This is a genomic window from Tenacibaculum aiptasiae (genome assembly GCF_008806755.1).
GTDB lineage: Bacteria > Bacteroidota > Bacteroidia > Flavobacteriales > Flavobacteriaceae > Polaribacter > Polaribacter aiptasiae.
This window is the reverse complement of sequence record NZ_WAAU01000021.1, coordinates 1-57671: the sequence shown is the minus strand read 5'-3', so window position 1 is coordinate 57671 and position 57671 is coordinate 1. Positions and strand designations below refer to the sequence as shown.

Annotated in this window: 51 protein-coding genes (1 of these 51 running past the window's edge); 28 read left to right on the top strand and 23 right to left on the bottom strand. The window is 31.0% G+C overall.

Annotation, left to right across the window (positions count from 1 at the left end):
- The 9 genes from F7018_RS11490 to pruA all read right to left on the bottom strand — a co-directional run.
- Positions 1-643: the 5' portion of an acyltransferase family protein gene (locus tag F7018_RS11490; protein WP_150900215.1), read on the bottom strand. It extends 503 nt beyond the left edge of the window; the window shows 643 of its 1146 coding nt (coding positions 1-643); it begins with the start codon at positions 641-643; its stop codon lies off the left edge, out of view.
- Between the two features lie 91 nt (positions 644-734).
- Positions 735-1610, bottom strand: a complete 876-nt coding sequence (locus tag F7018_RS11485; protein ID WP_150900214.1) for a LytR/AlgR family response regulator transcription factor — start codon at positions 1608-1610, stop codon at positions 735-737.
- A gap of 516 nt (positions 1611-2126) precedes the next feature.
- The gene (locus F7018_RS11480; protein WP_150900213.1) at positions 2127-2861 is read right to left on the bottom strand and encodes a tetratricopeptide repeat protein; all 735 of its coding nucleotides are present in this window, start codon (positions 2859-2861) and stop codon (positions 2127-2129) included.
- Between the two features lie 29 nt (positions 2862-2890).
- A complete protein-coding gene (locus F7018_RS11475) occupies positions 2891-3427 on the bottom strand; it encodes a hypothetical protein (protein ID WP_150900212.1) in 537 nt (178 codons plus the stop codon).
- Positions 3428-3626: 199 nt separating this feature from the next.
- Positions 3627-4181 carry a hypothetical protein gene (locus tag F7018_RS11470; protein ID WP_150900211.1) on the bottom strand — a complete coding sequence of 185 codons (555 nt, stop codon included), beginning with the start codon at positions 4179-4181 and terminating at the stop codon, positions 3627-3629.
- 65 nt (positions 4182-4246) lie between these two features.
- Positions 4247-4762: a hypothetical protein gene (locus F7018_RS11465; protein WP_150900210.1), complete on the bottom strand. Its 516-nt coding sequence runs from the start codon at positions 4760-4762 to the stop codon at positions 4247-4249.
- A gap of 58 nt (positions 4763-4820) precedes the next feature.
- Complete coding sequence (locus tag F7018_RS11460; protein WP_150900209.1) at positions 4821-5360, bottom strand: DoxX family protein; 540 nt, start codon at positions 5358-5360, stop codon at positions 4821-4823.
- Positions 5361-5509: 149 nt separating this feature from the next.
- Complete coding sequence (locus F7018_RS11455; protein ID WP_150900208.1) at positions 5510-6307, bottom strand: hypothetical protein; 798 nt, start codon at positions 6305-6307, stop codon at positions 5510-5512.
- Positions 6308-6444: 137 nt separating this feature from the next.
- Positions 6445-8070 carry an L-glutamate gamma-semialdehyde dehydrogenase gene (pruA, locus tag F7018_RS11450; RefSeq protein WP_150900207.1) on the bottom strand — a complete coding sequence of 542 codons (1626 nt, stop codon included), beginning with the start codon at positions 8068-8070 and terminating at the stop codon, positions 6445-6447.
- Positions 8071-8268: 198 nt separating this feature from the next.
- Between pruA and F7018_RS11445 the strand changes: the two genes are divergently transcribed.
- The 4 genes from F7018_RS11445 to F7018_RS11430 all read left to right on the top strand — a co-directional run bounded on the left by F7018_RS11445 (position 8269) and on the right by F7018_RS11430 (position 12738).
- Positions 8269-8946, top strand: coding sequence for an NRDE family protein (locus F7018_RS11445; protein WP_150900206.1), 678 nt, complete (start codon positions 8269-8271; stop codon positions 8944-8946).
- 96 nt (positions 8947-9042) lie between these two features.
- Positions 9043-9681, top strand: coding sequence for a hypothetical protein (locus tag F7018_RS11440; protein ID WP_217701375.1), 639 nt, complete (start codon positions 9043-9045; stop codon positions 9679-9681).
- 5 nt (positions 9682-9686) lie between these two features.
- Positions 9687-11399 carry a hypothetical protein gene (locus F7018_RS11435; RefSeq protein WP_150900204.1) on the top strand — a complete coding sequence of 571 codons (1713 nt, stop codon included), beginning with the start codon at positions 9687-9689 and terminating at the stop codon, positions 11397-11399.
- 4 nt (positions 11400-11403) lie between these two features.
- Complete coding sequence (locus F7018_RS11430) at positions 11404-12738, top strand: hypothetical protein (RefSeq protein ID WP_150900203.1); 1335 nt, start codon at positions 11404-11406, stop codon at positions 12736-12738.
- A 41-nt stretch (positions 12739-12779) separates the two neighbouring features.
- Here the strand turns inward: F7018_RS11430 and F7018_RS11425 are convergent, their stop codons facing one another.
- The 3 genes from F7018_RS11425 to F7018_RS11415 are packed head-to-tail and all read right to left on the bottom strand — an operon-like array spanning position 12780 to position 15539.
- Positions 12780-13880: a DUF3667 domain-containing protein gene (locus F7018_RS11425; protein WP_150900202.1), complete on the bottom strand. Its 1101-nt coding sequence runs from the start codon at positions 13878-13880 to the stop codon at positions 12780-12782.
- Positions 13880-14266 carry a Co2+/Mg2+ efflux protein ApaG gene (gene apaG, locus F7018_RS11420; protein ID WP_150900201.1) on the bottom strand — a complete coding sequence of 129 codons (387 nt, stop codon included), beginning with the start codon at positions 14264-14266 and terminating at the stop codon, positions 13880-13882. The genes F7018_RS11425 and apaG overlap by 1 nt, the downstream gene beginning before the upstream one ends.
- A 52-nt stretch (positions 14267-14318) precedes the next feature.
- Positions 14319-15539 carry a type IX secretion system plug protein gene (locus F7018_RS11415; protein ID WP_150900200.1) on the bottom strand — a complete coding sequence of 407 codons (1221 nt, stop codon included), beginning with the start codon at positions 15537-15539 and terminating at the stop codon, positions 14319-14321.
- Positions 15540-15700: 161 nt separating this feature from the next.
- Between F7018_RS11415 and F7018_RS11410 the strand changes: the two genes are divergently transcribed.
- The 13 genes from F7018_RS11410 to F7018_RS11350 all read left to right on the top strand — a co-directional run bounded on the left by F7018_RS11410 (position 15701) and on the right by F7018_RS11350 (position 30993).
- Positions 15701-17053 carry a Na(+)-translocating NADH-quinone reductase subunit A gene (locus F7018_RS11410; protein ID WP_150900199.1) on the top strand — a complete coding sequence of 451 codons (1353 nt, stop codon included), beginning with the start codon at positions 15701-15703 and terminating at the stop codon, positions 17051-17053.
- A 3-nt stretch (positions 17054-17056) separates the two neighbouring features.
- Positions 17057-18262 carry an NADH:ubiquinone reductase (Na(+)-transporting) subunit B gene (locus tag F7018_RS11405; RefSeq protein WP_150900198.1) on the top strand — a complete coding sequence of 402 codons (1206 nt, stop codon included), beginning with the start codon at positions 17057-17059 and terminating at the stop codon, positions 18260-18262.
- 2 nt (positions 18263-18264) lie between these two features.
- A complete protein-coding gene (locus tag F7018_RS11400; RefSeq protein WP_150900197.1) occupies positions 18265-19026 on the top strand; it encodes a Na(+)-translocating NADH-quinone reductase subunit C in 762 nt (253 codons plus the stop codon).
- 3 nt (positions 19027-19029) lie between these two features.
- Positions 19030-19674, top strand: a complete 645-nt coding sequence (locus F7018_RS11395; protein WP_150900196.1) for an NADH:ubiquinone reductase (Na(+)-transporting) subunit D — start codon at positions 19030-19032, stop codon at positions 19672-19674.
- 32 nt (positions 19675-19706) lie between these two features.
- A complete protein-coding gene (nqrE, locus tag F7018_RS11390; protein ID WP_150900195.1) occupies positions 19707-20444 on the top strand; it encodes an NADH:ubiquinone reductase (Na(+)-transporting) subunit E in 738 nt (245 codons plus the stop codon).
- A 2-nt stretch (positions 20445-20446) separates the two neighbouring features.
- The gene (nqrF, locus tag F7018_RS11385; RefSeq protein ID WP_150900242.1) at positions 20447-21760 is read left to right on the top strand and encodes an NADH:ubiquinone reductase (Na(+)-transporting) subunit F; all 1314 of its coding nucleotides are present in this window, start codon (positions 20447-20449) and stop codon (positions 21758-21760) included.
- Positions 21761-22160: 400 nt separating this feature from the next.
- Entirely contained in the window at positions 22161-23516 is a 1356-nt protein-coding gene (locus F7018_RS11380; RefSeq protein WP_175578716.1) for a DEAD/DEAH box helicase, read from the top strand.
- Positions 23516-23875: a Na(+)-translocating NADH-quinone reductase subunit F gene (locus tag F7018_RS11375; RefSeq protein ID WP_150900194.1), complete on the top strand. Its 360-nt coding sequence runs from the start codon at positions 23516-23518 to the stop codon at positions 23873-23875. Before F7018_RS11380 ends, F7018_RS11375 begins: the two co-directional genes overlap by 1 nt.
- 337 nt (positions 23876-24212) lie before the next feature.
- On the top strand, positions 24213-24785 hold the full coding sequence (locus F7018_RS11370) for a uracil-DNA glycosylase family protein (RefSeq protein WP_150900193.1): 573 nt from the start codon (positions 24213-24215) through the stop codon (positions 24783-24785).
- Positions 24786-24812: 27 nt separating this feature from the next.
- Positions 24813-26012 (top strand): GTPase HflX, encoded by a 1200-nt coding sequence (gene hflX / locus F7018_RS11365; RefSeq protein ID WP_150900192.1) that lies wholly within the window; start codon positions 24813-24815, stop codon positions 26010-26012.
- Positions 26013-26372: 360 nt separating this feature from the next.
- Positions 26373-27050 carry an energy transducer TonB gene (locus tag F7018_RS11360; protein WP_150900191.1) on the top strand — a complete coding sequence of 226 codons (678 nt, stop codon included), beginning with the start codon at positions 26373-26375 and terminating at the stop codon, positions 27048-27050.
- 352 nt (positions 27051-27402) lie between these two features.
- Positions 27403-28125, top strand: a complete 723-nt coding sequence (locus F7018_RS11355) for an energy transducer TonB (protein WP_150900190.1) — start codon at positions 27403-27405, stop codon at positions 28123-28125.
- A gap of 54 nt (positions 28126-28179) precedes the next feature.
- Positions 28180-30993, top strand: coding sequence for a TonB-dependent receptor (locus F7018_RS11350; RefSeq protein WP_150900189.1), 2814 nt, complete (start codon positions 28180-28182; stop codon positions 30991-30993).
- A gap of 71 nt (positions 30994-31064) precedes the next feature.
- Here F7018_RS11350 and F7018_RS11345 read toward each other — a convergent pair whose 3' ends face one another.
- The 6 genes from F7018_RS11345 to F7018_RS11320 form a co-directional block, all read right to left on the bottom strand.
- Complete coding sequence (locus F7018_RS11345; protein WP_150900188.1) at positions 31065-32135, bottom strand: CNNM domain-containing protein; 1071 nt, start codon at positions 32133-32135, stop codon at positions 31065-31067.
- Positions 32136-32224: 89 nt separating this feature from the next.
- Positions 32225-33064, bottom strand: coding sequence for a DUF3078 domain-containing protein (locus tag F7018_RS11340; protein ID WP_150900187.1), 840 nt, complete (start codon positions 33062-33064; stop codon positions 32225-32227).
- A gap of 80 nt (positions 33065-33144) precedes the next feature.
- Complete coding sequence (locus tag F7018_RS11335) at positions 33145-33993, bottom strand: DUF3078 domain-containing protein (RefSeq protein WP_150900186.1); 849 nt, start codon at positions 33991-33993, stop codon at positions 33145-33147.
- Positions 33994-34099: 106 nt separating this feature from the next.
- Positions 34100-36661, bottom strand: coding sequence for a TonB-dependent receptor (locus tag F7018_RS11330; RefSeq protein ID WP_150900185.1), 2562 nt, complete (start codon positions 36659-36661; stop codon positions 34100-34102).
- 6 nt (positions 36662-36667) lie between these two features.
- On the bottom strand, positions 36668-37597 hold the full coding sequence (locus F7018_RS11325) for a FecR family protein (protein ID WP_150900184.1): 930 nt from the start codon (positions 37595-37597) through the stop codon (positions 36668-36670).
- A gap of 1 nt (position 37598) precedes the next feature.
- Positions 37599-38108 carry an RNA polymerase sigma factor gene (locus F7018_RS11320; RefSeq protein WP_150900183.1) on the bottom strand — a complete coding sequence of 170 codons (510 nt, stop codon included), beginning with the start codon at positions 38106-38108 and terminating at the stop codon, positions 37599-37601.
- 251 nt (positions 38109-38359) lie between these two features.
- On the opposite strand from F7018_RS11320, the gene F7018_RS11315 reads away from it, so the two are divergent.
- A complete protein-coding gene (locus F7018_RS11315) occupies positions 38360-39883 on the top strand; it encodes a PKD domain-containing protein (protein ID WP_150900182.1) in 1524 nt (507 codons plus the stop codon).
- 106 nt (positions 39884-39989) lie between these two features.
- Here F7018_RS11315 and F7018_RS11310 read toward each other — a convergent pair whose 3' ends face one another.
- The 4 genes from F7018_RS11310 to F7018_RS11295 are packed head-to-tail and all read right to left on the bottom strand — an operon-like array spanning position 39990 to position 42008.
- The gene (locus F7018_RS11310) at positions 39990-40499 is read right to left on the bottom strand and encodes a DUF2480 family protein (protein WP_150900181.1); all 510 of its coding nucleotides are present in this window, start codon (positions 40497-40499) and stop codon (positions 39990-39992) included.
- Between the two features lie 3 nt (positions 40500-40502).
- Positions 40503-40823 carry a DUF59 domain-containing protein gene (locus F7018_RS11305; protein ID WP_150900180.1) on the bottom strand — a complete coding sequence of 107 codons (321 nt, stop codon included), beginning with the start codon at positions 40821-40823 and terminating at the stop codon, positions 40503-40505.
- Between the two features lie 2 nt (positions 40824-40825).
- Positions 40826-41563, bottom strand: coding sequence for a hypothetical protein (locus F7018_RS11300; RefSeq protein ID WP_150900179.1), 738 nt, complete (start codon positions 41561-41563; stop codon positions 40826-40828).
- A gap of 19 nt (positions 41564-41582) precedes the next feature.
- Entirely contained in the window at positions 41583-42008 is a 426-nt protein-coding gene (locus F7018_RS11295) for a SufE family protein (protein ID WP_150900178.1), read from the bottom strand.
- 74 nt (positions 42009-42082) lie between these two features.
- On the opposite strand from F7018_RS11295, the gene F7018_RS11290 reads away from it, so the two are divergent.
- Together F7018_RS11290 and F7018_RS11285 are read left to right on the top strand one after the other, a co-directional pair.
- Entirely contained in the window at positions 42083-43009 is a 927-nt protein-coding gene (locus tag F7018_RS11290) for a PfkB family carbohydrate kinase (protein WP_150900177.1), read from the top strand.
- An 89-nt stretch (positions 43010-43098) separates the two neighbouring features.
- Complete coding sequence (locus F7018_RS11285) at positions 43099-44997, top strand: amidophosphoribosyltransferase (RefSeq protein ID WP_150900176.1); 1899 nt, start codon at positions 43099-43101, stop codon at positions 44995-44997.
- A gap of 70 nt (positions 44998-45067) precedes the next feature.
- Here the strand turns inward: F7018_RS11285 and F7018_RS11280 are convergent, their stop codons facing one another.
- A complete protein-coding gene (locus tag F7018_RS11280) occupies positions 45068-45430 on the bottom strand; it encodes an SPOR domain-containing protein (protein WP_150900175.1) in 363 nt (120 codons plus the stop codon).
- A 215-nt stretch (positions 45431-45645) separates the two neighbouring features.
- On the opposite strand from F7018_RS11280, the gene F7018_RS11275 reads away from it, so the two are divergent.
- The 8 genes from F7018_RS11275 to F7018_RS11240 are packed head-to-tail and all read left to right on the top strand — an operon-like array spanning position 45646 to position 57080.
- On the top strand, positions 45646-46941 hold the full coding sequence (locus F7018_RS11275; RefSeq protein WP_150900174.1) for a c-type cytochrome: 1296 nt from the start codon (positions 45646-45648) through the stop codon (positions 46939-46941).
- 31 nt (positions 46942-46972) lie between these two features.
- On the top strand, positions 46973-50119 hold the full coding sequence (locus tag F7018_RS11270) for a TAT-variant-translocated molybdopterin oxidoreductase (protein ID WP_150900173.1): 3147 nt from the start codon (positions 46973-46975) through the stop codon (positions 50117-50119).
- Between the two features lie 27 nt (positions 50120-50146).
- Positions 50147-51547, top strand: a complete 1401-nt coding sequence (gene nrfD / locus F7018_RS11265; protein ID WP_150900172.1) for an NrfD/PsrC family molybdoenzyme membrane anchor subunit — start codon at positions 50147-50149, stop codon at positions 51545-51547.
- Positions 51537-52064 (top strand): DUF3341 domain-containing protein, encoded by a 528-nt coding sequence (locus F7018_RS11260; RefSeq protein WP_150900171.1) that lies wholly within the window; start codon positions 51537-51539, stop codon positions 52062-52064. The genes nrfD and F7018_RS11260 overlap by 11 nt, the downstream gene beginning before the upstream one ends.
- 9 nt (positions 52065-52073) lie before the next feature.
- Positions 52074-52616, top strand: coding sequence for a c-type cytochrome (locus F7018_RS11255; protein ID WP_175578715.1), 543 nt, complete (start codon positions 52074-52076; stop codon positions 52614-52616).
- Between the two features lie 22 nt (positions 52617-52638).
- Positions 52639-54234, top strand: a complete 1596-nt coding sequence (locus F7018_RS11250) for a quinol:cytochrome C oxidoreductase (RefSeq protein ID WP_150900170.1) — start codon at positions 52639-52641, stop codon at positions 54232-54234.
- A 34-nt stretch (positions 54235-54268) separates the two neighbouring features.
- On the top strand, positions 54269-55276 hold the full coding sequence (locus tag F7018_RS11245; protein ID WP_150900169.1) for a cytochrome c oxidase subunit II: 1008 nt from the start codon (positions 54269-54271) through the stop codon (positions 55274-55276).
- Positions 55277-55310: 34 nt separating this feature from the next.
- Entirely contained in the window at positions 55311-57080 is a 1770-nt protein-coding gene (locus F7018_RS11240; protein ID WP_150900168.1) for a cytochrome c oxidase subunit I, read from the top strand.
- Positions 57081-57671 lie beyond the last annotated feature (591 nt).

Below are 57671 nucleotides of genomic sequence, written 5' to 3'. Positions count from 1 at the left end.
AAATACCAACAATAAAAAAATAGGTATAATAAAATGTTTCTGAAAAATTTGTTAGAGATGATGCCCCGGTTGGATAGTACCTTTTAAGTATTATTGTTCCTAACATTAAAGGTAATCCTCCTAATAAAAGTCCAATTTTGTATGAGGATATTTTCTCAAGCCAATTTCTAAGAGTCATAGATTTTTTAGATTTAAGAAAAAGTATTAAAGGTATTGCAATTACAGAAATTACATAAAGGTTTTCTATAAACCAGAGATGATTTATTTCAAAACGTCCTTGTGTGTAAATCTGCCAATAAGAATTAAATTCATTAATATATTGATAATACGTTTGTGGAGGTACGATAAAAATTACGCCAAAAAAAAGTGGAATTAGAAGTCTGCCTGTACGCTCTTTAAAGAATTGTTTCCAAGTTCGTTTTGAGAATGCGAGAACAGTTCCTGTACCTGATATCAAAAAAAGCAAGGGAAGTCTAAATTGCTCAAAATAAACCATAATATCATCCATTAGTTTGCTGGATTGAGCATTCATAATATGAAATCCGTCTCCATTAAACGGCATTCCTATATGGTGAAAATAAACGGCCAAAATAGCAATAACTCTTAACCAATCTAAATCGTATCTTCTGTTTGTAGTATCCATTAATTTTGTTTTTTGTGGCAATAATAAAAACAAAATCAGCTTGGTTTTTAGCTAAGTGATGAATAGCAATTAATAGTGATGAAATACAAACTTAATTATTTTTTAGATTTATATAGGTCTGGTTAAACTCTTCAATTTTTGAACGAGAAACAGGGATTGTTCTATTGGAATAGTTTTTTAAATGAAGTGCATATCCTTGAGCATTTCCAGAAACAGATTCAATAACGTTAAGATTTACGACATATGAACGATGTGTTTTAAAAATGAACGGATAAGAATTTAATTGGTTCAAAAACTCTTTAAGAGTTAGACGTTTCATTTTTTTTTCATTATCAGTTGAAGAATCATAATATATTTCTAGATAATTTCCATCCACTTTTGCATAAAGGAATGTTCGAATATTTAATTCAAAATTTTCTTCTTTTATAGGAGTAGTAATTTGAACAACGTCATCAGTTATATTATTGTATTGTTGATTAATGGGAAGTTTTTTTAAATCATCCGAGCGTTTGTTAATTAAACGTTGCAGATTTAAAGGTAGAATAATTAGTAGTAATAAAATACCAACTAAAAAGGTGTTTCTTATTTCTTCCCATAAATATCTAAAAGACCAGTTATCAGGATTTGTATAAATAAAATCTCGAATTAAGAAGCTTGCAATACCAATAAGAAATAAAATTATTGCTAAATGTAGAAACTCCTTGCCTAGAGTCCAATTTTCAGTGTTTTTTACCGTCTTCTTGAGTAAGAAAAAATAGATAAAAGCAACTGGTATTGGCATAACGGAATGCAATGTTATAATCCATAAGTAATCCATTTTATGTTCTTCAACATTTACAACAAAGGGATCAAATAAATACGTAAAAAGAAAGCTAGCGATTGCGATAAAGCAAAGCAAGAGTAATACTTTTTTTAATTCTTCATAGTAAAATGGATAAGGTTGTTTTATATAGGTGTCAACTCGCATTAGTTTTATATGTTATTGTGGTGTAGTTTTTATTTTTTTTTAATGAGACATAACTTGTTTAGATACTGTGCTAATTGTAGTTTTTTTATTCCACTTTATTCGTAACCATTTTGTTGTTTCCGATAAAAAAAGCCAAGCTATTTGTATTATGGTTTTTGTCCAAGTAAAATTTTATTTGAGCATCAATATTATTTGCTTTAAAGGTGCTTTTTTTCAAACTCTAAATTCGTAAATATAACTTGAGGATAAATAAGAGTCACTTTTATCTTTAACAATTTGAATTATTAATTCAGAACTTTTTTTAACCTAAAACAATATTTTTTTTCATTTTAGCTTTAGATTTTGTCTTAGAGCTGAAGACCAGAATAATGAGTGATAATATGAGTAATTTCGTTTTTTTCAAATATTGAGTGTTTATTAACAGTTTGTCTTTGAAAATGTAATGTGTGAAAATGTATAAGTATTTAGTTAAAGCTTGTTAGTTGTGTTTTGTGAACCGTGTTGTAAAACGTTATTTTAATTCTTTTTTGGAAACATAATGTTCAATTCATCAAGTGAACAAGATTTATTTCCAACATTCTTACCAACAGCAAAATTTTCAAATTTTAATTCTTTACTATCGATAAGTTTCTGTAAATAATCGGTCTCAAAACCTAATTGTTGCAATTTGTCTTTCCCTTTTTTAACATCACTTATTTTATCTAAAAAATAGTAAGCATATATCTGAACTCTAATCAGCCTTTCAGTCTCGTAAATGTTTTTACTTTCTGGTATTATTGATTCAGAAAACTCAATTGCTTTTTCAAAATCTCCATTAAATAATAATGTTGAAGCAATATCTGCTTTTAGGATAAAAGAATCAGGGTAATTATCTAAAAGTTTTTTTTCTACGTTTAAAGCGCTCTCAAAGTCTCCCATAAACATTAGCCCTTGTGATTTTAAATAGAGGGCTTTATAATTTAGAGAATCTCTTTTTAAGCACTCATCAAGAAGATTCATTATTTCAAAAAGATTTGGATTGGAAATAGTTTTTGAATGGGCTAGTCGAAAATATAATTCTGCGTTGTTTGGATTTTTACGTATTAAAGTTTTTAGTAGCTTATTAGCATCTTGAAAGTTGTTTAATTTTTGATAATTAGTTACTTTTTTTAGTTGAAAACTTACATCAATATTTTGATATTTATTTTCATTTTTCCTCTTACAGGAAAATAGTAAAAAAGCCAGAATTATAAGTGTTATTTGTTTTGTCATTCGTTTTCTTAAAATGTTTTACAACTTGTTTATATGTGGGGGTTAGGTTCGTTTTTCGTTTTGTTATATAAATTCATTAGCAGTAATTCCGCACTTTTTGTTGCATTCAATTTTCCACTTTGAAATTCAGAAATAATTGCAAATTTTGGCAAAATTTCTAAATCATCTGAAGGTTTTAGTAATGAATCAATTTTTATTTTGGTATTTAATTTCTTTACTGTGTTTAGTTTATTTCTTAAATCGGTTTTTGTGTACTCGAATCTTTTGACTATTTTTTTCTTATTCGAATCATTTTTTTCAATAGATTTGAGTTTAATAATTAACGAATCAACAATTCTATTGTGTTTAATTACAGAGTGATAAATCAATGCGGAGTTTTCTCCTTCATATTTATTTATTCGTCTAGAGTTAATTTCGTTAAATAGTTTTTTAATTTTCTTTTCTTCAACTTGATTCAAGCTATCTAATTTAACTCCCATTATCGAAAATGAGTTTTCAACTTTTTTTGTTAGCTGATTACAAGAAATCAATGCCAGAGTTAATAATGTCAGTAATATATTTTTCATAATTAAGTATAACTTGTTTATAAGGGAATATGGTTCCTATTATTTAGCTAATATGCATAGCTATACGGAATTTTAGGTGTTTTTATGTGACTTAATAGCAATTAAATTTTAAATATTTGAATATAGCAAAAAAAGAATTTAGTTCTACTACTGAAGTATATTAGATTGAATAATTAAATAAATGCTATTGTAGTGTGCTTTAATATCCAATATTAAAAATTCTAAATATTATAAATAATGCAATGCCTATGTAAAAAACTACTGACCTCAATTTATCTGAAATGTTTAATCCTTTTAATATGCCTAATAAGCCAAAGAACATGAACAATACGTTTATTCGATTTGAGTACTTTTTTCTATTAGAGTTATAGTCTTTAGTTTTTAGCAATGAATGATTTTTTAATTTAATACTGTATATATTAATATCATTATTTAAATCAAGTTTGTTTAGATCAGACTTACTAATTTTTATTTCTATAAATTGTCCTTCTTTTAAGTTTGAAATGTATTTACGATTCTTGCTGCTAATAGCACCATTTAAGATTTGAAATCTAGCATTGTATTTCTTAGCGTAAAATATATAATCAGCTTTATTTCTTTTTTCAGTTATGTTTTGAAAGTCTTTCTTAAGTTGAATTTTTAAATTCACTAATTCAGAATACTCTAAATCATATTTATTAAATCTAATTAGGCTCCATATCAAGATTGCTGTTCCAATTAATAAATAGATCCATTTATTTTTTGATTTTGTCATTAAATTAATATTATAACTTGTTTATATGAGGAGTATTGTTCCTGTTGTTTACCTAATATGTTTGTCTAAGTTGAGGTTTTAGGTGTTTTTGTTTTTCTTCCTGTTAATTTTGTCAATATATCTTTCGCTTTACTAGTCAATTGGTTAGGTGGGTAAATATGAAGTGTTGAAAAAGCAGTTAATATCCAACCTGTAATTACAAGTCCGCTATTTGGGATTTTCTTTGTTACTTTAAGTTCGTTTCTTGTAATAGTTGTTGTTTCAGTAAAATTTGGAGTTAATGAAAGTCCGAGAAGTATTAGTCCTACAAAAGTCAACAGAATTGCGAAGTAAAAATGTTTAGTCCACCAATTATTCAATTTATTTATCAATCTAATAGGAAGTCCTAATATTAGACAGCAGAAAATTGTTAGAATTGATAAGATTATTGCGAACGCCGATTGGAAAAGAGCTAGTCCGATAAAGCTATCAAAACCACTTTCATAGTCTAAAATGGCAAAGGCCATATAAATACAAACTGTTAAAATAAAAGTTGTACCGAGCTGTATTCCAGTTGTTAGTATGTTAATTATTTTATTCAAAAACTCTTTTTTCAAATGAACACAAACTTGTTTATGTGTGGAGTATTATTCCTGTTATTTACCATTTGATAGTAATAAAATATTCCAGAATTCTTAACACAACAAATATTCCAAAAGCTATTAGAGTTTTTAGAAAGAATTTGGCTTTTTTTTGTTTTGTTTTTTCAGTTGCTAGTAACGTTTTTATGCTATTTACTAACTTTTCTTTACTTAGCCATAAAATAATCAGAATCAATAACTGATATAGAATTGCGGCTTTCAAAGCTCCTAAATTAACTCCAAAGTATATATCTTGAAAGATAACATTTACAAGTATGGTTGAAGTAAATAAACAGCCAATTATTCGAGTTTTTTTTAAAAGAATTAAAATTCCACCAATTATTTCAAAAACTCCTAATGTGATAGCAAATGATTTTGAGTAACCATAAAATGCCCACATCAATTCCATTCCAGTCATTTCATTCACGGTTTTGTCAATTTCTACAGCGCCGTCAAATTGGAATAATTTCGCACCACCATAAATAAACATTGCTAAAACAACAACCCAACTGATTGCATTTTCAAATATTTCAATTCTATCTTTTTTGTTAAAATTCATTCTAAGGTTCAGTTTTTCTTAGCTTGTTTGTGGAGTATAAATTCTACTATTTTCCTAATGCCTCAAAACAACCAAAATTTTAGGTGTTTTATATAGTTTAAAAAAGCAACCTCAAATGAGATTGCTTTTTGGTTATATTTTAAAAAGAATTAAAATTTACTAAATACTCCCTTTTTTAAGTTTACAGTTTTGGTTGGTTTTTTAGTGCTTTTAGGAACACTATTAGATATTGGTTCTAACTTGAATGTTTCTTTACCTTCCATTAATACCAGTAAGTTTTCTTTTATCTCAGCAATACTAACAGAGTTGTCTCCAGTACAGTTAGCTTCACCTTCCCAAGAATAACAGAATTTGTTTTCTTTAGCATCTTCCCATTTCCATTCAGCTAATCCACCTTCGTTTTCTGATGTTGGGTTAGCTAACTCAACAAAATAAGTGCCTGCTTGAGAGAAAATAACCGTAAGTTCGTTTATAGTTCCTACTACGTCTTCTCCGTTAACCTCTGTCATTTTCCAAGTTCTACATAACAAATCAGTGTTAGAAGATGAGCTGATTTTTTCAATCTTGGAAGAGCTAACTTCTATGCTTGTAGAGGTTTTGTTATCTACAATTGTAAAATCCATTTTAGTTCCATTAATACTTGAAATGATGATTTGACCAAAATCAATAAGATTAATGGTTTTGTCGTCAACAATTTCATACTGTCCTAAAAGAATATTTTTCTCATTTTTTTGAGATTTACTTTTGTTAGCAGAAGCGCTTTTTACAATAATATAATTACCATCTTTATTAAACTCAAAAGATTTGTAATTACTGTTTTCAATTTCCCATTTAGAGCTAATTTCCTCTTTCTTGATTTTAGTAGATGGGATTTCATCGTTTGAACTACAAGATATTGTTAATAAGGTAAGGAATAACAATGTTGCAATTTTTCCAATAGTTTTCATAGTGTTAAATGTTTAATAATGAACAAAAATAAATTTATATATGTAAAAAGCAAAGAAGAGTTTTTTCTTTTGGTTTTATGAAAATAAAAAGCCAATCTTTTTAAGATTGGCTTTTAAATATATTTAGAACTAAAGTATTATCCTAAGAAAGGGTACTTGTAATCAGTTGGGCTAACAAATGTTTCTTTAATTAAACGAACAGAAGTCCAACGTAATAAGTTTTGAGCAGAACCAGCTTTGTCGTTAGTTCCAGAAGCTCTAGCTCCTCCAAATGGTTGTTGTCCTACTACGGCACCAGTTGGCTTATCGTTAATATAGAAATTACCAGCAGCATTTTCTAAAGCTTTAGATGCTTTTTCTACAATATATCTATCTGTAGAGAAAATAGCTCCAGTTAAAGCGTACTCAGTAGATTCATCAACTAATTTTAATGAAGCTTCCCACTCAGCATCTTCGTATACATAAACAGTCATAACAGGACCGAATAATTCAGTACACATAGTAGCATACTTTGGAGATTTACTTACAATAACTGTTGGTTCAATAAAGTATCCTACAGATTTGTCGTAACCACCACCAATAATAATATCAGCATCAGCATCTTCTTTTGCAGCATCAATATATTTAGCAATCTTATCGAAAGAACCTTCGTGAATTACTGCATTTACAAAATTAGATGGATCTTCAGGAGAACCCATTTTAATTTCACTAGTTTGTGCAACTAAATGCTTCTTAACATCTTCCCAAATAGAAGCAGGAATGTATGCACGAGAAGCTGCAGAACATTTCTGACCTTGGAATTCAAATGCTCCTCTAGTAATTGCAGTAGCAACTTGTAATGGATTTGCTGAGTTGTGTGCCCAGATAAAATCTTTACCTCCAGTTTCTCCAACAATTCTTGGGTATGTTTTATATGTGTGGATGTTGTTTCCTATTTGTTGCCATAAGTTTTTGAATACGTGCGTAGATCCTGTAAAGTGTAATCCAGAAAAATCAGGAGAAGCTAATACAGTATCAGTAATCATTACTGGGTCACCATATACAACGTTAATTACACCATCAGGTAAACCAGCTTCTTTAAATAAGTCAACAATTACTTGAGCAGAATATGCTTGGTGATCAGATGGTTTCCAAACAACAACGTTCCCCATTAAAGCAGCTGCAGCAGGTAAGTTAGCAGCAATAGATGTAAAGTTAAATGGAGTAATTGCATATACAAAACCTTCTAATGGTCTGTACTCAACTCTGTTCCAAATTCCAGGAGCAGAAGCAGGCTGATCTTTGAAAATATCAGTCATGTACTCTACGTTGAAACGGAAAAAATCAATCATTTCACAAGCAGCATCAATTTCTGCTTGGTGTACGTTTTTAGATTGAGCAATCATAGTTGCAGCATTCATTTTTGCTCTATAAGGACCAGCTAATAATTCAGCAGCCTTTAAAAAGATAGAAGCACGCTCCATCCAGCTAACACTAGACCAAGCTTCTCTAGCAGCTAAAGCTGTAGAAATAGCAGCGTCTACGTGAGATTTATCTGCTGTGTGGTACTGACCAACTACATGCTTATGATCATGTGGAGGTGTAATATTTTTAGTGTTTCCAGTTCTAACTTCTTCACCGTTAATGTGCATTGGTACATCAACGTTGCTATTGTACATTGCTTTGTAAGTAGCCAATAATTCTTCTCTTTCAGGAGAGCCAGGAGCGTATCCTTTTACAGGTTCGTTTACTGCTTTAGGAACATTAAAAAATCCTCTTGCCATTTTTATTATGTTGTTTGTATGTTTAAAAATATTTTTTTCAAAAAAGCAAAAAACAAAATCTAATACTATTAATTTGCAAAGACTAAGTAGTTTACATTTTCAAACAATCTTTAGATTGATTCGAGGGACAAAGTTAACACTTATTTTTAGTAATAACTAAGTAGTTTTTACGTCTTAATTTACCAAAAGAGATACTATATGTGCACGGTAACTTATTTACCTTTAGGGAATAATGATTTTATATTAACGTCTAACAGAGATGAAGATCCTAAACGAAGAACAATACCACCTAAAGAATACAATGAAGATGGTATACTATTGAAGTACCCAAAAGACGAATTAGCCGGTGGTACTTGGATTGGTTTATCTGAAAAAAACAGATTGATTTGCCTGTTAAATGGTGGTTTTACAAAACATGTGAGAGCTGCTTCATATAAAATGAGTAGAGGGATAATAGTTAAAGAATTATTGAAAGTAAATAATCCTGTAGAAATTATTAACCAGTTTGATTTTAATGGAATTGAACCTTTTACTATTGTACTTGTTGACTGGGAAAAGACGTTAAATGCCTATGAGTTGGTTTGGGATGGTGAAGAAAAGCATTTTCAAGAACTAGGTGATCAACCTAAAATCTGGTCATCATCTACTTTGTATGATGAGGAAATGAAACAATTGCGTAAAAATTGGTTTGCCGATTGGTTAAAAGAGAATGTTGAGATTTCTCAGGAAGATATAGTAGCATTTCATCAAGATGATACTAGAGGAGAGGAAGGAGTTTCTCTAAAAATGAAACGTTCAAAGGTTGAAACAGTTAGCACAACTTCAGTAAAAAAAGAAAAGAACCATGTGACTATGGATTATTACATAGTTGACTAAAATATATTGCTTAAAATAACTATTAGAAAATTGTAGTTTTTAGTATTTTCGCAAAAAAAAGTTATGTGTAAAAAACAGCTGTTCGTGGTAACTACAATGATTCTTTTTTTGTTTACCAGTTGTTTTGAATTTGTTGAGGAAATTAGTTTTAATAAAGACGGGTCGGGTAGTGCTACCTTTACCTTAAATTTAAGCAAGAATAAAACCAAGCTAGCTTCTATAATGTTGTTAGATAGCGTTAATGGTTATAAAGTTCCTTCTAAAAGTACTATCAGAAAAAAAGTTGCTGAAGTTGTTCAAAAAATAAAGAAAACTAAAGGAGTACATAATGTTAATAGTACGTTAGATTTGGATGAGTTTATACTTGCCATTTCATGTGACTTTGATAATGTTGAAGCTATAAATAATGTATTAGTAGCTTTTAGTTCTAAAAAACAAGCGCAAGCTATTAAGAAACAACAGCACTTCACTTATAATAAAAAGAGTAAAACATTTGTTCGTAGTCATCACTTTGATATTGGAAGAGAATTTCAAAAAACCAAAATGAAAGATCGAAAGGTTTTCGAAACAGCTACGTATACAGGTATATATCGTTTTGATGATTTAGTACAGTCAAGTGCTAATAAACAATCAAAGATTTCAAAAAGTAAAAAAGCAGTTATGTTACGAGTAAAGGCTCAAGACATAATAACCAATAAATACACAATCAAGAATAAAATTCAACTACAGAACTAAAAGTTATGATAAGAAAAATAATCTCAGCATTATTATTAGTAAACACATTTGTTGTTTTACAAGCTCAAAAACTAGAAACCAAAATACCTAATAACGTAGACATTGTTATCGCAGCAAATGCAGATAACTTGTTTAGTTTGATAGATGTTTCGGATATTGATAATAGTTTTTTAGGAAAAGGAGCATTAAGAGGGGCAAATAAAAAAGCAAAAGTTAGCTCGGTGAGTGATTTAGGAGTTGATATTAAGTCAAATTCATATTACTTTTTCAAGAAAACAGATAGTATATCTTATCATACTATTTTGGTAGAGTTAACTGATAAAGGGCAGTATGAAAATACTTTAAAAGAAAGACAGCAAAAGAAAATTAAAAGAGAAAACGGTTATAGCTATATAGAAGGCTATAGTAGCTTAACTATTTGGAATGATAATATACTTGCTGTTGTTAATGGTAGCAAATCGTATAGTTATTTTAAAGAGCACAAAGAGCGTTTTAATAAATTAAAAAAAGAAGGAGAGTCGAGGTATTCTTTTAAAAAGAGAATTGTTAAGTCATGGATTAAAGAGGAGGCATTAAAGACTTTAAATAATAGTCCGTCTAATTCAATTGCAACCAATAGAAACTTTCAAAAAGGAAAGAAAAAGAATGCTTCAGCAACATTGTGGGTTCGTAACTATGGAATGTTTATGTCTAACTTAATTCAAGAGTTTGGAAAAACAATGCGTTCAACAATGTCGTACTTAATGCCTTCAAAAGGTAAAAACATTTACGGAGTTGAAGAGGTAACAGCTAATTTGTTTTTTGAGAAAGCAAACATCCGAGTTTTATTAGAAATGTCGGTTAGCGATTACATGAAAAAATCTTTTAAGAAGATTTATAACAAAAGAATGAATTCTGCCCTTGTAAATAGCTTTGATCATGAAAGAGCATTAGCATTTTGGAGTATGTCTATTAATACTGAAGAAATGCTTGTACAGTATCCTGTAATGATGAATAATTTATATGGAGCTATTTTACCAAAGTTTAAGCAAGAGTTTGAAATAGTTGGTGATGTATTGTCATTAGTTATTGATGAGGAAGCTATCGCGAAATTGGTAACTGGTGATGCACTTTTTGTATTAAATGAGTTTGGAAAAAAAGAAGTAGAGTATACAAAGTATGAATATGATGAGGATTATAAGCGTAAAGAGGTAACAAAGACAAAAGAAACTTTAGTTCCAGATTTTACTATAATGATAGGTTCTGAAGAAAAAGAATTGTTAACTAAAGTATTTAAGTTAGGAGAAAAATATAAAGCTGTTAAAGAAACGAAGAAAGTTTATGAGTTAATCTTAAAAAAAGCGAAATTACCATTTGGTTTTTATGCAGTAGTTAAAAATGGAGTTTTATATTTTACTACCTCAAAAGCAAATGCTATAAGTATAGAGTCTGGCAGAACTAATTTTGCTAGTAAAAAGCATAATAAGCTTATAAGAAATAATTCTACTGTGTTATTTGCAGATGTAAATAAGATAATAAACAAATTACCAACAGAATGGTTTGGGAAAACTGAAGATAAAATGGCTCGTTTGTCAAATGAACATATCGAGAATCTTAACTTTACAGTTTCGAGAATGAAAGGAAATAAAATTTCATCAGAGTTAAGATTAAATACAAAAGGTAAAGAAGAAAATACATTAAAGCTATTATTTAGATTGATAGATAATATGGCTAAATAAGCAGATGATAAAAAAGATAGTATATTCTATTTTACTTATATTAAGTATCATATTTACAGTTGGGTTTTTTAGGTATAATCCAACTGTAAATTTATCTAATACTATACCTAGTTCGGCAGAAGCCATTGTAAGAATTAATTTACGTGAAGCTGAATTTAACATTGTAAAAGATGTTGTGCTTCATCCACTTTCATATATAGATTTTGAAGAAAGTTCAGAATCAGATTCCGAGAAAAGAATTTCTTTGTTTGAGCAAATAGAGATTCCTAATAATGTGTTTTTCTACACAAACTCAACTGTTTTAAAAGATTTTTGGGTTAGCAGTCTTATAGAAGTAAACAATAAGGTTGGCCTTGTGAACTTTTTAAAAAAAGAAGGAAAGTTGATAGGGAATAAAAGCAGGATTGATTGTTTTACATATAAAAAGCTGTTTTTTCTTCTAAAAGAAAATAAACTTAGTGTTGTTTATAGTTTAAAAGGTATAGCTAATATAAATTCGATTCTTACTGTTGTTTTTGAAAAGAAAAGTTATTTGAATGAGAATGATACAAAGCTTTTGAAACTAAAAAACAGTAATGGAGTAATAGCTTTTCAAAGTAAAGAGTTTGGTTTTTTTGAGCTTGAAAAAGATCAAGAAAAATTGATTTTAAAAGGAGAGTTTAATGAGAGCGGTAGTCCTTTTTTAGCATATAATTCTCAAGAATTAAAAGAAGGAATTGCTTCTTTTTCGGGAAGAATAAATAAAGAGTGTCTTCTTTCTTTTATTGATTCAAAGAAAAAAGAAAAGTTTAAAAAGTTGACAAACCTATCTTTAGATTCTCTCAATAATTATTGGAACGGAGAAATAGACTTTAGCTTAGAGTCTTTTCAAAGTAAAAACGATACTATTGTTACCTATGAATATGATGATGATTTTAATAAAGTTGAAAAAAAATCAATTCATAAAAGTTTATTGCCTAATGTTTGTCTTAGAATAGGAGGGGGTAAAGTTTACGAGTATTTGAAGAGAAGTAAAGCAATTCAAAATGTAGAAGGAAAAGAGTTGTTGGTGTTAAACCCACTTTTTAAAACTTATGTAAATAATAAAGAAGATGAATTGTTGATGTCTTCAATATATGATACTGTGGGTGATTTTACAGCTAATAAAAAGAATAGGCTTTCAATGACTTTTAATATAGAGAGTTATTTAGAAGAAAACAGAGGTCTTTATACGTTGTCCAATAAATATTTAAAACAGGTACAAAAAATTAAAGCTACGGTTAGTAACGATAATCAACTAGAGTTGATAATTTCTTTAAAAGAATCTTCTTTAAAATCAATTTATCAAGATTTGAAATGAAAGCTAAAGTTTTATTTAGGTTTTACAAGATAACTGACTTCTTAAATCAAAGCAAAGGATGCTGTTCCTACAAGAACTACCCCTATAGTAGCTAAAAACAAGTAAACCATGTTTATTAAAGAGAACTTTACAAAGGTTTTGAAATAACCTTGTTTATAAAAGCTTTTCATAGCTATAAATAGATATATTAAGAAAAGGAGGGTGAATATACCTTCGTCAGCTGTTTGTGTAAAGAAATCTAAAATAATATACAGTGTAATTAATAGAAAGAAAACTGTTTGAGTGTGAAATACAAATATTAAATGCTCTACGTAAGTATATCTTCTTCTTATGTAAAATATTTTAAGAAAAAACGTAAAAATAGGCAGTAAAATGAAGAGAGAAATAGAGCCATAAGAAAGCATCTGATTTAAAAATTGTTCTCTCATTTCCTTTTTGTCTACAAAACTATTTGCTACTTCAGCTCTACTGTAAAAAAACCTATTTAGGAAAGTCTTTTCATATTTTAAACTATCTAATGCATCATCGATATTGGTGTCTGGATATTTACGATTGTACACAATAAATTCGTCAAGTCTAGTGCCTCCACCGAAAGATATTTTGCCAGGTATTTTACTATTTATAGAATCGTTTGTCTTTTTGTTTACTTCGTCTAGAATAGTCTTTTTAGTGATGGAATCTAAGGGGGTTCTTTCTAGCCTTTTATTGGTTTCATTCCTTAGAGAATCAATATTAATGTCTTTTGGAATTTCAGCCATTAAAGAAGTATCCTTCTTAACATTTCCTTTGCTGAAATCTTGAAACTTATTGTAACTAGAAACTAAACCAAAAATTAAAAAGAAAATAATTGAGGTAGTTATATAAAAACGAAAAGGGTTAACGTATCGAGTACGCTTCCCTTCTATATAATCTCTAGAAACTTTACCGGGTCTAATAAGTAGCGGAATTAAAGTTTTCCAAAATTTGGCATCCCAAGAAATAAAGCCAGCAAAAACTTCGCGAACAAAGCTTCTTAGAGTGATTCTTTTTCCTTTGTTTTTTTGGCCGCATTCAGGGCAGAACTTTTCATTTTGAATAAAAGGATGTCCACAATTTAAGCAATTAGGGTCTTTTATAATTGCTACTTTATTTTTTTTACCCATTAGTTTAAAGTAGGAGTCGTCGTTAGTTGAAATGTTGGTATCGTCACAAGAAATTCTTCTGAAGTTTCAAAGTTAATCATTTTATAATTTCCTTTCATAGCTCCAAGAGAAGAAAGTAAAAAACAATTAGATTTGTAACTATAAGACTCGTTAGGTTTTAAAGTAGGAGTTTCTCCAACAACTCCTCTTCCTTCAACATATTCAACATTGCTTAAGGCATCAAAAATAGTCCAAAAACGACCTAATAACTTTACGGTATCTTTCGAAGTGTTTTCGATAGATATGTAGTAGCTAAAAGCATTTCGGAATCGATTTGCATGATAAATCGGACCATTGAATGTTGTTTTAACAGATATTTTTATCCCCCTAGTTATTTGCTGAAACATAGTATAAATATAAGGTTTTTTTACGTCTTAAGTCGTTTAAGACACTTGCAAATTACCTATTTTGGTTAAAATACCCCATACCAACTCCGATTACACGGTCGTAAGTTTCGCCGAAAGGTTTATAATATACGATAACAGTATATTCGTTTTCGGTTTGAAAGAAAGAACCGTCAATTTCATTCAAATTAATCAGGTTGTTCTTGTCTAGAGTTACATAACTATAGTTGTAAAAACCTTGTTTAAGTAAAATAGAAGTCTCGTAAATTCTGTCTTTAGAGTTGTACTTCATTTTGTTTTCATCGGTTAATCTATAGTTATTGTAAGCGCCATAAACATAAATACTTTTGTCTTCTAAAGGTTCAAAGGCGTCTAGTGAAAAATGTACCAACGAATAATCAGCTTCTGTATTTGGAATGTTAGAATCCATAGTTCTAATAATAAACTGACCATTAATATCTGGATTATAGGTGTATATTTTATCAGCTCTTTGCTCGTTGGTATATAAATAACTATTGTAAATATCTTTACGTTCAACTTTTGCAATGTTTAAACTGGTTGTTCTTATAAACTTACTATCGAAGTTTAAAAATTCATTTCCACCCCAGAAATTAGTAGCAAGAGTATGGTTGTATAACAATTGTTGAGGTTTAATAAATTGAGGTTGAATATTGTTTATTGCTGTGCTCCAGTTATGGTTTTGAAATAAGGTAACGTTTATTTCTTGATTGGGATTGTTGATTTGTAAATTGGGGTGATTTACGGCAAATTGAACTGTTTGTTTTTGGTTGTTAGATTTAGTGTCTCTACTTCTAAATGCAGCCACACCAACTGTTGTAATATTTTCATAAAAAACACAGCGTCTAGTAAACACAACTTCATAGTCTTCATCTAATACAGAAATTAGATAATTCCCGCTTTTGGTAATTATAGTGTTTTGATTTGGTAAATCAACTGAATAATGAGTATAAGGTTGTAATGTGTTAAAGGAGTTACTGAAGTTGACTATTTCAATCTGATCAAATCCATCAATGTATTGATTGGTTGTAATGTTACTAGGTTTCCAATCATGTGTCATGTGTTGTATTTTGTATTGATACTCCTTACTATCAGCATCTAAATCATCAAATGATAATGTTAGCACACTACCTAAAGGAACAATAGCAGAAAACTGATTGTTGCTGTTTTTTGGACGTAACTGAACTGTTTTTATATTTTGAGCACTTAGGTGAATTGATATGCAAAAAGTGATTAAAAATAAAATATGTTTTTTCATAGATAGAAAGGTATCAAAATGTAAGCCAAAGATAAACTTCTTTATTTAGAATAGGTATAAATAAAGAGAACTCTAAAAGATAAAAATACAAATGCTTACCAAAAAAAGTCAAAATCAGTAAATTTGCATGTTTTTTAAGAAAATCAAATTAATCAGTTCCTATGTCAAAAGACATCCGTATTAAGAAAGGCTTGGACATCAAGCTAGTTGGCGAGGCAGAACAAGTTACTACCGAACTTCCATTGGGTAGTACATTTGCAGTAAAGCCAGATGATTTTCACGGCGTTATTCCTAAAATTTTAGCTAAAGAAGGTACAGAAGTAAAAGTAGGTCAAGCACTTTTTCATGCAAAAAGTGATGAGCGTATTTTATTTGCTAGTCCTGTTAGTGGAAAAATTACAGAAATCGTTCGTGGAGCACGAAGAAAAGTTTTAGCAATTAAAATCACTGCTGATGCACAGCAGGAATACAAAGATTTTGGAAAAAAAGATGTTGATTCAATGTCTGGAGAAGAAGTGAAAAATCACTTATTCGCTTCAGGTTGTTGGCCATTTGTAAAGCAACGTCCATACGATATTGTAGCAAATCCAAATCAAGCACCAAAAGCAATTTTTGTATCAGCCTACGCAAGTGCACCTCTAGCAGCAGATTATGATTATGCATTAAAAGGTAAGGAAGCTGAATTACAGGCGGCTTTAACTGCGTTAACAAAGTTAACAGAAGGTAAAGTACATGTGTCAGTTGCAAAAAATTCAACATTATCTCCATTCAAGAGTATGAAAGGTGTTGAGTTACACAATGTATCAGGTCCACACCCAATAGGGAATGTAAGTACACAAATAGCACAAATTGATCCGATAAACAAAGGAGAAGTTGTATGGGTAGTTACTCCACAAGACTTAGTAGTAATAGGTGAACTATTATTAACAGGTAAATTTAATGCAAAACGTACCGTTGCTTTAGCTGGTTCTAAGTTTAATAAACCACAATATGTTAGTGTTTTAGCTGGAGCTCAAATAGCTGATGTAGTTAAAGGAAATTTAGATGCAGATAATGCACGTGTAGTTTCAGGAAACATATTAAGTGGATTACAAGTTGATGAAAATGGTTTCTTAGGATACTATGATAATCAGGTAACTGCAATTCCAGAAGGAGATGATTATGAATTCTTCGGTTGGAATAAACCAGTATTTAATAAAATCTCAACTTCTAGAGCATTAACTTTTTCTTGGTTAAACCCAAAGAAAAAATACGATTTAAATACAAATACTAATGGGGAGCATAGAGCTTTTGTAGTAACAGGTTCTTATGAAGAAGTATTTCCATTAGATATCTATCCGTTGCAATTATTAAAAGCTTGTATGTATAAAGATCTTGACGAAATGGAAGGATTAGGAGCATATGAAATTGCACCAGAAGATTTTGCGTTAACAGAATTTATTTGTGTATCTAAACAACCTCACCAGAAAATAATTCGTGAAGGATTAGATTTAATGAGAGAAGAATTAGGATAAGATATGGGCTTAAAACAAAATTTACATAATTTAAAAGAAAAGTATAAAGGAACTAAAATGGCTCCGCTATTTAATGGTTTCCATACTTTTTTATACTTGCCAAATGAGACAACTCACGGAGGAACTCATATCAAGGCAGCAGATGATTTAAAACGTACAATGAATATAGTAATTATGGCATTAGTTCCATGTTTACTATTTGGTATGTTTAATGCAGGATATCAACATCACGCAGCTATTAATGGATTTACAGAAGGAATGTCTTTCTTCAGTGGAGAATTTTGGAACTTAGACAATTTATTAGTTGGAGCAGCTAAAATATTACCATTAGTAATTGTTTCTTATGTTGTTGGTTTAGCAATAGAATTTGTGTTCTGTATCATTAAAGGACACGAAATAGAAGAAGGATATTTAGTAACAGGAATGTTAGTTCCGTTAATTGTACCTATAGATTTACCGTTATGGATGTTAGCAGTTGCAGTTGCATTTGGAGTTGTAATTGGTAAAGAAGTATTTGGAGGAACAGGAATGAATATCTTAAATCCAGCATTAACAATCCGTGCATTTTTATTCTTCGCATATCCAACTTGGATGTCGGGAGATAAAGTATGGGTAGCTGGAGCAAGAGAATTAGCAGGAACTGCTGATGCAATTTCTGGAGAAACAATGTTAGGAAGTTTAGCGCAAAATGCTACAACTAATTTCTCAGTGTCAGATATGTTCTTCGGATTTATTCCAGGTTCAGTAGGAGAAACATCAACTTTCTTAATTTTATTAGGAGGTTTATTCTTAATCTTTACAAAAATTGGTAGCTGGAGAATTATGTTATCTTCAGTAATTGGAGCCTTAGTAATGGGATTCATCTTTAACCAAGTTGTAGAAATGGGATGGATTGGTGAAACAAGTAAGTTTTACGGATTAATGAGTTTAGACTTCTGGAAACATTTATTAATTGGTGGTTTTGCATTTGGAGCAGTTTATATGGCTACAGATCCAGTATCGGCTGCACAAACAAACAAAGGAAAATGGATTTACGGTTTCTTCATCGGATTTATTTCAATCATGATTCGTGTATTTAACCCAGCTTATCCAGAAGGAGTAATGTTAGCTATTTTATTAATGAACGTATTTGCTCCAACAATTGATCACTATGTGGTTCAAGGAAATGTTAAGAGAAGATTAAAACGTGCTAAAGTTAAAACTGCCTAATTATGAGTAAGAAAACAGAAAGCAATGGATATACGCTACTTTTTGCCATAGGTATGGTATTAGTAGTAGGAGCTTTGTTAGCGTTTACTGCATCATCGCTTCGACCAATGATTGATGGAAATAAACGTATAGAAAAGCAACAAAATATTTTATACGCAATGGGTGTAAATGAAAACGATGAAAGCAGTGCAATCTTTGTTTCAAAAGACAAAGTAGCTGATGAGTTTTCAAAATACATCAAAAAACAATTAGTTATTGAAGGAGACAAAGTAACTGAAGATGACAAAGCGTATTTAATTGATGTTAAAAAACAACAAACATCTGCAAAAGCAGGAAATGAAAGAAAGTTACCATTATTTGTTGGTGAAAAAGACGGTAAAACGTTTTATATAGCACCAATTAGAGGTAAAGGTCTTTGGGATGCTATTTGGGGATATGTTGCAATGGATGCAAATATGGTAGTTCAAGGAGCTTTCTTCGATCACAAAGGAGAAACACCAGGATTAGGAGCTAATATTAAGCAACGTTATTTTATGGACGATTTTATCGGTGAAAATTTAATGAGCAATGGTGTTTTTAAAGGAATTACTGTTTCTAAATCGAATAACGATCCGAAGAATGAAGATAAAAATGATAATGAAGTAGATGCAATTGCAGGAGCTACAATTACTGGAGATGGTGTTGCTGCTATGATTAAGTCAGAGTTAGGATTATACTTACCTTTCTTCAAGTCATTAAAAGAATCTAATAAAATAAAATTATAAGATATGGGACTTTTATCAAAGAAAGACGCAGCGTTAATTACTGACCCATTAGCAGATAATAACCCAATTACAATTCAAGTATTAGGTATTTGTTCTGCATTAGCAATTACAGCAGAATTAAAGGCATCTATTGTAATGTCTATTTCTGTATTATTTGTATTAGGAATAGGAAATGTAGTAATCTCTTTAATGAGAAACATTATACCGTCAAAAATTAGAATTATTGTACAGTTAGTAGTAGTAGCTGCTTTAGTAATTATTGTAGATCAGGTATTAAAAGCTTTTGCTTATGAATTAAGTAAAACCTTATCTGTATTCGTAGGATTAATTATTACCAACTGTATTATCATGGGACGTTTTGAGGCATTTGCTTTAGGAAATGGACCATGGAGATCATTTTTAGATGGAATTGGAAATGCTTTAGGATATGCTGTAATTTTAATTGCAGTAGGTTTCTTTAGAGAATTGTTAGGTTCTGGTACTTTATTAGGATTTAAAGTATTAGGAGACCCAATTGAAAAGACAGGATTATATTCTATTGGATATGAGAATAACGGATTTATGTTATTATCACCAATGGCATTAATCGTTGTAGGTATTATTATTTGGGTACAACGTAGTAGAAACAAAGCATTAATTGAAGACTAACATCGTTAGACTTCATTAAAAAAATATAGAAAATGGAACATATAGAATTATTTTTCAAGTCGATATTTATAGATAACATGGTTTTTGCTACGTTCTTAGGAATGTGTTCTTACTTAGCAGTATCTAAAAAAGTATCAACAGCTGTAGGTTTAGGAGCTGCTGTAATATTCGTATTAGCAGTAACTGTACCAATTAACTGGTTGTTAGATCAATATTTATTACAGCCAGGAGCTTTATCTTGGTTAGGAGCAGAGTATGCAGACTATGATTTAAGTTTCTTATCATTTATCATGTTTATTGCAACAATTGCAACCATGGTACAATTAGTAGAAATTATTGTAGAGAAATTTGCACCAGCTTTATACAACTCTTTAGGTATTTTCTTACCATTAATTGCAGTAAACTGTGCAATTTTAGGAGGGTCTTTATTTATGCAATCTCGTGAAATTCCAACATTAGGTTTATCATTAACTTATGGAATTGGATCAGGAATTGGATGGTTTTTAGCAATTTTAGCTATTGCAGCTATTCGTGAAAAAATTAGATATTCATCTGTGCCACCAGCGTTAAGAGGTTTAGGAATCACTTTTATTATTACTGGTTTAATGGCTATCGGATTCATGAGTTTTGGTGGAATGTTAACAGGAGGTGATGATGAAGGAAAAAAAGAAGAAGCTCCTAAAGCAGAAATCAAAATAGAAGAGAAGAAGCAAGAGGTAAAAGAGGATACTAAAGAATTAGCTGATAACACTAAAAAAATTACAGAATAATGATGTTTTTAGAAGTAAGTACTGGAGGAACAGTAGCTGTAACTGTAGTAGCATTCTTAGCAATTGTATTAGTTTTAGTAGGATTGTTATTATTTGTAAAACAAAAATTAGCACCATCGGGACCTGTAAAGATTACGATTAACGGTGATAAAACAATTGAAGTAGCTTCAGGAGGTACCTTATTATCTACCTTAGGAAACGAAAAAATCTTCTTACCATCAGCATGTGGTGGAGGTGGATCATGTGTACAATGTGAGTGTCACGTAAATTCAGGTGGAGGTGAAGCTTTACCAACAGAAACTCCTCACTTTACACGTAAAGAATTACAACACGGTATCCGTTTAGCATGTCAAGTAAAAGTAAAACAAGACATGGATATTTCTATTCCTGAAGAAATTTTTGGAATTAAGAAATGGGAAGCAACAGTAGTACGTAACTATAACGTAGCAACTTTTATTAAGGAATTCGTAGTTGAAATTCCTGAAGAAATGGATTATAAAGCTGGAGGATATATTCAGATTGAAATTCCTGAGTGTGAGATTAAATATTCTGATATGGATATTACAGCACATCCACAAGATCATCCAGGTGAACCAAATAAATTTGAGGCTGATTGGGATAAGTTTAACCTTAGACCATTAGTAATGAAAAATACTGAAATAGTAGAAAGAGCATATTCTATGGCTTCTTACCCTGCAGAAGGGCGTGAAATCATGTTAAATGTTCGTGTTGCAACACCTCCTTTCGACCGTGCAAAAGGTGGATGGATGGATGTTAATCCAGGTGTAGCATCATCTTATATTTTCAACCAAAAACCAGGAGATAAAGTAACTATTTCAGGACCTTATGGTGAGTTCTTTATCAATGAATCTGAAGCAGAAATGTTATATGTAGGTGGAGGAGCTGGTATGGCACCAATGCGTTCGCACATTTATCACTTATTTAAAACTTTAAAAACTGGTAGAAAGGTTACATATTGGTATGGAGGTCGTTCTAAAGCTGAATTATTTTATATTCACTACTTTAGAGCATTAGAAAAAGATTTTCCAAACTTTAAGTTCTACTTAGCTTTATCAGAGCCTTTAGAGCAAGATAACTGGAAAGTTAAAAAAGATATTAACGATGAGGCTGGAGATGGTTTCGTTGGGTTTATTCACCAAGTTGTAATAGACCAATATTTATCTAAACATGATGCTCCAGAAGATTTAGAATTATACTTCTGTGGACCACCATTAATGAACAAAGCAGTACAAAAAATGGGAGAGGATTTTGGTCTTGATGACGAAAACATCCGATTTGATGACTTTGGAGGATAGAAATATTTCTCTTTATATAAAAAAACCAACGCATAGCGTTGGTTTTTTGCTTTTTAGAAATAATTTGAAGCCATTCGGAAAGTATTTTGATTAATTCTATGTTTTTTTAATGAAACTTGCTCTTAAAATCACCCGTAACGGGTGATTTTAAGGGGATACTTAATTAATACTTTTGAACAAAATAATCATGAGTTGTCCAAGATGTAATTCAAAATATTTAAGAATAAAGAAAAAAACAGTTATTCAAAAACTATTTTCATCTAGCAGAAAATATAAATGCTTTCATTGTAAGTGTATTTTTATGAGAGTGCTTTTGATGAATAAAGTTTATTTTTTTTCAAAATAATATAGATGTTGTACTTGGTGATAGAAACCGTACCTTTGCACAAATTTTGCATAAATGATTTCTTTTCAGGATTTAGACTTATCAAACGCGTTACGCAATTCAATAGAAGACCTTGGTTTTGTTAATCCAACACCAATACAAGAACAGGCTTATCCTATTGTAAGGTCGGGTAAAGATGTTGTAGGTATAGCACAAACAGGTACAGGTAAAACCTTTGCCTATATGTTGCCAATACTTAGAGATTTAAAGTTTTCTAAACAGCAACATCCTAGAGTACTTATTTTAGTACCAACAAGAGAGTTGGTTGTACAGGTAGTTGAGGAGATTGAAAAATTAGCAAAATATATAACACTGCGTACAATTGGTGTTTATGGAGGTGTAAATTTAAATCGCCATAAGGAAGCTGTAATGCAAGGAGCAGATATTATAGTAGCCACACCAGGACGCTTATATGATTTAGCATTGAGTAATGTGTTAAAGTTGAAATCAATTCAGAAGCTAGTAATAGATGAAGTTGATGTAATGCTAGATTTAGGATTTAGATTTCAATTACTAAACATTTTTGATATACTTCCTCCAAGACGTCAAAATATTATGTTTTCAGCAACAATGACTGAAGATGTTGAAGCCTTAATCGATGATTTCTTTATAGGGCCTAAGAAAATAGCAATAGCAGTTAGTGGTACACCATTAGATAACATAAAACAAGTATGTTATGATGTTCCAAACTTTTATACAAAGGTTAATTTATTAAACGAATTGCTATTAGATAAATCGGAGTTTAGTAAAGTATTAATTTTTGCACCTAACAAAAGAAATGCTGATAGATTGTTTGAATGTGTAAAAGAGGAGTATCCTTCACAATCATGTGTAATTCATTCAAATAAGACTCAGAACTATCGTTTACGATCTATTGAGCAGTTTAATAAAGGAGAAAAGAGAATTTTAATAGCTACAGACGTTATTGCACGTGGTTTAGACTTAGAAGAAGTTACACATGTAATTAATTTCAATACACCACATTTCCCAGAAAACTACATGCACAGAATTGGTCGTACAGGACGAGCAGAGCATGAGGGAAAAACAATATTATTTTCAACAGAAAAAGAACAAGAGGCTAAAAAGAGAATCGAAGAATTGATGAATTACGAGATTCCTAAGTTAGATATTCCAGAGCAAGTTGAAATAACGAAACAATTAACTGAAGAAGAGCGACCAAAAGAAGAGCGAGAAATTTCCAAAAATAGAACATCACAAGAGTATGTTCCGGGACCAGCTTTTCATGAAAAGAAAGAAAAAAATAAAAAAACAAATCAAGGAGGTTCTTATAGAAGAGAAATTGCTAAAAAGTATAAGAAACCAAAAACTAGAGGAGATAAAAACTACAATAAAAGAAACAAAAGAAAGTAATGAGAGCACTTACAGAGCAAGAACTTCATAATTTAGGAATGAATATTGTGGGGAAAGAACTGCAAGAAAAAGGCTTTGAATTTGTTGCAATCAATAGTGAGCTTAAGAGACATCCTCAGTTTGTTTTGTTTAAAAAGGGAGAACCCACAATTTTTGTGATTGTAAAAACTACCAATAATATTCAATCACCAGAGGAGTATGATGTTTTATGGATGGAAACATTTAAAGAGCATGCAAAAAAACACAATGCAAAAGTTTGGTTTGCAGGTGTAGGAATAGCAAATGCAGAAAGCGTAGATCTGCCAGTTTTTAAGGATCAGCCATACTATGTGGCGTTTAATGACTTCATAAAGTTTTAAAAATATTGTTTTTATAGATTGTGTTTAACAAATTATAAAACACTCAATACCATTTATACATAATAATTTACCATTCATACATGGTTTTGTAATTTACTGGTAAACAGTGTTTTAAATCCTTATATTTGCATAAGGGGAATTAATAAATACAATCATGAAAAAAAAATTACTTAAGGGGATTCAAAATTTTTTTAAAAACATTTTAGCTCGGTTAGCTGAGTTTGGAAAAGCTGCTGGTTACGCAATTAACCACTAAGCAATAACAAATTTTGAAAAAGAAACACTCGTTTTATGATAAGACGAGTGTTTTTTTGTGCTTTAATGTTAACTTTATCAAATGAAAGAGTTGTTATTGGAGATACAGAAATGTAGAATATGTGAAAACTTTATTGAGCCAAGACCAGTGGTGTTTGCTAATAAAGATTCAAAAATTATTATCATAGGACAGGCACCTGGGACTAAAGTTCATAAATCTGGAATACCTTGGGATGATGCAAGTGGTAAGCAACTAAGAGCTTGGTTAGGAGTTACCAATGAAGAATTTTATAATGTTACTAATTTTGGGATTATTCCAATGGGGTTTTGTTATCCAGGAAAAGGAAAATCTGGAGATTTACCACCAAGAAAAGAATGTGCTCCTAAATGGCATGAGCTATTGATAAATAAGATGCAAAACGTAGAATTGGTATTGTTGATTGGGATGTATGCACAGAAATATTATTTAAAAGAAGCAGCTAAAAAGACGTTAACTGAGACAGTAAATCATTACGAAGAATATTTGCCAAAGTATTTTGCGTTGCCACATCCATCTCCAAGAAATAGATTTTGGCTAGCTAAAAATCCATGGTTTGAAAAGGATATTTTACCAGAACTGAAGAAAAAAGTAGCAAAAATAATATCGAGTAGCTAAGTCGATAAATTTGTACTTTTGCATCCTATGATAGAAACACGTGAAGCCATATCTGAAAAAGCGGTTTTAATTGGTATTATAACCCAACATCAAGACGAAAAACAGTCAGAGGAATATTTAGATGAATTAGAGTTTTTAACTTTAACAGCTGGAGGAGTAGCAGTTAAGCGTTTTGTACAAAAATTGGATAAGCCTAACCCAAAAACTTTTCTAGGAACAGGAAAATTAGAAGAGGTAAGAGCTTATATAGAATCGCATAATATAGGAACAGCAATTTTTGATGATGAATTGTCTCCTGCACAATTAAGAAATATAGAGAATTTTTTAAACTGTAAAATTCTAGATAGAACAAATTTAATTCTAGATATTTTTGCAAATAGAGCTCAAACAAGCTCAGCAAAAGCACAAGTAGAACTTGCGCAATATCAATATTTATTACCACGATTAACAAGAATGTGGACTCACCTTGATAAACAAAAAGGAGGTATTGGTATGCGTGGACCAGGAGAAACTGAAATAGAAACAGACCGTCGTATAATTCGAGATAAGATATCATTGCTTAAAAAGAAGTTAGTCACAATTGATAAGCAAATGGCTGTTCAGAGAAAGAATAGGGGTAAAATGGTACGAGTAGCTCTGGTTGGTTATACAAACGTAGGAAAGTCTACATTAATGAATGTAGTAAGTAAAAGTGATGTTTTTGCAGAAAACAAGCTATTTGCAACATTAGATACAACAGTTAGAAAAGTAGTGATTAAAAACATTCCTTTTCTAATGACAGATACTGTTGGTTTTATTAGAAAATTGCCTACTCAATTAGTAGAGTCATTTAAATCAACTTTAGATGAAGTTAGAGAAGCAGATTTATTATTACATGTAGTAGATATTTCTCATCCAAATTTTGAAGACCATATTGCATCTGTAAATAAAATATTAGATGAGATAGATTCCGTTCATAAACCTACTGTCATGGTTTTTAATAAAATAGATGCTTATACACATGAAGTTATTGATGAAGATGATTTAATAACAGAAAAAACAAAAGCACATTATACACTCTCTGACTGGGAAAAAACATGGATGAAAGATATCGAAAAGGAAAGTATTTTTATTTCAGCGTTAAATAAAAGTAACTTAGAAGATTTTAAAGATAAAGTCTATGAAGAGGTGAAAAAAATCCATATTCAACGCTTTCCATATAACGATTTCTTATACCAAGAATATTAAAAGTTTAACATAAATTGATGAATTTTTAACCTAAAAAGAACTTGAATATTTTGTTATTTAAGTTCTTTTTTGTTATATTTAGATTCCCTTAATAAATAAAATGTATATTTTTTAAGTAGTTATAAATCAGTTTTTTTAACCATTTTAACCCCCTGAAAATGAGAAATAACACACTTACCCAGAATAGAATATTTGACCATTTACTTGATCATTTTTTTTCAAATTAAAAACTAGTTACAACTATCTAGTCAATTTTTTTATCATTTAACTTATAAAAATCTAGAAAGAATTTTAATTCAATAGATTATTTCTATTGTTTAGATGCTTCGATTTTGTATACGTTAATCTAATTTGATTAAAATGAAAAATGTATTCACAATATTATTGATGTTCTTTACTGTAACACAAATTTTCTCTCAGGAAGTTTGTGAGACGAAGAATGAAGTAATAATTGATGTAAATGAAATTAATAAGTGTAAAGTAAAAGAAATTAAAATAACTAAAAATCCTAATAAGAAAGATGTAATTATTTCAAGCAAGAGGTATTTTAAAAAACGTACATATCTTAGTAAAGCTGTATTATTAGCACGTGATTTAAAAACAAATGATATTAATGATCTTCAGGCAAAAAATGATTTGGAGTCTCATGCATTAATAGCCAAAGAGGTTATGAAAAAAGAAATGAACGTTTCTTTTGATTTGGTTGAAGAAATTCCAATGTTTAAAGATTGCTCAGATTCTAGTTTAGATGCGTTTGATTGTTTTAACCAAGCAATGGAGAAACATATAACGGATAATTTTAGATATCCAGAAAAAGCATTAGAAAGAGGGATTGAAGGAACTTTAAATGTAAGTTTTATTATAGATTCATTTGGAGAGGTTAAAGACATAAAAATAGAAGGAGAAAATGTGCACAAAATCTTAAAGAAAGAAGCAGAAAGAATTGTGTCTTTATTGCCAGATTTTGTACCTGGGAAGCATAAAAACAAATCTATCGACGTATTGTATGAATTCCCTATAGTTTTCAGTTTAGAGTAACAATATTTAACAATATAATTAAAAGCCCATCAAATTGATGGGCTTTTTGTATATGTATTTAATACTAGAACTCAAATTTTTATTGAATTTTGCTATTGAAAAGAAAAGAATTCTATTTTTTATTAAAATTTACACTCGTTTAAATGAAAAAATCATAAAAACGAGTATTTTCTGTGTTAAAAAATTGTAAATATTAAATTTTAGTATAAAATTTGCAGTCTCTAAGGTGTATTATATTCCCTCCCCCTAAAAAACTGTTAAAAAAACAGCCTTAGTGAAAGTTATAGATAAGCTTATCGACTTTAAGTTTATTGTAATTGTTAAATAACCATAACACTAATACCCCATAAGTATGAGAAAGTTATTATTTATAATATTAGCTTCTTCTTTTTCTATTAATTTGGTAGCCCAAAAAGAAGTGTGTGAAACACCAGAGGATTCTTTTGATGTAAATAGTATAACAAAATGTACTATTAAAGATTCAAAAAAAAGTAAAAAAACAAGACAAATTACGGTTAGAGTATCGTCTTCTAGAAGTAGATACCTAAAAAAGAGGGAAGATATTAAAAAACGTACTGCAATTAATAGCGCTTCTCATCTAAATACCTCTGGAGTTTCAAATCTTGATAGTTCTTCAGAGTTAAAAGAATCATTAGCTCTTAAAAATAACATAGCAAGTATTACCAATAATTTATCAGCAGAAGAATTGAGAAAAGCTTCTAAATTTAGTACAGTTGATAAAATACCATTATTTGAATCGTGCAGAAACTCTAAAAAGAGTGAAAGAATGAACTGCTTTAATATGGAAATGATAAAGCATATTCAAAAATATTTCCGCTATCCAGGTAAGGCTGTTAGAGAAAGAATTCAAGGAGATGTTTGGATTCGTTTTGTAATAGACAAAAACGGAAATATTTCAAATGTAAAAACATTAGGACCAAAAGGAGGAGAGATTTTAAATGATGAGGCTAAAAGAGTAGTCGCTCAACTACCTAGGTTTATACCTGCAAAGAAAAATGGGGAAAAGACTTCAGTAAAATACGGTTTTCCTATTTCATTTTCTCTGGAAGAATAATTAAAAATTCTTCCAATCTTTATTTTTAAATTTTACAATTAAAAACCCTTATTTATGAACAAAAAATTACTTATTGTTTTTTTTGCCCTAAGTAGTCTTGTGTCAATGGCGCAAACTATAAGTGGTAAAGTTTATGATGAATACTTAGAGCCTTTTCCAGGAGCTAATGTAAAAACATCAAAACAAAGAACTAGTACAGATATCGATGGTAATTTTTCTTTAACAGCGCAAGAGACTTTTCCATTTACGATAGAAGTATCTGCAATTGGTTATAAAACTGAGATAGTTGAAGTAACAGAAGCAAACCAAGAGTTAAATATAATTCTTAAAGAGAGTATATCTTTAGACGAAGTTGTAATTTCAGCGTCAAGAGCTCCAGAAAGAATTATAGAATCGCCAGTAACAATTGAACGTTTAGGGTTAAACGATATTAAAAAGAACACAGCATTGTCTTTTTATGATGGTTTAGCTAATTTAAAAGAGGTTGATGTAAACGAAAATAGTATCGGATTTAAATCTGTAAATACTAGAGGTTTTTCTCCTTTTGAAAATACTCGTTTTGTACAGTTAATTGATGGAGTTGATAATTCAGTACCAATCTTTAATTTCTCTGTAGGAAATTTAGCAGGTATTTCTGAATTAGATGTAGAAAGCGTTGAGATATTACCAGGAGCAGCATCGGCACTTTATGGAGCAAATGCATTTAATGGTATCTTATTAACAAAAAGTAAGAACCCGTTTGAGTATAATGGAATTAGTACTTATATTAAATCTGGTATCACAAGTCAAAATGCAGCAGGTAATAATGAGTTTTATAATGTTGGTGTACGTATGGCATATGCATTTACAAATAAGTTAGCTGCTAAGGTTAATTTAACATATTTTGAAGGAGAAGATTGGCATGCAGATGATATTCAAAATACTACAGGAATTGGTGGTGTAGTTACATCTGGTTATAGAATAGCAGGTGATTTAGGTTCTGATCCAAATTATGATGGAGTAAACGTTTATGGAGATGAAGTATCTCAAGATTTAGAAAGATTAGTTTTAGGAAGTAATGATCCAGCCATAAATGCTTTAGCGCCATTATTTCAAGGAGGAGTTGATGTAAGTAGAACAGGTTATAAAGAGAAAGAGTTATTAGATTATAAAGCAAATAGCTTAAAGTTTGATGCCTCATTACACTACCGTCCTTTTGGAAATGAAGATTTAGAAATTGTTTGGAACTCACGTTACAATAGAGGAGATAATAATATATATCAAGGAGTAAATAGATATTCGTTAAAAGACTTCTTTTTACAACAGCATAAATTAGAGTTAATAGGTAAAAACTATTTTGTAAGAGGATATTATTCGGAAAATGATGGTGGTAATTCTTTCGATACGCGTTTTGCTGCTATTAACTTAAATGAAAGATGGAAATCAAATAATCAATGGTATTCAGAGTATATAGGAACTTATGCAGCTGCTTTTACAGGTAATATTCCAGGAGTACCAGCAAATAATGCACAAGTAGCTCATTTAACAGCAAGAACTCAAGCAGACTCTGGAAGATTAGTTCCAGGAACCCCAGAATTTGATGCAGCATTGAGTGAAGTAACTTCTGATGCAAGTTCAGGAGTAAAGATTTTTGATAAATCAGCTTTTTATCATGCAGATGCTAACTATAACTTTAGAGATATTATAGAATGGGGAGAAATACAAGTAGGAGGTAGTTACCGATTATTTAAATTAAACTCTCAAGGTAACATTTATACCGATTCAAATTCTAGAATTTCATTTGATGAATTTGGTTTTTATACACAGTTACAGAAAAAGTTTTTAGACAATCGTTTAAAGTTTACGGGTTCTGTTCGTTATGATAAGTCAGAAAACTTTAAAGGAAACTTTTCACCTAGGGTATCGTTAAGTTATGGTTTAGGAGAAAACAAGGATCATGTATTAAGAGGGTCTTTTCAAACAGGTTTCCGTAATCCAACAACACAAGATCAGTATATTGGTTTCTTTAGTGGAGCAACACATATTTTAGGAACTGCAGGAGAAAATTTAGATAGATACTCAGTTACAGTAGCTAATAGAGGCGCTAATGCACCGTCAGCAACATCAATAATAACAGGTAGAGATGCTATTAATAGATCTTTTTCTGCTCTTTCAGTGGCTAACGGAGCTCCAGTACAAGCAAACTATGGTTTGGTAAAACCAGAAAAGGTAAAGTCTTTTGAAGCAGGATACCGTGGTGTGTTTAATTTAACAGATACTAATTTATTAGAGATTGATTTAAATGGGTATTATAACGATTATGAGGACTTTTTAACTGAAAAAGTAGCCTTTGTAGCACACTATGGAAGTTTCGATGCTAACGGAGTGCCAAATCAAGACTTAATAAATGCATGGGATAATAGAGATTTAACTCGTTTTTCAATTAAAACGAATTCTAATGCTGATGTTTCTTCATATGGAGCAGGTTTAGGTTTAAAAACTAAAGTTTTTAAGAAATTTGATATTGGATTAGCTTATAACTGGGCTAGATTTACTTTTGATAAAAGTACTGATGTTGAGTTTAAGCCAGGGTTTAATACACCAGAACATAAAGTTAAGTTCCAGTTTGGAAACCCAAGTATATTAAAGAATTTAGGTTTTAATATTAATGTGCGTTGGCAAGATAAGTTTATATGGGAATCTAGATTCTTAGATGGTATTGTAGATGCAAGAACTATTTTAGATGCTCAAATTAACTATAGTGTACCTTCTTTAAAATCAAGATTTAAATTAGGTGGAACTAACTTAACAGGAAAAGAATATATAGTAGCGCCAGGTTCTGGTTTAATAGGATCTATGTATTATTTATCTTGGACAATTAACGATTAAAAGTTAAAACTAATACTATAAAAAAAGGAGAAGCTAAATGCTTCTCCTTTTTTATTTTATGAAATAAAAAATTATTCTTCTTTATCTTCTATAATTCCTAAACGCTTAGCACGTTGTTCCCAACTTTTTCTAGCTAAACTTTGTAAATCTGCAACATTATCGCTTTCATCCATTATTTCATAACCTAATAAAGTTTCAATAACATCTTCTTGAGTTACTAAACCGCTTACTGTTCCATATTCATCAACAACAAGAGCTAAGTGTTCTCTTTGCTCTATTAGCTTTTCAAATAAGTTAGGAATAGATAATTCTCTATTAGCTATGATAATGTCTCTTTTAATCGATTTTAAAGGTTCATTTCCTTTATTTTCAACCATAGCAAGCAATAATTGATCTTTTAAAATATAACCTGTAATATTATCAGAGTTTTCAGAGTAAACAGGAATTCTTGAAAAGCGTAAAAGTCTATTGTCTTCAAAGAAAGATTGAATAGTTTGATTTTCATCAGCAGTAACAATTACTGTACGAGGGGTCATAATATGCTTTGCCTGAACATCTTTAAAGTTTAGCATATTTTTAATAACCTTACTTTCACTTTCTTGAAAAACACCTTCTTGTTCGGCAATATCAGTCATGGCAGAAAAATCTTCTCTACTTAAAACGCTTTCACCATGCCCGCCTTTACCAAACATTTTAGTGAATAGTTGAAGTATCCATATGATTCCAGTGTATTTAAATAATATAATTAAAAAGCTTAATGCTTTTGTTGTAAAATTAGCTAATCCCTTCCAGTAAGTAGCTCCTATGGTTTTAGGAATAATTTCAGAGGCAACTAAAATTAAAATAGTCATTACAAAAGACACCCAAAAAACTCCATTACCTTCACCTCCAAAAGCTTCTTCAGCTTGTGTACCAACTAATATAGCACCAACAGTATGCGCAACAGTATTTAGAGTTAAAATAGCAATTAAGGGTTTGTCAACATCTTTTTTAATTTCTTCTAATTTAGTTGCAAAAGCTTTTCCTTCTTTCTTTTTTAGATTGATAAATGTAGGAGTTACACTTAATAATACCGCTTCCAGAATAGAGCATAAAAAGGAAAAGAGAATAGATAAAGTTGCGAAAACTATTAATAAAGTCATTTTTTGTTTTTTTTGGCTAAAATAAGGAAAAAAGAAACCTCAAAGGTTTCCCTCTGAGGTTTGTTTGTATTATTGTTGGTGAGAGTTAATTAAAAACCGTAGTTAACACCTAAACCAAATACTTCTCTTGTTTGAAACCCTCTAAATGCATTATCATCATAAATAGCTTGCATAGAAAGGTTAGCAGATAAATACTTATTTACTTTCATAACTACATTTACAGTATAATCGATATCTACGTTTTGAAAATCTTCTAAGTAGTTACTGTATAAGTTTAAAATATTCTCAACAGAAACGTTTTCCATTATAACAAATTTATAGTAGGCATTTACAGCAGCACCCAGTTCATAACGAGTAGATTCACCTTGTGCAACACCAAACGCAGGTCCTGCAATAGTTAAATCACTATTAACTACTACCAATTTAGAAGTAGCAGGAGCTATGTTTACTTTTAAATTATCAGATTTTTTCCATAACATACCTGGTCCAAATTGGAAATAGGCAGGTGAGAAAAAATGTGAAGTTTGAACTCCATTTACAAATGTAGAAGACATTTGTGTTTTAAAGTTGAAAAAAGCAGAATAGTACCAATATCCTGAAGCTTTTTTACCTACTAAAGAGTTTAACTCAAAACGATCATCCGTTTTTTGTAAATCTTGACCTCTTAATTTAGTTAAACCATACGAAGCAATTATTTTATTATCCCAAGTCCAATCGCCTTTAGCATAGTTAAAATCATAATTTAAACCTAAAGTTCCAGAAATATTGTTAGTTCCTCCAGCTAACCAGTTATTAAATGCAGACTGATTGAATAAAAAAGAGATGTTACCACTTTTTTTCCAACCTTCTTTTGGTTCTTCTTTTTTTTCTTCTTGTGCATTAACTGTTAAAGCTCCAAATAATACAGCAATAGCTAATAGTTTTTTCATTGGTATGTTTTTATATTTAAATTCTTTTTTTGTGCAAAAATTACACTTCCCTTACTTTAGACAAAGTTATTTATTAAAAGTCACTTTTTATGAAAGATATAATTTAATCCTAAACCAAATACTTCTTTGAATTGAATTTTACTAGAAGCATCATCATCTATAATAGCATGAAATCCAACATTAGTAGAAAGATACTTGTTTATTTTTACAAAGAAGTTCAATTGATAATCAATATCAATGTTTTGAGGTTTTTGTAAATAATCAGAGTATACAGATAATATGTTTTCCATAATAACATCTTTCATTATAGCATATTTAAAGTAGGCAGATAAATTAAAACCTAAACTGTAACTTGTATTTCTATTTTCTTTTACACCATATTTTCCAGAGAACTGATCGGAAACAAAAGTAAAACGGGAAGTTGCTGGTGCAATATTTATTCTTGCGTTATCAGATTTTTTCCAAAGCATACCGGGTCCAAAACTCCAATAAGCAGGGGCAAAAAAATCAGAAACCAATACCTTAGGGTCTGTTTTATAATTATATCCTTTAGTGTATTGAGTTTTAAAATTACTAAAGAAAGAAAAGAACCAATACTTTTTAGCCTTTAAACCAAGTAATGAATTGTATTCAAAACGATCGTCAGTTTTTTGTAATCCCGAACCACTTATATGGCTAATACCATAGGCACTAATAATTTTATTATCCCAGTTCCAGTTTCCTTTTTTATAGTTAAAATCATAATTCAAACTAATATTTCCAGCTATAGTATTATTACCTCCAGCTGTCCAATTAGAAAAGGAAGATTGGTTAAATAAAAAAGTAGATTTACCTAGTACAGTCCACTTTTTAGGAATACTATCTTTTTTTTGTTGCGAATACATTATACTAGCAACACTTATAAAAAGTATTAAAAATAACTTTTGCATCGATTATATTTTAAAACTATTGTCTATTAATTAGTTAGACTAACATTAAAAAAATCAGCAAATATATTTATACTTTATGAAATAAATAAATTACAACTTTATGTTTTTAAAAACTTAACCTAAAACTTACGTTTGGGGTAAAACCTAAAGATTCTGTATTTTGTTCTATTAGTTTTCCTTCATCAAAACCATTTTTATTTTCTTTAACAATATCATAGGTTCTTTTAAGAATGTTTTTTTTATTTAGAATGTTCAATAATGAGATATTGAACCTTCCTTTTACGGTTTTCTTTTTATTCATATAAAAATCATATCCAGCTGAAAAATCTAATCTAGAAAAATTAGGAAGCCTACTATCATTAATGCCGTTTCTTTCAATAAAGTAATTATTAGCTAAACCATTATTAGAAGTGAATGGAATCCCTATTCTATAAGTATAACCTAATGAAAAGTTATACTCCTTATATTTAAAATTGTTAGCTAAATAAAAGGAATGAGTAACATCAAAATTGCCAGTAAACTCTTTGTTTTCATTAAAGTCATTGATGAGAAAAGTAGTTTTTCCTGTATGATAACTTAACCAAGTATTATAATTTTTCCAGTTCTTCTTTATTAAAAAGTCTAAGCCAAGTGTTTTCGATTTACCTGTTAAAATATCTCTTGTAAAAGAATCAAAGCCACTAGTTAAAGAGGTAATTCCTTTTATTTCTCTCTTATAAACATCTAAATCAATTAGCCAATTGTTTCTTTTGAATAAAGCTCCAATAGTGATTTGTTGACTTTCTAATAAAGGAATGTCTTTTTGATTAGATAGTGCCCATAATTGATTTTCCAAACCAAAATCGGTAGTGTAAAATTCAACTATTCGACTAATATTTTGTTGTTTTATTTCAAAAGAACTACTCAACCAAAATTTAGGTAAAACTTGTATTTGACTGTATATTCTAGGTTCAAAAGTGGTTTTGTTTAATAAAGAAAAGTGATTTGCTCTTGCTCCTAAGCTCACTGTGATGTTTTTGTTTTTGTTGTACAGGTACTCAGTAAAAAAAGAATGTGATTGGTTGATGTCACTTTGGGTTGAAGATTTTTCTACAAAAAGAAGATCATTTTTTTTACTTAAGAGAAAGTAAACATCATTATAAGCATACTGATATCCTATACTAACTCTAGAGCTCGTATTTATTTTATAATCAAAACTAGTGCTAATGTCTAGGTTTTTAACATGATTATTTTTTGTCGTAAAAGCATACGATGCGTTATCTTTCTCTTTATTGTTTCTATATTTTAAATTATAATCAGAATAACTAATAGTAGTTTTACTACTGGTTTTTGAATTCCATTGTTTATCCCATCCTATATTATAACCATCATTTTTTATTAATAAATCATCACTTCTTTGATCATTAAAATCGGAAGAGAAAAAAGAGTGGTCCAATGAATTTTTAATACTAATTTGACTGAGTGATATTTTGTCTTGTTCAGTTGGTTTATAAATTATTTTAGTATTAAAATCTTGAAAGAAAACATCAGTATTAATTTTAGCATTTATCTCTTCAACCAATTTTTTATCTTTAGATATGGTAGTGTGTTGAAAAGTTTTTTGAGATAATTGTCTGTATGTGGGAGTATTCAATACATCAGTAATTGAACGTCTTCCAGAAACTGATATGCTTAATTGGGGAGAAATAGGTAAACTAACATTAGCATCGGCATGTGTAAAGTTCATTCCTACAGAACCTTTAATTTTTGATGGGATGTCGTTACCAGTTTCAACGTTAATAACGCCTCCAATATGATTACCGTATTTGGCTTTAGAAGCACCTCTATATACTTCAACCTTATCTATAGTTTCAGGATTCAAGGCAGATATGGCTCCAAAGAAATGCGAAGCTGTAAATAGTTTTATTTGATTGAATAATATTAGGTTCTGATCCGGAGTACCACCACGAATGTGCATTCCAGTAGCCGTTTCATCAACGTTTACTATTCCTGGTAATTGTTGAACTGTATAAAAAACATCTGGTTCAGTTAAACCGGGAATAATGTCTTGGTTTTTAGGTTTAAAAACTATAGCACCATCAATGGTTTTAGATAATCCATTAGTTAAATAATTAGTTATGACTATTTCATTTAATACTGCATTTTCTTCTTCTAAAGATAAAGAAAAACAGTTTTCTTTAGAAAAATTAGCAACAGCTCTTTTTTTTGATTTAAATCCGACAAAGGAAATGTTTATGGTATCAGTGATATATAGATTTCTTAGCTCGAAGTAACCATCAATATTGGTTTGAGTACCTATGTTTTTATTTTTTAAAGTTATAGTAGCACCAATTAAAGGTTCTTTATTGTGTTTAGAAAAGAGATTTCCACAAATGTTTACTCTGTTCTTAAGTTTTGAAATAGCATACCTGTTTTTAGATATTTTTTTAAAATTAAGTTTAGAGTATTTTTCTAAACCTTTGATGATAGAGCTTATGTCTCTGTCTTTTCCAGATTTAAAAGGAACCTTTTGATTATTAACAATTTCATCTGAAAAAGAAAATTTAACATTGTATAAATCACTTAACTCGATTAAAACATCTTTTAAATGTCTCAATCGAGTCGTTTTGTTTTGAGTAAATACAGATAAGGATAAACTCAGCAATACGAAACATATCAGTTTCTTCATATAAAACTATTTTTCAGTCAATTCAATAATGTTGCTTTGGTTTGAAATGATATAGTCTATATTCATAGGAATAAAAACAGCATCTAAAGCCAAATTTAAATCTGAATGAATAAAGCTACCTGTAAATAATTTATCATTTGTTTTAACTGTATTTCCTTTAAATTTTATGTTGTATTGATTTTCTAGCGATTTTAAAACAATTTTTAAAGGTACACTAGTAAAGCTACTTTCGCCATTTATCCAATTAGGATTTTCGGTTGCTTTTTTATCACCTGTTTTTATGTCACTTTTTAATTTTGTAAATGTTTTACCTTTAGTTAAGAATATAACTTCTCCTTCCGATTCTACTTTAACCTTACCTTCATAACATTCAACTTTTAAGAAGTCTGTATCTTCTAAAACGTTAAATTGTGTACCTAAAACAGTAATGTTACCTTCATTGGTTTCAACTGTAAAAGTGCTGCCTTTTTGAACCTTAAAAAAAGCTTCTCCTTCTAACTTTAATAATCGATTAGTATTCCAATCTTTTTTATTGTATGCAATGGTAGATTGAGCGTTTAATATTACCGTTGAATTATCTGGTAAATTAATTTCCAACTGTTCTCCATATCCAGTTGAGGATTCTACATTTTGAAAATTAAAATAAAAGAAACTAATAAGTAAGGCTAAAGAGGCAGCAACAGCAAGAATTTTTTTAGGAAATAAACGTCGAACAGTTGTTTTATTTGCAGCTTTTTTACGTTCAATATCCTCTAATATTTTTAAGTACACATCCTCTTTGTTTAAAAGGGGTCTTTCAAAATTCTGTGATTCTTCTGAAATTCTTTTAAACAAATGAAAATCTTCTGTTTTTTCAAAGGCAGCTAGTTCTTTTTGAGACATTTCTCCAGAAAGCCATTTTGCTAATAAAGTATCTGATTTTTCTATTGGATCCATATTATATGCCTTTTATTTGAGTTCGTAATGTTTTTAAAGCCAAAGTCATTCTTTTTTCTACTGCTTTTACTGATATTTCTAGTTCTTCGGCTATTTCTCTATATTTTTTCTTATCAATTCTATTCATTAAAAAAACCTCACGTTGTTTATCAGGCAAATCACTAATTGCTTTTTGAAGCTTTTTTAAAAATTCTTGTTCTTCCAATAAGTATTCAGGAGTTTCATTGGTCGTACTTTTTACATCTAGCTTTTTGTGGGCTAAAACGACCTTTTGATGTGCATAATCATCAAGAAATAAATTATTAGCAACAGTAAATAAATAGGATTTTGCTTTTTCAAAAATAACCTTAGAACAGTTAGTCCATAACTTAACAAAAGCTTCTTGAACAAAATCTTGAGCTTTTGCACTATCACCACATTTATATATCATAAAACCATATAATCCATCAGCGTATGAATCATATAACTTTTTATAGGTTACGGGAGCACAAACAGAGTTTACATCCTTCATAAAATACTTTTTGTTTGACGTATAACGATTAACTATCAAAAAACCCTACTAAAAAATAAATTCTTTTTATAAAATATTTTTTTCAAAGATAATTAATAGTCTTTATGAGGTTTTGTGAATGTTTTTTCTAAGAGTTGGTGTTTCCCAGGAAAAGAATTCAAAACAAAAAGTAGGGTTTTTTAATCATGTTTCGTTTCACAATCAAATAATAGATGCGATTAAGCATTAGAACACCCTTAATATATTTAAAAATGAAAAAAATACTATCAATAGTAGCATTAACAGCGACTTTTTTAACATCGTGTAGTGAAACTACAATAGAACAACAAGGAATAGATAATTTAACAGTAGTAGGAAGCATTCCTTCTGTAAAAACAATTACAGTTGTTCCTACAACACCGCCAACAAGTAGCTCAGTTATTTTATTTGACTTCGATTTTGAAGATGATAATGAAGGTTTTGTAGGTGTTTTAGAAAATAAATCATCAGATAAGGAAACGCCTATCCGAAATATTTCAGAAACTACTTATAAGTGTAATCTAGCGAGAGGTAAAAAAGAAGATTTTCCAACCAAAGCACCAATAAACTTTGAAGGAAACGACACTTATTTTATGGGAAGGTTATTTAATAATGCAATAAAGTCAGGTGGAGGTTGGAGTAATACAGACGGAGAAGCTTCGTGTGTTGCCTTGTATTCAACAAAAAGAACCTTGAATTTTGCAAAAGATTTTAATGTAAATGAATTGTCGATTTCTTATGATTATTATGGGCAAGATGTAAATACAAGTTATATTTTTCCAGCAATTAATATTTTCTTACGTTCAAAGAAAACAAAAGAATCGATCAACTTAACACCGTCTGAAAAAGGATATACTTGGTCGAAATATGCTACAAAGATTCCAAGTAAAATAGTAGCTGGTGAATATGAATTAATAGTATTTCACGCTCCAAAAGGTGTTGGCTTGGACAATATTAAAATTTATACAGATAAAACGACTAGTAGTGCTAGTGAAGTAAAAGTAAATGCAGGAGCAGATGCAACAATTAATTTGCCAACGAATACATTTGACTTAAATAGCACTATAACAAACCCGAAAGGAGAAAAAATTAAATCAATTGTTTGGACAAAAGTAAGCGGAAAGGGAGTGACAATTGCTGATAGTGACAAAGAGGATACTAAGGTATCTAATTTACAAGCAGGAGAATATGTATTTAAAATTGTAGTTACAAATGAAAAAGATATAGCTGTTGAAGATACGGTAACAATTAAAGTAGATGATTCAAAAGTTTTATATGGCTTTACATTTGAGGAAAATGTAGAAGGTTTTGCTAATGCAAAGAACGCTGTTGAAAAGATTGATAAATATTGTAGAGGGAAAAAAGGAGATTTTCCGGCCTACAATAGCTTAGTGTATAGTGAGAATGATACTAGTTTTATGGGAATTAATATGGGGGAAATAGGTGGTTATTTTGCTACTGAAGCGACAAAGACATTTAAGTTATCAAAAACGTTTGAAGCAAATAAACTAGGAGTGCAATTTAGTAGTCAGGTAATTGAACCTTGGGGAGATACTACAAGTATTAAAGTTGAATTAAAATCAGCTTCAGGAGCAGAAGTGATTTCTTTAGATGTAAAAAAATCAACAACAACATCGTCATGGGAAATATTAAATGCAACTATAGCTAAAAAAGTAGTAGCAGGAGATTATACTATTGCTGTAAAACACGCTGGAGGTATGACTGCTATTGATGATATTTATATTTATGAAAAGTAAAGAGTGAGTAGTGATTTTAATGAGTGTTTAAAAGAAATCCCCAAAGAGTTTAAATTCTTTGGGGATTTAATTTTTTTATCTGTTTCTTTTAAATAAAGAAAAGGCATTATCTCTTTTTCTTATACAAAGGAACAGTAGAACAAGCCTCACCAAACATAAGAGTTTTAGCAATTGGCTGAATTTTTTCTATTAATAAAGTATAAGCTGAAGGAGGAATAGGTTTGTTAGCACATCCTTTAATAATTATAGGTTTGTCTTCATATTCCGAAATATCTAACGAATTGATGATTTCCTGATAAATTACAGTTTCCAACAGTTCTAAATTACCAACAACAACTTTGTTTGTATGTTCAGATAATTGTGTAGTTAGCAATAAATGCGCCCAAGAAGGAATAATAGCATCAGAAGAACAAGTTAAAGCAACATACGTGTTTTGGTATTGCTCCCAATCATGATTTTTCACCTGTTCTCTAAAGTCTTTTTCACGAAGAATTAAACCTTCGTATAACCAATCTTTAATATCAAAAACAACACGTTTTCCTTGAGGATAAAAATCTTCAAGGTCAATGGTTATAAGTTTGCTATTGGCAACTCTATTTATAATTTCTTCAGCCATATTTTATAGCATTCCTAATTCTAACTTAGCTTCATCGCTCATCATATCTTGAGTCCAAGTAGGATCAAAAGTAATTTCAACTTCACAGTTGTTAATTTCTTTCAAAGTTTTTACTTTTTCTTCAATTTCTACAGGTAAACTTTCAGCTACAGGGCAGTTAGGTGAAGTTAAGGTCATTAAAATTTTAGCATCGTTTTCTTCAGAAACAAATACGTCATAAATTAAACCTAATTCATATATGTCTACTGGTATCTCAGGATCGAATATTGTTTTCAATACTCGTACTATCTTATCTCCTAATTCTTCTAATTGAGTATCTGTCATTTTTATTTGTTGTATGTATAAATTCTTGTTTCTCCCCAGGTGTTACCTGAGCCATTTATTTCTTTAGTAACAATTTTAGTAGGATAGTTTTCATTATCGTAAGTAATCGTATTTGTAGTCGTAAAACTCAAATTACCATTACTGTAAGTTTTGACTTCAATTACATTCCCTAAAGAGGAAAAAGGTAGTGCTTTAATTAAGTAGTTTATACCTGAAAAAGGATTTTTTTTACCATCATGTTTAATTACACGATAATTGTTAGCATTACTTGCGTCTATTTTTTTAACGGTATTACCATTATATTCGTAATTAAAGACTCTACTATTACTATTGGAGTTAAAATTGTCTGTTGTTTTTTCAGATATAATTATGTTGTTTTTATAAAAATATTCTACAGTTGTTACAGTAATATTGTTTTCTATTCTAATATGTTTAGATAATTTACCGTTTGTATATTCATAATTATCTGATGTGCCTCCAGGTTGGTTTAGTTTTGTTAGATTTCCATCAGCATCATACAAAACATTATCAATAACTACTTTATTGTTTCTGTCTACTATTTTTATCATTCTATTATTTGAATCGTATTGATAATTAGATTCATCAGTATCAGTTGATCCAAGTTCAGTTTGTTCAAGTTTGAGTACTAATTTTGGAGAAGTACCTATATTTTCTCCACTGTCAGAACATGAAGTTAGAGTTAATAATAGTATAATTAATAAAACCGAAATCTTTTTCATAGTAATATAAATTTTAATGTTAGGATGTTAATTTACTTTGTTGTGCAATTGCATACATTTTTATTTGCTTAACCATAGAAACTAAACCATTAGCACGAGTTGGACTTAAGTGTTCTTTTAATCCAATTTCGTCAATAAAATCAGTATTAGCATCTAGTATAGCTTGAGGAGTTTGATTTGAAAAAACTCTTAATAGTAGCGCTACAATACCTTTGGTTAAAATAGCGTCACTATCGGCTGTAAATTCAATAATATCATTATTTAATTGAGAATGTAACCATACTTTAGATTGACATCCTTTAATTAAATTTTCATCTAATTTATAAGCACTATCAATTAAAGGTAATGATTTTCCTAGGTCAATAATATACTCATAACGCTCCATCCAGTCTTCAAACATTGAAAACTCGTCAATAATTTCTTCTTGTATTTCTTTGATAGTCATTTTTTAAAACTATTTTTGCATCGTCTTACGACCACTTTATATAAAAGTGCAAAATTACAGTAAAAAAATAACAAATGAGTAAATTATTAGCAGTAGGTACTGTAGCGTTTGATGCTATTGAAACACCTTTTGGTAAAACAGATAAAATATTAGGAGGTTCTGGAACTTTTGTAGGTTTAGCAGCTTCTCAATTTGGAGTTAAAACAGGAGTAGTATCTGTAGTAGGAGGAGATTTTCCACAGTCATATATAGATATGATGAATTCTAAAGGAATTAATACTGATGGAGTAGAGATTGTAAAAGAAGGAAAAACATTCTTTTGGAGTGGTAAGTACCATAACGATATGAATTCTCGTGATACATTAGTAACAGAGTTAAATGTATTAGAGCATTTTCAACCAGTAGTACCAGAAGATTTTAAAGATGCAGGAATCGTAATGTTAGGAAACTTACACCCATTAACTCAAGCATCTGTTTTAGATCAAATGAATGAAAGACCAAAATTAGTAGTATTAGATACTATGAACTTTTGGATGGACATAGCTTTAGAAGATTTACATACTGTGTTAAAAAGAGTAGATGTAATTACAATTAATGATGAAGAAGCACGTCAGTTAAGTGGAGAGTATTCATTAGTAAATGCAGCTAAGAAGATTCATGAAATGGGACCTAAGTATGTAGTAATAAAGAAAGGAGAGCACGGAGCTTTATTATTCAACGAAGGGAAAATGTTCTTTGCACCAGCATTACCATTAGCAGAAGTATTTGATCCAACAGGAGCAGGAGATACATTTGCAGGAGGTTTCTGCGGTTATTTAGCTAAAACAGAAGATATCTCTTTCCAAAACATGAAGAATGCAATTATTTACGGTTCGAACTTAGCATCATTTTGTGTAGAGAAGTTTGGAACACAAAGAATGGAAGAGCTAACAAAAGAAGAAGTGCAAACACGTTTGCAGTCTTTTAAAGAGCTGACTCAGTTTGATATAGAATTATCATAAATACAATCCGCGCCTTTTGGTGCGGATTTTTTTATATAAAAAACAACAACACACAAGACAACAACACAACTAAAATATATTTAAATATAATGAGTGACGCTATTAAACATGAATGCGGAATTGCAATGGTTCGTTTGTTAAAACCATTACAGTATTATAAAGATAAATACGGTACTGCATTTTATGGGGTAAACAAGATGTACTTGTTAATGGAAAAGCAACATAATCGTGGTCAAGATGGAGCTGGACTAGCAAGTATAAAGTTTAACGTAGAGCCTGGAACAAGGTATATTAGTAGAATTAGATCTAATAAATCACAGCCAATTCAAAATATCTTCGGGAAAATTAATAAAAGAATCAACGGAGTATTTGAAGAAAATCCAGATAAGATAGATGATGTTAAATGGCAAGAAGAAAACATACCATATATAGGTAACTTGTTTTTAGGTCATGTTCGCTATGGAACTTTCGGAAGCAATTCTATAGAGAGTGTACATCCATTTTTACGTCAGAATAACTGGAAACATCAGAGTTTAATAGTTGCGGGTAATTTTAATATGACTAACTCAAGACAATTATTAAATGATTTAATTGATTTAGGACAGCATCCAAAAGAGTTTACCGATACGGTAACAGTAATGGAGAAGATAGGTCACTTTTTAGAAGATGAAGTTTCTGATTTGTATATCAAAGCAAAAGAAGCTGGGTTTAATAAAAAAGATGCCTCACCATATATAGAAGAGCATTTGGATATCCAAAGAATCTTAAAAAGATCAGCAAAAAACTGGGATGGAGGATATGCAATGGCAGGATTACTTGGGCATGGAGATGCATTTGTGTTAAGAGATCCATCAGCAATTCGACCAGCATTTTATTACCAAGATGATGAAGTAGTAGTTGTAGCTTCAGAACGACCAGTGATTCAAACTGTATTTAATGTAGATATCAATTCAATAAAAGAGATTGAAAGAGGTCACGCATTAATTATTAAGAAGAATGGAAATACGACAATGAAGCCAGTTTTAGAACAGCGAGTTAAAAAAGCATGTTCATTTGAGCGTATCTATTTTTCACGAGGAAGTGATGCTTCTATATATGAAGAAAGAAAAAATTTAGGAAAGTATGTATTTCCTGAAGTTCTTAAATCGATTGATAGTGATATAGAAAATAGCGTATTTTCATACATTCCTAATACAGCAGAAACCTCATTTTTTGGAATGATGGAAGCCGCGGAAGATGTTTTGAATCAACAAAAAACAGCTGCAATATTAGCTGGAAATGGTAAGTTGTCAAAAGAAAAGGTAGTAGAGATTTTATCAAAAAGACCACGTTTTGAAAAAATAGCTATTAAAGATGCTAAACTAAGAACGTTTATTACAGATGATAGTAGTAGAGATGATTTAGTGGCTCATGTCTATGATGTTACTTATGGAGTAGTAAAACCAACAGATAATTTAGTAATTATTGATGATAGTATTGTGAGAGGTACTACCTTAAAGAAAAGTATTATTAAAATATTAGACAGGTTAAATCCTAAGAAAATAGTAGTAGTATCATCAGCACCACAAATTCGCTATCCAGATTGTTATGGAATTGATATGGCAAAAATTAATGATTTTATTGCTTTCAAGGCAGCTTTAGAATTGTTAAAAGAAACAGGTCAATATTCAATAGTAGAAGAAGTTTACAAAAAGTGTAAACAACAAGAGGATAGTGAGGATAAAGATGTGATAAACTTTGTAAAAGAAATTTATGCGCCTTTTACTGATGAAGAGATTTCTGCTAAAATAGCTCAGATGTTAAAAACAGATGGAATTACTGCAGATATTGAAGTTATTTTTCAACCAGTAAGTGGATTGCACAAAGCGTGTCCTGATAATTTAGGTGATTGGTATTTTACAGGAGATTATCCAACAGATGGAGGTCATAGAGTAGTAAACCAAGCTTTTATTAACTTTTATGAAGGAAATGATAAAAGAGCATACTAATGCTTTTGTTCAGATATAAAAAAAGAGCGTTTGATAAAACGCTCTTTTTTTATGCTTTAAATTTTAGCTTTTATAATGGGACTACGATAGCTCCAGAGAATTTTTCACGTATTTTATTCAATGCTCTGTCGGCATGTAAACGTGTTTTATAGTTACCAACTTGTATTTTCCATTCTGGTTCCGTGTAAGAAAGTTTAGTGTAAACTCCAGGAAACTCAACTCTGAATCTTCCTCTTAAGCTTTTCGCTGTTCTTTCCAGTCCATTGTATAATTGGATTCTATAACCAGTACCATTAAGTTTGTTATAAGCTCTTTTCTTTTTTATTAAAGAGGTAATCTCTTTATTGTTAGAGGTGTTAGATTGAGCATTAGCAGAAACGATACCACCAATGAAAACCAATATAATAGCTATTAAAAACCTGTGTTTTTTCATTTCTTTAAATCTTTTTACAAAAGTAACGACTTGTTGGTTAATACATTGTCAATGTTATTTATTTAGAATTAATATAAATTATAAATTAGCAATCTCTTAACATTTCACAATTTAGACAGAAGTAGTACTTTTGTGCAACTTTCTGTGTATTGTTTTTTGAAACTGTATATAGAAAAAATTGTACCAAAATAGATACAAAACTTATATTTTATAGTATGAAAAGTGTGAAACATCACAGCAGATTAACCCAAACACTCGCAAAGAGTTTAGCTTTCTTCTTAGTATTATTCATGAGTTTCTCGGCATTTTCGCAAGGAGATGTAGACGAAGCACGTCAGAAAGAAGGGAAAAAATTATTTAAATCTTTATGTGCTTCATGTCACAAATTAGACAAGAAGCTTGTAGGTCCTGCTTTAGGAGGCGTTGAAGAAAAAAGGTCTAACGAGTGGTTAAAAGCTTGGATTAAAGACAATGCAGCGTTAAGAGCTTCAGGTGATAAAGAAGCAATCGCGATTTTTGAAGAGTATAAGCAGTCAAATATGACGGCTTTTCCTCAGTTAACAGATAAAAATATCGATGATATTTTATACTATACTACTGTAGGTGAGATTAAAAAAGCTGGTGTTCCTGGTGGTGATACAGAGGTGGCTAGCGCAAAAGGAACAGCTCCAAAATGGTTAATATATATTTTAGCAGCGGCTATTATCGTAGCGTTCTTAATTATTGGTAGTTTATTAAAAACAATTAGCGAGTTAAAAGGAGCTCCTAAAACACCAGGTTTATTAGGACAGACTGCTGAATTATGGGAGGGTATTAAGCAAAATACATTTTTACATGTGTTGGTTGTGATATTCGGAGCTTTAATAACAGCTTATTTCTTATTTGGAAATTTATTTAAAGTAGGTGTTGATGAGGGTTATCAACCAATTCAACCAATTGCTTTTTCACATAAAATACATGCTGGAGATAATAAAATAGATTGTCAATATTGTCACTCTTCAGCTAAGCATAGTAAAACTTCAGGGATTCCATCTGTAAATGTTTGTATGAACTGTCATAAGAATATTTCAGAAGTAGCGGATGATACAAAAGTAGTAATGGATGATCATACATTAGTTAAGGCTGATTTAGATAAGGAAATTGCTAAGATTTATGAAGCTGCTGGATGGGATGCAGAAAAATTAGAGTATACTGGAAATACAAAGCCAGTTAAATGGGTAAGAGTTCATAACTTGCCAGATTTCGCATATTTTAATCACTCACAACACGTAACAGTTGCTGGATTAAAATGTCAAAAATGTCACGGACCAGTTGAAGAAATGGAAGAAGTATATCAATACTCTCCGTTAACAATGGGTTGGTGTATCGACTGTCACAAAGCAACTAAGGTTGACTTGAAAGGAAATGAATACTACGCTAAAATTCACAAAGAATTAGCGAAAAAGTATGGGGTTGAGCAAGTAACAATTGCGCAGTTAGGAGGAAAAGAATGTGGTAAGTGCCACTATTAATCAATTAGAAAGTAGAAAAACACGTATATAAATGGCTTCAAACAAAAAATACTGGCAAAGTGTTGAGGAACTGAAAGATAGTTCTATTGTTGAAACGCTACGTAATAATGAGTTTGTACAAGATATTCCTACAGATGAGTTTTTAGGTGACAAAGAAACGTTAGAAACTTCATCAACTTCACGTAGAGATTTCTTGAAATATGTTGGGTTTACAACAGCAGCAGCTTCTTTAGCGGCTTGTGAAGGTCCAGTAAGAAAATCAATTCCTTATGTAGTACAACCAAATGATATCGTTGTAGGTGTTGCTGATTGGTATGCAACTACTATGGCAGACGGATTTGATTTCGCAAACGTATTAGTAAAAACAAGAGAAGGGCGTCCTATTTTAGTGATGCCAAATAAAGAAGCAAATGCAGATGTAAATGCGAGAACGGTAGCTTCTGTATTATCTTTATATGATGATAAATTACGTTTAAAAGAGCCTAGTAAAGGTGGTGCAAATATTTCTTGGGCAGATGCTGATAAAGAAATTGTTGCTAAGTTAAACGAGTTAAAAGAAGCAAATGAACCAGTAGTGTTATTAACAGGTACTTTAGCGAGTCCATCTACTGAAAAAGTAATTGCTGATTTTATAACTGCTTATCCAAATGTAACACACGTGGTATACGATGCTGTTTCTGAAAGTGGAGCTGCAGATGCTTTTGAAGCAATGTACGGTAAACGTGCTTTACCTAACTATGATTTTAGTGAAGCGGAAGTTATTGCTTCAATTGGAGCAGATTTCTTAGCAGACTGGCATGGAGGTTTCGAAGGAAGTTATGTAAAAGGTAGAGATGTAAATAGCGGTAAGATGTCTTACCACGTACAACTTGAAAGTAACATGTCGCTTACTGGTGCAAATGCAGATAAGCGTGTGGTATTAAAACCTTCTGAACAAGTTTATGCTTTAATTAACCTTTACAATGCTGTAACTGGAGGATCTCTTCCATCAAAAGCAACTAAGGCTGATGCAGATGTTAAAAAACTTGCTGCTGATTTAATGAAAGCAGGTTCAAAAGGAGTTGTTGTTACAGGATTAAATGATAAAAATGCTCAATTAATCGCTTTAGAAATAAATAAAGCATTAAAGAGTACTATTATCGATGTAAACAAGCCTATCTATAAAAGACAAGGAGATGATAAAAAAGTAGCTAAGTTAGTTGCTGATATGAAATCTGGAGCAGTTAAAGGTTTAGTAACTTATAACGTAAATCCAGTTTTTACTTTAGCAAATGCTGCTGATTTCTCTGAAGGATTAAAGAAATTAAAATTATCTGTTGCATTAAGTACTCAAGATGATGAAACTGCAAATGCAACTGCATATAAATTACCAGCACCTCACTATTTAGAGTCTTGGGGAGATGTTGTTGTTGAAGAAGGTTCTTTTGGTTTAATGCAACCAACAATTCAACCATTATTCAATACACGTCAGTTACAAGATGTATTATTAAAGTGGTCTGGAAGTACAGTAAATTATTACGATACATTAAAAGAATACTGGAGTACAAATATTTTAGGAGGAGCTTCTTGGAATCAAGCATTACATGATGGATTCTTTAAAGGAGAAGTTGCTGTTGAAGAAGTTGAGGCGCCAACAGAAACAGTTGTAGATTTAACTACTGCAGCTGGTGAATTAGCAAGATCAGCAGGAAAAGCTTCAGGGTTCGAATTAAGCTTATTTACATCAACTGCTTTAGGAGATGGTAAACAAGCAAACAACCCTTGGTTACAAGAATTACCAGATCCTCTTACAAGAGCTACTTGGGATAACTACTTAACAATGTCTATTGCAGATGCAAGAGAGTTAGGTTTTGAAAATCCAGTAAAAGATAATGGAGCAATCGATGGTAATTATGCTACAGTAACAGTAAACGGAGTAGCAATTAAAAATATTCCAGTAATGATTCAACCAGGTCAAGCAAAAGGATCTGTTGGATTAGCATTAGGTTACGGTAGAAGTCAAGGATTGAAAAAAGAAATGCAAGTTGGTGTTAATGCATACCCATTCTATGTGAATGGAAATAACATCCAATACAACGTTTCAATTGAAAAAACATCAGGATGGCATAAGTTTGCTTGTACACAAGTACAAAGTACACTTGCAGGACGTCACGATATTTTAAAAGAAGCTTCATTAAAAGAAGTAAACAATAAAAATTTAGATCCTAAGCATACATGGAATAAGCCATTTATGGTTTCTTATGATCACCAAGAAGTTGAAGGAAGTACTATCGACTTATGGGATGAGCATGATAGAACAATAGGACATCACTTCAAATTATCTATCGACTTAACTTCATGTACAGGATGTGGAGCATGTGTTGTAGCATGTCACGCAGAAAACAACGTACCAGTAGTTGGTAAAGATGAAATGAGAGTAGGTAGAGATATGCACTGGTTGCGTATAGATCGTTACTATTCATCTACTGTTGAAGATAAGCAACACGAAGCTAAAATGACTATGGAAGAGTTTAAAGCTCAAAATCCAGGTTTAGCGAATCAAGAAGTAGAAAGAAGATATACAGAAAAAGTATTAGAGTTAAGTAAAGGTGATTTATTTGACGCTTTAGAAAATCCAGCAGAGAACCCACAAGTTGCTTTCCAACCAATGATGTGTCAGCACTGTAATCACGCACCATGTGAAACAGTATGTCCGGTAGCAGCAACATCACACGGTCGTCAAGGTCAAAACCAAATGGCGTATAACCGTTGTGTAGGAACTAGATATTGTGCAAATAACTGTCCATATAGAGTTCGTCGTTTTAACTGGTTTAATTATGCAGAGAACGAAGAGTTTGACTTCAACATGAATAACGAGTACGGTAAAATGGTGTTAAACCCAGACGTAGTTGTTCGTTCAAGAGGAGTTATGGAAAAATGTTCTATGTGTATTCAAATGACACAAGCAACTATCTTAAAAGCTAAAAGAGAAGGTAGACCTGTAAATAAAGATGAGTTTGAAACAGCATGTTCACAAGCTTGTTCTACAGGATCAATGGTGTTTGGAGATGTAAATAACTCTGAAGATCCAGTAACTCCATTAGTTGAAGATAAAAGAGCATTCCACGTGTTAGACTATATTGGAACAAAACCAAATGTAGTGTACCAAGTGAAAGTTAGAAATACAAACGAAGCTTAATAATAAAATTAATAAGTATATAGATTTATGTCGTCTCATTACGAATCATCTTATAGAGAACCATTAATACTTGGTGACAAGAGTTACCATGATATTACTGAAGATATTGCAAAACCTATTGAAGGTAAAGCAAACAAACATTGGTATGTAGCATTCTATATCTCTTTAGCAGCAATGTTATGGGGATTTGGATGTATCTTTTACACCGTAGGAACAGGAATCGGTGTATGGGGATTAAGTAAAAATATCGGTTGGGCATGGGATATCACCAACTTTGTATGGTGGGTAGGTATCGGTCACGCCGGAACACTTATCTCAGCGGTATTATTATTATTCCGTCAAAAATGGAGAATGGCAATTAACCGTTCTGCAGAGGCAATGACAATCTTTGCCGTATTCCAAGCAGGTTTATTCCCAATTATTCACATGGGACGTCCATGGAATGGGTACTGGGTATTACCAATTCCTAACCAGTTTGGTTCGTTATGGGTAAACTTCAACTCGCCTTTATTATGGGACGTATTCGCAATCTCTACGTATTTATCGGTATCATTAGTATTCTGGTGGACTGGTTTATTACCTGATTTTGCAACAATCCGTGATAGAGCTGTTAAACCATTCCAAAAGAAGATATATGCATTATTATCTTTCGGATGGTCAGGTAGAGCTAAAGATTGGCAACGTTTTGAAGAAGTATCATTAGTATTAGCAGGTTTAGCAACTCCATTAGTACTTTCAGTACACACGATTGTATCGATGGACTTCGCAACATCTATTAACCCAGGATGGCACTCAACAATCTTTCCTCCATATTTCGTAGCAGGGGCAATTTTCTCTGGATTCGCAATGGTACAAACTTTATTAGGTATTATGCGTAAAGTAACGAATATGGAAGCATATATTACACGTCTACACGTAGAGTATATGAATATCGTAATTATCGTAACAGGAGGTATCGTAGCAGTAGCATATGCAACAGAGTTCTTTATTGCATGGTATACAGGATCACCTTACGAAAATTATACTTATTTATCTTTTGGAGCAGAAGCAGGAGCTTACGGATGGGCATTTTGGTCTTTATTAATCTGTAACATTTTTACTCCACAATTATTATGGTTTAAGAAAATTAGAAGAAGTTTTATTTGGTCTTTCATTATCTCAATTATCATTAATATAGGAATGTGGTTTGAGCGTTTCGATATTATCGCAATTGTATTAAGTAAAGGTCAATTACCATCAACATGGTGGCGTTTTGAGCCAACATTTGTAGATGTAGGTATCTTTATTGGAACTATTGGATTCTTCTTTGTATTATTCTTATTATATGCAAGAACTTTCCCTGTAATTCCTACAGCAGAGATTAAGACAATCTTGAAATCAACAGGTGAGAACTATAAAAAATTAAGAGAGGAGAACAATGAGCACTAATAAAGTAATTCACGCATTATATAATGATGATGATATCTTAATGGATGCCGTTAAGAAAGTAAAAGCAGATCACCATCATATTGAAGAGGTATTTTGTCCATTTCCAGTTCACGGATTAGACAAAGCAATGGGATTAGCACCAACACGTTTAGCCATCACTGCTTTTATGTATGGTATTACAGGTTTATCGGTTGCTATTTGGTTAACATGGTATACTATGATTGCAGATTGGCCACAGGATATTGGAGGTAAACCTAACTTTTCTTGGGCTACTAACATGCCAGCTTTCGTTCCAATCATGTTCGAATTAACAGTATTCTTTGCAGCCCACTTAATGGTTATTACATTTTACATGAGAAGTAAAATTTGGCCATTCAAAAAAGCTGAAAACCCAGATCCAAGAACTACAGATGATCACTTCTTAATGGAGATCCCTGTTCACGGTAACGAAGAAGAATTAAAAGCTTTGTTAGAAACAACAGGAGCTGTAGAAATTAACGTAGTAGAAAAGCATTAATTAAGAGATATGAAGAGCTTAAAAATAATTATCGCTTTAGTTGTAGTTGCAAGCTTAGCTTCTTGTAATAATAAACGTAAACCACAAGTACAATATATGCCAGATATGTATGTATCTGTAGCTTATGATGCAAATGGAGCTAATTCACCAGGAGGAATGGTTGATAGATTACCAGTTGCAGGTACTGTAAGTAGAAATGGTATAGTAGCTTATGATATTCCTGATACAAATGAAGGATATGAAAAAGCAAAAGCTGAATTAAAAAACCCTTTACCTACTAATGAGGTTAACTTAGAAAAAGGTAAAGAGTTATACGGAATTTACTGTGCCTCTTGTCATGGAACAAAAGGAGATGGAAACGGAGTTTTATCACAAAGAGATAAATTCAATGGTATTCCAAATTACAAGGATAGAGATTTAACACCAGGAAATATTTACCATGTAATTATGTATGGTAAAAACTTAATGGGATCTCATGCATCACAGTTAAAGTACAAAGAGCGTTGGCAAATTGTACAATACGTAGAAAAATTAAGAAGCGAATTAAAATAAGTCTATAATAGATAGTTAAGATATGTACCAGTTTTCAGGAAAATTAAAAATGCTTGCTATTGCTCTTATGGTTTTAGGAGCCTTAGGTACTGCCGCTAGTTTTATGACGGCGCCTAAAACATTAGAAGAAGCAAAAGAAATTTTAGCAAAACAAGAGGCTCACCATGGAGGTGGTCACGGAGCAGCTGATTCACATGGTGAAGAAAAAGCTCACGCTAAAGAAGCTAAGACTGAAGCGCATGCTGAAGTTGAAAAACATTCAGAAGAAGCAGCTACAAAAGCACACGAAGCTGATAGCACTGCTACACATGCAAAAGAAACAACAGAAGAAGCTCACACTGCAGATAGTACTGCTGTAAACGCAGAAGATACTCACCAAAAAGAGGTGAAAGAAGCACATGCAAAAGTTGCAGCATCTAAAGATGCGCATGCAGCTAATGCACACGGTGAAGATCACGGAGATGCACATGCAGAGCACGCTTTTCACCAAATGCAAAACAGACCTTGGGCTGCTGTATTTGTAGCATTATTATTCTTCTTAGGAGTAACATTATTAGTATTAGCTTTCTATGCAATTCAAAGAGTAGCACAAGCAGGATGGTCTGTAGTGTTATTTAGAGTAATGGAAGCAATAACAGCAAACATGCACTATGTAAGTGCAATTATGTTATTGTTCTTAATTGCTACAGCAATGCACATCAACCACTTATTTCCATGGATGGGAGAAGGAGTTGTAGATCCTACAAGTCCAAACTATGATCCAATTATAGATGGAAAGAAATGGTACTTAAATACACCAGGATGGTTAATTAGAAGTATCTTCTATTTATTAGTATGGAATGCTTACCGTTTTATTATCAGAAAAGGGTCTATCCAACAAGATAATGGTGATTTAAAATTACACAAGAGAAATTATAACATATCTGTAATCTTCTTATTTTTCTTTATGATTACTGAATCTATGATGGCTTGGGATTGGATTATGGGAATTGACCCACACTGGTTCTCAACATTATTCGGATGGTATGTATTAGCTACTTTCTTAGTATCAGCTTTAACAGTAATTGCTTTTGTAACAATTTACTTACGTTCTAAAGGATATTTACCATTAGTTAACGATAGCCATATTCACGATTTAGCTAAATATATGTTTGGTTTCTCAGTATTCTGGACTTACTTATGGTTTGCACAGTTTATGTTAATTTGGTATGCAGATATGCCAGAGGAAACTACATATTACTTATTGCGTTTTAACGAATACAAAGTACCATTCTTAGCAATGGTAGTAATGAACTTCATCTTCCCAGTATTATTATTAATCAACAGTGACTTTAAGAGTGTCCCTTGGTTTGTAACATTAGGAGGAGTAGTAATATTAGCAGGTCACTACTTAGATTTATTCGTAATGATTATGCCTGGTACTGTAGGAGCTCAATACGGATTTGGGGTTGGAGAAATCAGTGCAATCTTATTCTTCGTAGGATTGTTTATTTTCGCAACGTTCAATGCATTTGCAAAAGCAGATCCAGTAGCAAAAGGAAACCCATTCTTACATGAGAGTGAAACTTTCCATTACTATAATATCGAACACAGAGGAGAAGATAGTAATCATCATTAATAATTAGAATTAATAAACAAATAGTTTAGATAATATGCTCGCTTTATTTTATATTTTCATAGCAGTTGCAATAGGAGTAAGTTTTTGGCAAATTACTCGTATCATGAATTTCCGTTCTGTAATTGCTACAGATAAAGACAACGAAACACAAGGTAAATTAGCTTTAGGATTCTTAGCTTTCTTATATGCAATGATGATTTACTGTTTAATCGCAATGAATGTAATAATGTTACCAGAATCTGCTTCTATCGAAGGAGAACACGATGATAACTTATTCAATATTACATTTTGGTTAATTGGAATTGTTCAATTTGGAATGCAGTTCTTAATCTTTTACTTTAGTTATAAGTATAGAGGAAACAAGGACAGAAAAGCATTATTTTATGCAGATAGCCACAAATTAGAGCTTTTATGGACTTCTATTCCAGCAGTAACAATTGTATTATTAATTGGATATGGATTATGGGCTTGGAACAACATTATGTATGTTGGAGACGATGAGAATCCAATTGAAATTGAAGTATATTCAAGACAATTCGACTGGCAAGCACGTTATGCAGGAGAAGATAATGAATTAGGATTAGGAAATGTAAATTTCATTAAAGGAATTAACTCTATGGGAGTTGATATGTCAGATCCTAAGTCACAAGATGATAAAAAAGTTACTGAATTAGTATTACCGAAAGGAAAGAAAATATTATTTAAATTCCGTTCACAAGATGTATTACACTCTGCGTACATGCCACACTTTAGAGCACAAATGAACTGTGTTCCTGGTATGATTACTCAGTTTGCATTTACACCTAAGTATACTACAGAAGAAATGCGTCAAAATTCTGAAGTAATAGCGAAAACTGAAGGAATTAACAAAATTAGAAGAGCTAAAGGTGAAGAGCCTTATGAATTTAACTACTTATTGTTATGTAACAAAATTTGTGGAGCATCTCACTACAACATGCAAATGAAAATTACTGTTGTTGAAGAAGCTGAATACAAAAAGTGGTTATCAGAGCAAAAAACATTAGCTCAAGTTATTAAATAAGATTTTTTCAAAAAAGTTATATAAAAGATAGATTATGTCAGATCATCATCACAAAGAAACATTTGTAACTAAATATATCTTCAGTACAGATCACAAAATGATCTCGAAGCAGTTCCTTGTTACAGGTATATTCATGGGTATCATTGGAGGTTTTATGTCTATGTTATTTCGCTTGCAAATTGCATGGCCAGATACTTCATTCTCAATAATTGAAGCATTTTTAGGAAACCATCAAACAGATGGTATTATGAACCCAGATATGTACTTAGCATTGGTAACAATACACGGTACAATAATGGTATTCTTTGTATTAACAGCAGGTTTAAGTGGTACCTTTTCAAACTTACTAATTCCATTACAGATTGGAGCACGTGATATGGCTTCTGGTTTCTTAAACATGGTTTCTTACTGGTTATTTTTCTTATCATCAGTAGTAATGGTTATATCATTGTTTGTTGAAGCAGGACCAGCATCTGCAGGTTGGACTATTTACCCTCCATTATCTGCATTACCACAAGCAATTCCAGGTTCAGGAGCAGGTATGACTTTATGGTTAGTGTCTATGGCAATATTCATTGCATCTTCATTAATTGGATCATTAAACTATATTGTTACTATATTAAACTTACGTACAAAAGGAATGAAGATGACAAGATTGCCATTAACAATGTGGGCATTCTTCATTACAGCTATTATTGGTGTTATTTCGTTCCCAGTATTATTATCTGCAGCTTTATTATTAATATTCGATAGAAGCTTTGGAACATCATTCTATTTATCAGATATCTTTATTTCAGGAGAAGTATTACATTACCAAGGAGGATCACCAGTATTATTTGAACACTTATTCTGGTTCTTAGGTCACCCAGAGGTATATATTATATTATTACCAGCATTAGGATTAACATCAGAAGTTATCTCTACAAATGCACGTAAGCCAATTTTTGGATACCGTGCAATGATCGGATCAATTATGGCAATTGCATTCTTATCTACAATTGTATGGGGTCACCACATGTTTATCTCAGGAATGAACCCATTCTTAGGATCGGTATTTACATTCACAACAGTATTAATTGCAATTCCATCAGCAGTAAAAGCATTTAACTATGTAACAACACTATGGAAAGGTAATTTACAAATGAATCCAGGTATGTTATTCTCTATCGGATTAGTATCTACATTCGTAACAGGAGGTTTAACAGGATTAGTATTAGGAGATTCTGCATTAGATATCAATGTACACGATACGTATTTCGTAGTAGCGCACTTCCACTTAGTAATGGGTGTATCTGCATTATTCGGAATGTTCGCAGGGGTGTACCACTGGTTCCCAAAAATGTATGGTAGAATGATGAACAAGACATTAGGATACTGGCACTTCTGGATTACTATAATCTCAGCGTATGGAGTATTCTTCCCAATGCACTTTGTTGGATTAGCAGGTTTACCACGTCGTTATTATACAAACACAAATTTCCCAATGTTTGATGATTTAGCTGATATTAACGTATTTATGACGGTAATGGCTATCATTGGAGGTTTAGCGCAGTTAATTTTCTTAGCTAATTTCTTTATCTCAATCTACAGAGGAAAAGTAGCATCACAAAACCCATGGAACTCTAACACATTAGAGTGGACTACACCAGTAGAACATATCCACGGAAACTGGCCTGGAGCTATTCCAGAAGTTCACAGATGGGCTTATGACTACAGTAAGACTGATGAAAACGGTGAATATGTACACGGACAAGATTTCGTATTACAAACAACACCTTTATTAGACGGTGAAGAACCAACCTAATAAATAGTATATAAAAGCTTAAAAAGCCTTCCAAATTTTGGAAGGCTTTTTTTATTTGATAACATTTTAAATTTATATAAAGAATAGATTATTAAGAAAAGGCGGAAGAATAAAAAAATACATTAATACTTTATAGCTTAATAGCAAATGAAATGATACTAATTTATATATACAATCTTATGACAAGGATATAACTTTATTATAAAATGAATAGAATAACGATTGTGGAGCTTCTTTAATTAATGTTTTATAATACTTTTTATAAGAGGAGAGCAAATAGTTTACTTATTGTTTTACTATCCATTCTTGTGAAATTTTAATAAAAGAAGCAAAATGGAGAGAGAAATACTTTCTATTTTACAATAGGAAAGAGCTTCGGTTAGTGATATAAGAGCATCTAATTATAGATAATAAGTTTGATAAATCATATAGAACTTAATTAAATGAATACCTAACCTAAAAAACTTTAGAGTGTAACTTATTGACAAATAGGTGATTAAAAAATAATTCAAAAAAAGATTTAAAAAGATAGTTGTTGTGTTAAAAAAGAGTTCTATATTTGCACCCGCTAACGGAAAAACGATAGTTTGA

Bases quoted from the DNA above. Each gene is read 5' to 3' on its own strand.
- F7018_RS11485 (WP_150900214.1), bottom strand. From the start codon at position 1,610: ATGCGAGTTGACACCTATATAAAACAACCTTATCCATTTTACTATGAA.
- F7018_RS11480 (WP_150900213.1), bottom strand. From the start codon at position 2,861: ATGACAAAACAAATAACACTTATAATTCTGGCTTTTTTACTATTTTCC.
- F7018_RS11475 (WP_150900212.1), bottom strand. From the start codon at position 3,427: ATGAAAAATATATTACTGACATTATTAACTCTGGCATTGATTTCTTGT.
- F7018_RS11470 (WP_150900211.1), bottom strand. From the start codon at position 4,181: ATGACAAAATCAAAAAATAAATGGATCTATTTATTAATTGGAACAGCA.
- F7018_RS11460 (WP_150900209.1), bottom strand. From the start codon at position 5,360: ATGAATTTTAACAAAAAAGATAGAATTGAAATATTTGAAAATGCAATC.
- F7018_RS11455 (WP_150900208.1), bottom strand. From the start codon at position 6,307: ATGAAAACTATTGGAAAAATTGCAACATTGTTATTCCTTACCTTATTA.
- pruA (WP_150900207.1), bottom strand. From the start codon at position 8,070: ATGGCAAGAGGATTTTTTAATGTTCCTAAAGCAGTAAACGAACCTGTA.
- F7018_RS11445 (WP_150900206.1), top strand. From the start codon at position 8,269: ATGTGCACGGTAACTTATTTACCTTTAGGGAATAATGATTTTATATTA.
- F7018_RS11440 (WP_217701375.1), top strand. From the start codon at position 9,043: ATGATTCTTTTTTTGTTTACCAGTTGTTTTGAATTTGTTGAGGAAATT.
- F7018_RS11435 (WP_150900204.1), top strand. From the start codon at position 9,687: ATGATAAGAAAAATAATCTCAGCATTATTATTAGTAAACACATTTGTT.
- F7018_RS11430 (WP_150900203.1), top strand. From the start codon at position 11,404: ATGATAAAAAAGATAGTATATTCTATTTTACTTATATTAAGTATCATA.
- F7018_RS11425 (WP_150900202.1), bottom strand. From the start codon at position 13,880: ATGGGTAAAAAAAATAAAGTAGCAATTATAAAAGACCCTAATTGCTTA.
- apaG (WP_150900201.1), bottom strand. From the start codon at position 14,266: ATGTTTCAGCAAATAACTAGGGGGATAAAAATATCTGTTAAAACAACA.
- F7018_RS11415 (WP_150900200.1), bottom strand. From the start codon at position 15,539: ATGAAAAAACATATTTTATTTTTAATCACTTTTTGCATATCAATTCAC.
- F7018_RS11410 (WP_150900199.1), top strand. From the start codon at position 15,701: ATGTCAAAAGACATCCGTATTAAGAAAGGCTTGGACATCAAGCTAGTT.
- F7018_RS11405 (WP_150900198.1), top strand. From the start codon at position 17,057: ATGGGCTTAAAACAAAATTTACATAATTTAAAAGAAAAGTATAAAGGA.
- F7018_RS11400 (WP_150900197.1), top strand. From the start codon at position 18,265: ATGAGTAAGAAAACAGAAAGCAATGGATATACGCTACTTTTTGCCATA.
- F7018_RS11395 (WP_150900196.1), top strand. From the start codon at position 19,030: ATGGGACTTTTATCAAAGAAAGACGCAGCGTTAATTACTGACCCATTA.
- nqrE (WP_150900195.1), top strand. From the start codon at position 19,707: ATGGAACATATAGAATTATTTTTCAAGTCGATATTTATAGATAACATG.
- nqrF (WP_150900242.1), top strand. From the start codon at position 20,447: ATGTTTTTAGAAGTAAGTACTGGAGGAACAGTAGCTGTAACTGTAGTA.
- F7018_RS11380 (WP_175578716.1), top strand. From the start codon at position 22,161: ATGATTTCTTTTCAGGATTTAGACTTATCAAACGCGTTACGCAATTCA.
- F7018_RS11375 (WP_150900194.1), top strand. From the start codon at position 23,516: ATGAGAGCACTTACAGAGCAAGAACTTCATAATTTAGGAATGAATATT.
- F7018_RS11370 (WP_150900193.1), top strand. From the start codon at position 24,213: ATGAAAGAGTTGTTATTGGAGATACAGAAATGTAGAATATGTGAAAAC.
- hflX (WP_150900192.1), top strand. From the start codon at position 24,813: ATGATAGAAACACGTGAAGCCATATCTGAAAAAGCGGTTTTAATTGGT.
- F7018_RS11360 (WP_150900191.1), top strand. From the start codon at position 26,373: ATGAAAAATGTATTCACAATATTATTGATGTTCTTTACTGTAACACAA.
- F7018_RS11355 (WP_150900190.1), top strand. From the start codon at position 27,403: ATGAGAAAGTTATTATTTATAATATTAGCTTCTTCTTTTTCTATTAAT.
- F7018_RS11350 (WP_150900189.1), top strand. From the start codon at position 28,180: ATGAACAAAAAATTACTTATTGTTTTTTTTGCCCTAAGTAGTCTTGTG.
- F7018_RS11345 (WP_150900188.1), bottom strand. From the start codon at position 32,135: ATGACTTTATTAATAGTTTTCGCAACTTTATCTATTCTCTTTTCCTTT.
- F7018_RS11340 (WP_150900187.1), bottom strand. From the start codon at position 33,064: ATGAAAAAACTATTAGCTATTGCTGTATTATTTGGAGCTTTAACAGTT.
- F7018_RS11335 (WP_150900186.1), bottom strand. From the start codon at position 33,993: ATGCAAAAGTTATTTTTAATACTTTTTATAAGTGTTGCTAGTATAATG.
- F7018_RS11330 (WP_150900185.1), bottom strand. From the start codon at position 36,661: ATGAAGAAACTGATATGTTTCGTATTGCTGAGTTTATCCTTATCTGTA.
- F7018_RS11325 (WP_150900184.1), bottom strand. From the start codon at position 37,597: ATGGATCCAATAGAAAAATCAGATACTTTATTAGCAAAATGGCTTTCT.
- F7018_RS11320 (WP_150900183.1), bottom strand. From the start codon at position 38,108: ATGAAGGATGTAAACTCTGTTTGTGCTCCCGTAACCTATAAAAAGTTA.
- F7018_RS11315 (WP_150900182.1), top strand. From the start codon at position 38,360: ATGAAAAAAATACTATCAATAGTAGCATTAACAGCGACTTTTTTAACA.
- F7018_RS11310 (WP_150900181.1), bottom strand. From the start codon at position 40,499: ATGGCTGAAGAAATTATAAATAGAGTTGCCAATAGCAAACTTATAACC.
- F7018_RS11305 (WP_150900180.1), bottom strand. From the start codon at position 40,823: ATGACAGATACTCAATTAGAAGAATTAGGAGATAAGATAGTACGAGTA.
- F7018_RS11300 (WP_150900179.1), bottom strand. From the start codon at position 41,563: ATGAAAAAGATTTCGGTTTTATTAATTATACTATTATTAACTCTAACT.
- F7018_RS11295 (WP_150900178.1), bottom strand. From the start codon at position 42,008: ATGACTATCAAAGAAATACAAGAAGAAATTATTGACGAGTTTTCAATG.
- F7018_RS11290 (WP_150900177.1), top strand. From the start codon at position 42,083: ATGAGTAAATTATTAGCAGTAGGTACTGTAGCGTTTGATGCTATTGAA.
- F7018_RS11285 (WP_150900176.1), top strand. From the start codon at position 43,099: ATGAGTGACGCTATTAAACATGAATGCGGAATTGCAATGGTTCGTTTG.
- F7018_RS11280 (WP_150900175.1), bottom strand. From the start codon at position 45,430: ATGAAAAAACACAGGTTTTTAATAGCTATTATATTGGTTTTCATTGGT.
- F7018_RS11275 (WP_150900174.1), top strand. From the start codon at position 45,646: ATGAAAAGTGTGAAACATCACAGCAGATTAACCCAAACACTCGCAAAG.
- F7018_RS11270 (WP_150900173.1), top strand. From the start codon at position 46,973: ATGGCTTCAAACAAAAAATACTGGCAAAGTGTTGAGGAACTGAAAGAT.
- nrfD (WP_150900172.1), top strand. From the start codon at position 50,147: ATGTCGTCTCATTACGAATCATCTTATAGAGAACCATTAATACTTGGT.
- F7018_RS11260 (WP_150900171.1), top strand. From the start codon at position 51,537: ATGAGCACTAATAAAGTAATTCACGCATTATATAATGATGATGATATC.
- F7018_RS11255 (WP_175578715.1), top strand. From the start codon at position 52,074: ATGAAGAGCTTAAAAATAATTATCGCTTTAGTTGTAGTTGCAAGCTTA.
- F7018_RS11250 (WP_150900170.1), top strand. From the start codon at position 52,639: ATGTACCAGTTTTCAGGAAAATTAAAAATGCTTGCTATTGCTCTTATG.
- F7018_RS11245 (WP_150900169.1), top strand. From the start codon at position 54,269: ATGCTCGCTTTATTTTATATTTTCATAGCAGTTGCAATAGGAGTAAGT.
- F7018_RS11240 (WP_150900168.1), top strand. From the start codon at position 55,311: ATGTCAGATCATCATCACAAAGAAACATTTGTAACTAAATATATCTTC.